General features: G+C 62.0%; 46 protein-coding genes and 1 pseudogene (2 of these 47 cut by a window edge). 29 read left to right on the forward strand and 18 right to left on the reverse strand.

The window, feature by feature from the left end; genetic code table 11:
- From M5B97_RS14625 to M5B97_RS14640, 4 genes are all read left to right on the forward strand, one after another.
- Positions 1-511 carry the 3' portion of an ABC transporter ATP-binding protein gene (locus M5B97_RS14625; RefSeq protein WP_248731851.1) on the forward strand. It extends 230 nt beyond the left edge of the window, so only the last 511 of its 741 coding nucleotides appear in the window; its start codon lies beyond the left edge, outside the window; its stop codon occupies positions 509-511.
- The gene (locus M5B97_RS14630) at positions 508-1,299 is read left to right on the forward strand and encodes an ABC transporter permease (protein ID WP_123717916.1); all 792 of its coding nucleotides are present in this window, start codon (positions 508-510) and stop codon (positions 1,297-1,299) included. Before M5B97_RS14625 ends, M5B97_RS14630 begins: the two co-directional genes overlap by 4 nt.
- Before the next feature lie 107 nt (positions 1,300-1,406).
- The gene (locus M5B97_RS14635) at positions 1,407-1,946 is read left to right on the forward strand and encodes a PQQ-dependent catabolism-associated CXXCW motif protein (protein ID WP_248731852.1); all 540 of its coding nucleotides are present in this window, start codon (positions 1,407-1,409) and stop codon (positions 1,944-1,946) included.
- A 23-nt stretch (positions 1,947-1,969) separates the two neighbouring features.
- Positions 1,970-2,635, forward strand: coding sequence for a response regulator transcription factor (locus tag M5B97_RS14640; protein ID WP_134657852.1), 666 nt, complete (start codon positions 1,970-1,972; stop codon positions 2,633-2,635).
- Between the two features lie 53 nt (positions 2,636-2,688).
- Here M5B97_RS14640 and M5B97_RS14645 read toward each other — a convergent pair.
- The 5 genes and pseudogenes from M5B97_RS14645 to M5B97_RS14665 all read right to left on the reverse strand — a co-directional run.
- Positions 2,689-4,302 (reverse strand): annotated as a pseudogene (locus M5B97_RS14645) (PAS domain-containing hybrid sensor histidine kinase/response regulator); the annotation flags it as partial.
- 280 nt (positions 4,303-4,582) lie between these two features.
- On the reverse strand, positions 4,583-5,728 hold the full coding sequence (gene nosP, locus M5B97_RS14650) for a nitric oxide-sensing protein NosP (protein ID WP_248731853.1): 1,146 nt from the start codon (positions 5,726-5,728) through the stop codon (positions 4,583-4,585).
- Positions 5,729-5,845: 117 nt separating this feature from the next.
- Entirely contained in the window at positions 5,846-6,658 is an 813-nt protein-coding gene (locus M5B97_RS14655) for a sulfite exporter TauE/SafE family protein (RefSeq protein WP_248731854.1), read from the reverse strand.
- Positions 6,659-7,903 (reverse strand): FAD/NAD(P)-binding oxidoreductase, encoded by a 1,245-nt coding sequence (locus M5B97_RS14660; protein ID WP_123717920.1) that lies wholly within the window; start codon positions 7,901-7,903, stop codon positions 6,659-6,661.
- Between the two features lie 50 nt (positions 7,904-7,953).
- Positions 7,954-8,289: a metalloregulator ArsR/SmtB family transcription factor gene (locus M5B97_RS14665; RefSeq protein ID WP_090370020.1), complete on the reverse strand. Its 336-nt coding sequence runs from the start codon at positions 8,287-8,289 to the stop codon at positions 7,954-7,956.
- A 94-nt stretch (positions 8,290-8,383) separates the two neighbouring features.
- Here M5B97_RS14665 and M5B97_RS14670 point away from each other — a divergent pair, with 94 nt between their 5' ends.
- On the forward strand, positions 8,384-9,247 hold the full coding sequence (locus M5B97_RS14670) for an MBL fold metallo-hydrolase (RefSeq protein WP_123717921.1): 864 nt from the start codon (positions 8,384-8,386) through the stop codon (positions 9,245-9,247).
- A gap of 582 nt (positions 9,248-9,829) precedes the next feature.
- Here M5B97_RS14670 and M5B97_RS14675 read toward each other — a convergent pair.
- The 3 genes from M5B97_RS14675 to M5B97_RS14685 all read right to left on the reverse strand — a co-directional run bounded on the left by M5B97_RS14675 (position 9,830) and on the right by M5B97_RS14685 (position 13,358).
- Positions 9,830-11,044, reverse strand: coding sequence for an HD-GYP domain-containing protein (locus M5B97_RS14675; RefSeq protein WP_248731855.1), 1,215 nt, complete (start codon positions 11,042-11,044; stop codon positions 9,830-9,832).
- A gap of 30 nt (positions 11,045-11,074) precedes the next feature.
- On the reverse strand, positions 11,075-12,700 hold the full coding sequence (locus M5B97_RS14680; RefSeq protein WP_283101000.1) for a methyl-accepting chemotaxis protein: 1,626 nt from the start codon (positions 12,698-12,700) through the stop codon (positions 11,075-11,077).
- Positions 12,701-12,875: 175 nt separating this feature from the next.
- Positions 12,876-13,358 (reverse strand): Lrp/AsnC family transcriptional regulator, encoded by a 483-nt coding sequence (locus M5B97_RS14685; protein WP_123716976.1) that lies wholly within the window; start codon positions 13,356-13,358, stop codon positions 12,876-12,878.
- A gap of 195 nt (positions 13,359-13,553) precedes the next feature.
- On the opposite strand from M5B97_RS14685, the gene M5B97_RS14690 reads away from it, so the two are divergent.
- The 5 genes from M5B97_RS14690 to M5B97_RS14710 all read left to right on the forward strand — a co-directional run bounded on the left by M5B97_RS14690 (position 13,554) and on the right by M5B97_RS14710 (position 19,709).
- Entirely contained in the window at positions 13,554-14,789 is a 1,236-nt protein-coding gene (locus tag M5B97_RS14690) for a 3-methyl-2-oxobutanoate dehydrogenase (2-methylpropanoyl-transferring) subunit alpha (RefSeq protein WP_248731857.1), read from the forward strand.
- A gap of 1 nt (position 14,790) precedes the next feature.
- A complete protein-coding gene (locus tag M5B97_RS14695) occupies positions 14,791-15,849 on the forward strand; it encodes an alpha-ketoacid dehydrogenase subunit beta (protein ID WP_060756808.1) in 1,059 nt (352 codons plus the stop codon).
- Positions 15,850-17,112: a dihydrolipoamide acetyltransferase family protein gene (locus M5B97_RS14700; protein ID WP_248731858.1), complete on the forward strand. Its 1,263-nt coding sequence runs from the start codon at positions 15,850-15,852 to the stop codon at positions 17,110-17,112. It begins immediately after the preceding gene.
- A gap of 4 nt (positions 17,113-17,116) precedes the next feature.
- Positions 17,117-18,496 carry a dihydrolipoyl dehydrogenase gene (gene lpdA, locus M5B97_RS14705; RefSeq protein ID WP_248731859.1) on the forward strand — a complete coding sequence of 460 codons (1,380 nt, stop codon included), beginning with the start codon at positions 17,117-17,119 and terminating at the stop codon, positions 18,494-18,496.
- Positions 18,497-18,689: 193 nt separating this feature from the next.
- Positions 18,690-19,709: a branched-chain amino acid aminotransferase gene (locus tag M5B97_RS14710; RefSeq protein ID WP_248731860.1), complete on the forward strand. Its 1,020-nt coding sequence runs from the start codon at positions 18,690-18,692 to the stop codon at positions 19,707-19,709.
- Between the two features lie 72 nt (positions 19,710-19,781).
- Here the strand turns inward: M5B97_RS14710 and M5B97_RS14715 are convergent, their stop codons facing one another.
- On the reverse strand, positions 19,782-20,675 hold the full coding sequence (locus M5B97_RS14715) for a GNAT family acetyltransferase (protein WP_248731861.1): 894 nt from the start codon (positions 20,673-20,675) through the stop codon (positions 19,782-19,784).
- 266 nt (positions 20,676-20,941) lie between these two features.
- Here M5B97_RS14715 and M5B97_RS14720 point away from each other — a divergent pair, with 266 nt between their 5' ends.
- The 7 genes from M5B97_RS14720 (at position 20,942) to M5B97_RS14750 (ending at position 26,865) form a co-directional block, all read left to right on the forward strand.
- Complete coding sequence (locus tag M5B97_RS14720; RefSeq protein WP_248731862.1) at positions 20,942-21,868, forward strand: citrulline utilization hydrolase CtlX; 927 nt, start codon at positions 20,942-20,944, stop codon at positions 21,866-21,868.
- 11 nt (positions 21,869-21,879) lie between these two features.
- Positions 21,880-22,926 carry an ornithine cyclodeaminase gene (locus M5B97_RS14725; protein ID WP_248731863.1) on the forward strand — a complete coding sequence of 349 codons (1,047 nt, stop codon included), beginning with the start codon at positions 21,880-21,882 and terminating at the stop codon, positions 22,924-22,926.
- A 246-nt stretch (positions 22,927-23,172) separates the two neighbouring features.
- The gene (locus tag M5B97_RS14730; protein ID WP_123716968.1) at positions 23,173-23,952 is read left to right on the forward strand and encodes an ABC transporter substrate-binding protein; all 780 of its coding nucleotides are present in this window, start codon (positions 23,173-23,175) and stop codon (positions 23,950-23,952) included.
- A gap of 165 nt (positions 23,953-24,117) precedes the next feature.
- The gene (locus M5B97_RS14735) at positions 24,118-24,819 is read left to right on the forward strand and encodes an ABC transporter permease (RefSeq protein ID WP_134656662.1); all 702 of its coding nucleotides are present in this window, start codon (positions 24,118-24,120) and stop codon (positions 24,817-24,819) included.
- Positions 24,816-25,529, forward strand: a complete 714-nt coding sequence (locus M5B97_RS14740) for an ABC transporter permease (protein WP_123716966.1) — start codon at positions 24,816-24,818, stop codon at positions 25,527-25,529. The genes M5B97_RS14735 and M5B97_RS14740 overlap by 4 nt, the downstream gene beginning before the upstream one ends.
- A 3-nt stretch (positions 25,530-25,532) precedes the next feature.
- Positions 25,533-26,363, forward strand: coding sequence for an ATP-binding cassette domain-containing protein (locus M5B97_RS14745; protein ID WP_283101001.1), 831 nt, complete (start codon positions 25,533-25,535; stop codon positions 26,361-26,363).
- Positions 26,364-26,367: 4 nt separating this feature from the next.
- The gene (locus M5B97_RS14750; protein WP_029296543.1) at positions 26,368-26,865 is read left to right on the forward strand and encodes an Lrp/AsnC family transcriptional regulator; all 498 of its coding nucleotides are present in this window, start codon (positions 26,368-26,370) and stop codon (positions 26,863-26,865) included.
- 60 nt (positions 26,866-26,925) lie between these two features.
- Here the strand turns inward: M5B97_RS14750 and M5B97_RS14755 are convergent, their stop codons facing one another.
- The 4 genes from M5B97_RS14755 to M5B97_RS14770 all read right to left on the reverse strand — a co-directional run bounded on the left by M5B97_RS14755 (position 26,926) and on the right by M5B97_RS14770 (position 30,982).
- Entirely contained in the window at positions 26,926-27,759 is an 834-nt protein-coding gene (locus M5B97_RS14755) for a TIGR03915 family putative DNA repair protein (protein WP_248731864.1), read from the reverse strand.
- Entirely contained in the window at positions 27,756-28,976 is a 1,221-nt protein-coding gene (locus M5B97_RS14760; RefSeq protein WP_123716964.1) for a putative DNA modification/repair radical SAM protein, read from the reverse strand. The genes M5B97_RS14755 and M5B97_RS14760 overlap by 4 nt, the downstream gene beginning before the upstream one ends.
- Before the next feature lie 66 nt (positions 28,977-29,042).
- On the reverse strand, positions 29,043-30,380 hold the full coding sequence (locus M5B97_RS14765; protein ID WP_123716963.1) for a SidA/IucD/PvdA family monooxygenase: 1,338 nt from the start codon (positions 30,378-30,380) through the stop codon (positions 29,043-29,045).
- A gap of 119 nt (positions 30,381-30,499) precedes the next feature.
- Complete coding sequence (locus M5B97_RS14770) at positions 30,500-30,982, reverse strand: sigma-70 family RNA polymerase sigma factor (protein ID WP_134656665.1); 483 nt, start codon at positions 30,980-30,982, stop codon at positions 30,500-30,502.
- A gap of 253 nt (positions 30,983-31,235) precedes the next feature.
- Between M5B97_RS14770 and M5B97_RS14775 the strand changes: the two genes are divergently transcribed.
- The 7 genes from M5B97_RS14775 (at position 31,236) to M5B97_RS14805 (ending at position 39,668) form a co-directional block, all read left to right on the forward strand.
- Complete coding sequence (locus M5B97_RS14775) at positions 31,236-32,408, forward strand: efflux RND transporter periplasmic adaptor subunit (protein ID WP_248731865.1); 1,173 nt, start codon at positions 31,236-31,238, stop codon at positions 32,406-32,408.
- On the forward strand, positions 32,398-34,380 hold the full coding sequence (locus M5B97_RS14780; RefSeq protein ID WP_248731866.1) for a MacB family efflux pump subunit: 1,983 nt from the start codon (positions 32,398-32,400) through the stop codon (positions 34,378-34,380). Before M5B97_RS14775 ends, M5B97_RS14780 begins: the two co-directional genes overlap by 11 nt.
- Positions 34,373-35,779 carry an efflux transporter outer membrane subunit gene (locus M5B97_RS14785; protein ID WP_248731867.1) on the forward strand — a complete coding sequence of 469 codons (1,407 nt, stop codon included), beginning with the start codon at positions 34,373-34,375 and terminating at the stop codon, positions 35,777-35,779. The genes M5B97_RS14780 and M5B97_RS14785 overlap by 8 nt, the downstream gene beginning before the upstream one ends.
- Positions 35,780-35,883: 104 nt before the next feature.
- Positions 35,884-36,639: an alpha/beta fold hydrolase gene (locus tag M5B97_RS14790; RefSeq protein WP_248731868.1), complete on the forward strand. Its 756-nt coding sequence runs from the start codon at positions 35,884-35,886 to the stop codon at positions 36,637-36,639.
- A 60-nt stretch (positions 36,640-36,699) separates the two neighbouring features.
- A complete protein-coding gene (locus M5B97_RS14795; RefSeq protein ID WP_248731869.1) occupies positions 36,700-37,563 on the forward strand; it encodes a LysR family transcriptional regulator in 864 nt (287 codons plus the stop codon).
- Between the two features lie 330 nt (positions 37,564-37,893).
- Positions 37,894-38,571, forward strand: coding sequence for a sterol desaturase family protein (locus tag M5B97_RS14800; RefSeq protein WP_248731870.1), 678 nt, complete (start codon positions 37,894-37,896; stop codon positions 38,569-38,571).
- The gene (locus M5B97_RS14805) at positions 38,568-39,668 is read left to right on the forward strand and encodes an SMP-30/gluconolactonase/LRE family protein (RefSeq protein WP_248731871.1); all 1,101 of its coding nucleotides are present in this window, start codon (positions 38,568-38,570) and stop codon (positions 39,666-39,668) included. The genes M5B97_RS14800 and M5B97_RS14805 overlap by 4 nt, the downstream gene beginning before the upstream one ends.
- Before the next feature lie 49 nt (positions 39,669-39,717).
- Here M5B97_RS14805 and M5B97_RS14810 read toward each other — a convergent pair whose 3' ends face one another.
- The 4 genes from M5B97_RS14810 to M5B97_RS14825 all read right to left on the reverse strand — a co-directional run bounded on the left by M5B97_RS14810 (position 39,718) and on the right by M5B97_RS14825 (position 45,528).
- Positions 39,718-41,160, reverse strand: a complete 1,443-nt coding sequence (locus tag M5B97_RS14810) for a hypothetical protein (RefSeq protein ID WP_248731872.1) — start codon at positions 41,158-41,160, stop codon at positions 39,718-39,720.
- Positions 41,161-41,341: 181 nt separating this feature from the next.
- Entirely contained in the window at positions 41,342-42,406 is a 1,065-nt protein-coding gene (locus tag M5B97_RS14815; protein ID WP_248731873.1) for a lipocalin-like domain-containing protein, read from the reverse strand.
- Positions 42,396-44,858, reverse strand: a complete 2,463-nt coding sequence (locus tag M5B97_RS14820; protein ID WP_248731874.1) for an ABC transporter permease — start codon at positions 44,856-44,858, stop codon at positions 42,396-42,398. Before M5B97_RS14820 ends, M5B97_RS14815 begins: the two co-directional genes overlap by 11 nt.
- A gap of 1 nt (position 44,859) precedes the next feature.
- Complete coding sequence (locus tag M5B97_RS14825; protein WP_248731875.1) at positions 44,860-45,528, reverse strand: ABC transporter ATP-binding protein; 669 nt, start codon at positions 45,526-45,528, stop codon at positions 44,860-44,862.
- Positions 45,529-45,801: 273 nt separating this feature from the next.
- Between M5B97_RS14825 and M5B97_RS14830 the strand changes: the two genes are divergently transcribed.
- From M5B97_RS14830 to M5B97_RS14840, 3 genes are all read left to right on the forward strand, one after another.
- Positions 45,802-46,485, forward strand: coding sequence for a histidine phosphatase family protein (locus tag M5B97_RS14830; protein WP_248731876.1), 684 nt, complete (start codon positions 45,802-45,804; stop codon positions 46,483-46,485).
- 190 nt (positions 46,486-46,675) lie between these two features.
- Positions 46,676-48,331 (forward strand): lipid IV(A) 4-amino-4-deoxy-L-arabinosyltransferase, encoded by a 1,656-nt coding sequence (gene arnT, locus M5B97_RS14835; protein WP_248731877.1) that lies wholly within the window; start codon positions 46,676-46,678, stop codon positions 48,329-48,331.
- 26 nt (positions 48,332-48,357) lie between these two features.
- Positions 48,358-49,884, forward strand: a complete 1,527-nt coding sequence (locus M5B97_RS14840; RefSeq protein ID WP_248731878.1) for a glycosyltransferase family 39 protein — start codon at positions 48,358-48,360, stop codon at positions 49,882-49,884.
- Positions 49,885-49,996: 112 nt separating this feature from the next.
- Here the strand turns inward: M5B97_RS14840 and M5B97_RS14845 are convergent, their stop codons facing one another.
- Positions 49,997-56,266, reverse strand: a complete 6,270-nt coding sequence (locus tag M5B97_RS14845; protein ID WP_248731879.1) for a non-ribosomal peptide synthetase — start codon at positions 56,264-56,266, stop codon at positions 49,997-49,999.
- A 488-nt stretch (positions 56,267-56,754) separates the two neighbouring features.
- Here M5B97_RS14845 and M5B97_RS14850 point away from each other — a divergent pair, with 488 nt between their 5' ends.
- On the forward strand, positions 56,755-57,549 hold the full coding sequence (locus M5B97_RS14850; RefSeq protein ID WP_123716989.1) for a helix-turn-helix transcriptional regulator: 795 nt from the start codon (positions 56,755-56,757) through the stop codon (positions 57,547-57,549).
- Positions 57,549-57,671, forward strand: the start of a protein-coding gene (locus M5B97_RS14855) for an efflux transporter outer membrane subunit (protein ID WP_248731880.1). 1,347 nt of this gene lie beyond the right edge of the window; the window shows 123 of its 1,470 coding nt (coding positions 1-123); the start codon lies at positions 57,549-57,551; its stop codon lies beyond the right edge, outside the window. Before M5B97_RS14850 ends, M5B97_RS14855 begins: the two co-directional genes overlap by 1 nt.

Genomic DNA, 57,671 nt, shown 5'->3' on the forward strand with positions numbered 1-57,671 from the left:
ACTGGGGGTGGTGTTCCAGCAAAGCACCCTGGATCTGGATTTGAGCGTGGAGCAGAACCTGCGTTATCACGCCGCGTTGCATGGCCTGTCCCGTCGCGAGGCGGCCGCACGGGTTGACGCCGAGCTGGCCCGCCAGGCCCTGGGCGAACGGCGTCGGGAACGGGTACGCGAACTCAATGGCGGCCACCGGCGTCGCGTGGAAATCGCCCGGGCGCTGCTGCACGGGCCACGCCTGCTGCTGTTGGACGAATCCAGCGTGGGCCTCGACCCGGCCAGCCGCCTGGCGCTCAACCAGCACGTGCGCAGCCTGTGCCTGGAGCAGGGCATCAGCGTGTTGTGGACCACCCATCTGCTTGATGAAGTGCGCGCCGAGGATGCGCTGCTGATCCTGCACCAGGGTCGGCTGGTGGCCAGCGGGCAGGTCGACGCGTTGCTGGTGGAACAAGGCGGCGACCTGGGCGGCCTGTTCGCCCGCCTGACGCGCCCCACCCCGCTGGGAGTTTCGGCATGAACGCTTACTGGCAGTGTCTGCGCGGCATCGTGCTACGTGAATGGCTGCGCTTTGTGCTGCAACGCACGCGGTTTCTCAGCGCCCTGGTACGCCCGCTGCTGTGGCTGCTGGTGTTTGCCGCCGGCTTCCGCGCCGCCCTGGGTATTTCGGTGATCGAACCCTACGACACCTACATCCCCTACGAGGTGTACATCATTCCAGGGCTGGCCTGCATGATCTTGCTGTTCAACGGCATGCAGGGATCGTTGTCGATGGTGTACGACCGCGAGATGGGCAGCATGCGTGTGCTGCTCACCAGCCCGTTGCCGCGCACGTTTTTGTTGTGCAGCAAGCTGGTGGCGACCGCGCTGATTTCGCTGCTGCAGGTGTATGGGTTCCTGGCGATTGCCTGGGTCTACGGCGTGCAGCCCCCGGCCATGGGCCTGTTGCTGGCCTTGCCGGCATTGCTGCTGGTGGCTTTGATGCTGAGCGCCCTGGGCCTGTTGCTGTCGAATGCGATCCGCCAGTTGGAGAACTTCGCCGGGGTGATGAATTTTGTGATTTTCCCGTTGTTCTTCCTGTCGTCGGCACTGTATCCGCTGTGGAAGATGCGCGACTCCAGCGAGTGGCTGTACTGGCTGTGCGCAGTCAACCCGTTCACCCATGCGGTGGAACTGGTGCGTTTTGCGCTGTACGAACGCTTCGCCGGCCAGGCCCTGGCGGTGTGCCTGGGGTTGACCCTGGTGTTCGCGCTGCTGGCGGTGCTGACGTTCAACCCTCAACATGCGGCGCTGCGCAAGAAAGGCTGAAACGCTTGAAACCAGTACTTTGGTACTGGTTTTCATGTCTATCGTCGCATTCCCAAGGGCGTGGGACTGGCGTGTAATGGCGGCATAACGATAAGGATTACCCTGCCATGCTGCCCGCTCGACTGCCCCTGTTGGCCCTGTTGTGCCTGTTTGTCGCCCATGCCCAGGGCGACACGCCGCTGTTTTCGGCCGAGGGTATGCGCATCGGCCTGTATCGCAGCCCTACTCCCGAGCAGGTGAGCGGCGCAACGACTCTCGACACGCCCGCCCTGCAAGCCCTGCTCACCCGGACGCCACCACCGGTATTGATCGATGTTTACCGCCGCCAATGGCTGCACGGCCGCTTCATCGAAGACCAGCCCCACGCCAACCTGCCCGGCAGCCACTGGCTGGCCAATACCGGCGACGGCGACCTCACGCCTGAGTGGCAGGGGTACTTCGCCCGCCACTTGTACCACTACACCGGCGGCGACCTGACACGGCCGCTGGTGTTCTATTGCCGCTCCGATTGCTGGTTGAGTTGGAACGCGGTAAAACGAGCCGCCAACCTGGGCTATACCTCTGTGTACTGGTATCGCGACGGCCTGGACGCGTGGGAGGCGGCAAAGCTGCCGGTGGCAACGGCACAACCAGAACCCTTCCAATAATCAGAATAAAAAGGTGAACGGCCATGTACAAAATCCTGATTGCCGACGATCACCCGTTGTTTCGCGAGGCGATTCATAACGTCATCAGCGATGGCTTCCCCGGCAGCGACATCATGGAAACCGCCGACCTGGACAGCGCTCTCGCCCTGACCCAGGACCACGACGACCTTGATCTGATCCTGCTGGACCTGAACATGCCCGGCATGCATGGCCTCAACGGCCTGATCAACCTGCGCAACGAGTCGCCGACCATCCCGGTGGTGATTGTCTCGGCCGAACAGGACAAGCAGATCGTGCTGCAAGCCATCACCTATGGTGCGGTGGGTTTCATCACCAAGTCCTCACCGCGCCAGCAAATGACCGAGGCGATCCGGCAGATCCTCAACGGCAACGTGTACCTGCCGCCGGACATCATTCGCACCCAGAAAAACACCGGGCAACGGCGCATGCACGATAACCCGAGCTTTGCCCCGGAACTGCTGCAGGCGCTGACGCGCAAGCAATTGCTGGTGCTGGAACGCATGACCAAGGGGGAGTCGAACAAGCAGATCGCCTATACCCTGGAGATTGCCGAGACCACGGTGAAGGCCCATGTATCGGCCATTTTGCGCAAGCTGAATGTGCATAACCGTGTGCAAGCGATCCTCAGTGCCGGGGACATTGATTTCGGCTCATACCTGCGCCGTTGACCTCACCCCACGCAAGGCGGCAAGCCCCATTTCTGGTAGGAGCAAGCTTGCTCCTACAGACGGCGGGCCGGGCCGAGCAGGTGGCTCATGGCGGTCTTGAGTTTCATGGGTCGCACAGGCTTGTGCATCAACGTATACCCCAGCTCACGGATCTGCTGCTTCAACTCATTGCTGTAGTTGGCGGTGATCATCATGGCCGGGATTGCACTGCCGCGCCGGGCGTTGATGCGGGCCACGGCGTCCACCCCGTTCTGATCGTCGTCGAGGTGGTAGTCGGCGATCAACAGGTCGGCCTCGGCATGGTAGTTATCCACCTGCCGCGCCAGGTCCTGCTCCGACAACGCAGTGATGACCCGGCAGCCCCACCCTTCCAGCAACGTGCGCATACCGGCGCAGATTGCCGCGTCGTTATCCAGTACCCATACCCGTGCGCCTGGCAGGCGTTCCAGCAACGGTTCGCTCATAGAAGCCAACGGCAGTGGCTTGGGCGCGGTGGCGCTGAGCGGAACCTCCACCGAAAACATCGAGCCCTTGCCCGGCCAGGACCTGACGCTGATGCGGTGGCCGAGTATCCCGGCGATTTTTTCCACGATCGCCAGCCCCAGGCCCAACCCCCGATCCTGGTCCGGGCGCTGTACATCGCCACGCTTGAACTCCTGGAAAATCTCCTCCAGGCGCTCCTCGGCAATGCCCATGCCGCTGTCCCACACCTGGATCGATAAGCGTTGATGGTGGCGCCGACAGCCGAGCACCACGCGCCCTTTATAGGTGTAGCGAAGTGCGTTGCTCAGCAGGTTGCGCAGAATCCGCGCGAGCAGCTGGATGTCACTGCGCACCAGCGCCGAGCAGCCGATAAAGTGCAGCGCCAGCCCTTCGGCGCGGGCCAGTTGGGTGTACTCGGCGGCCAGGTTGTCCAGCAGTTCGCTGAGGGCAAAAGGTGCGATATCCGCCTTGATCACCCCGGCATCCAGCTTGGAAATATCCACCAAGGTACCCAGCAGGTTTTCCACGTCTTCCAGGGAGTTGCTCACGTTGCGCACCAGGGTTTCGCAGGGACGCTCCAGCAACGCGCTGGTAAAGAGCCGGGCGGCATTCAGCGGCTGCAACAGGTCATGGCTGACGGCGGCGAGGAATTTGGTTTTCGACAGATTGGCCCGTTCGGCCTCCAGCTTGGCGTCGCGCAAGCGGGTCTCCATCCGGCGACGCTCATCGATCTCCTTCAACAGCTGGTCGTTGAGCGCGGTGAGTTCCGAGGTGCGCTGGGCCACGCGCTGCTCCAGATGTTGATAGGCCTGGTGCAAAGCTTCGGCCGTGCGGCGGCGCTCGGTGATGTCGCGGATCAGCACGAAAATCCCCACCACTTCGCCAGTGGCCAACACGTTCGGCACATAGGAACGCAGCATGTAGCGCTCCTGGTTGTTGATGTTGGTCTCGGCAAATTCGAAGGTCACGCTCTCCCCGGCCAGGGCGCGTGCGACATAGGCGTCCAGGCGCTGACAGTGCTGCTCGCTGTGCACTTCGCGCAGGCTTTGCCCGAGCATCATGCCGCGCGGCCAGCAGTACCACTCTTCATACACTTTGTTGGTGAATTCGTAGACCAGGTCGGCATTCAGGTAACCGATCAGGGCAGGCACGTTGTCGGTGATCAGGCGAATCCAGCGCTCGCTTTCCTGAGCCTTCTGCGCCGCCACCTGTTCGCCGCGCAGGGTTTCGGCGCGCAGCCGGGCGTTGATCAGCAGATGGTTGCTGGCCTTGAGTTCGGCCATCGCCTGGTTCAGCGCATCGGTGCGTTCGCGCACTTGCTCGGCCAACACCACCGAATGCTGGAAGGTGGTGTAAGGGTTGTTGCCCTGGGTCATGCCCGACTCGATGCGCTCGATCAGCGCCGCGTTGATGCGCGCCAGCTTGTGGTTGTCCTGTTGCAACCGGGCCACCTGGGCGAGCAGTTCAGCGTCGGCCTCGGGCAATGGCGACCCCGGTAAAGGTCTGGTTGATGTGCATGCCATTGAACTGTTCTCCATAGGTGTTGAAACCCATCACCCGGTGGTCGCGCAGAAAGGTGCCCATCGGCTCCAGGTCGCCGTTGTCTTCCAGCTCCAGGCGGCGCAGGAAACAATCACAGCCGATCGTCAGCAGCAGGTCGCCGAGGCGCGATTGCAGGCCGTCGAACAAACGTTCCAGGTTGGGCAGGATCGGTCCCGGTTTCATCGCGGTCAGCACGATGCCGTTTTCCACCGCGCAGTAGAAACTCAGGCTGAGGTCGTCATGCACCTGCTGGATCGCACGCACGTAGTAATAGTCGTGGATACGCACCGCCAGCGGGTGTGCGGCGAAGGTGCGGTGGTCAAGGTCGGCCACGGCCACCCCGATATGCCGCGCGTATTCTGCGGCGGCGGGTTCGGCGTTGAGTTCGAACACGCGACGCGATGGGCTGTCGGCACCGGTCACCACCAGTTTTTCCGTGCGCGGCAGGATGTGGTGGGTGGTGAACACCTCGAAATCCAGCCAGGTATTGACCAGCACCACCACCGCCGCACCGCTGTGGAACACGCCGTTGAAGTACACGTGGGTGTGGGTGAGGAAATTGTCATCACCGGCCGAACCGCCGAAGTGCGGGATATCGCCCAGGGCGGCGCTGAGGGCGGCAAGGACCATTTCCTCACGGCTGGACAAGCCGTCGAGCAAGGTCAAGGCGAAGGTGTTGCCCTTGATCGGTGCCAGGGTGTTGCTGCGACAGCCGCCGACAAGACGTTCGACCATGTCCTGGGCGTCAATCAGGCTGAAGTGCTCCACCTGGTCGATCAGCTCGGTGGCGATAGAGAAGTGCGCGTGGTGGAAGCCTATTGCGGTGATGCAATTGCGCCCGTAGCCCTGGGGCGTGATCTCGCCAGCGCTGGTACAGCCGACCACGCGCACGCTGCCGAAACACTCTTGCAAGGCTTGGCCCAGGGCCTGCAAGTCATAAGACGCCGAGCAGAAAAACAACACGAACCCCAGGTACGGATGCAGCAGTTGCCGCGCCAGCTCCTCGGCGGCCTGCCCGGCATCGGCAGCCTGGGACATGGCACTGACTACGCCTTCGGTGTTGTGCATCGTGGACTCCCCTTCTGAGGCCCAAGTGTACGAAGGGCTGGGGATGGGGCCTATGCTACTTGGGTACTGGGCGGGGGCTGCGATGGGATAAGACGGGCCCGGTCACGGGCCCGGCACTTAGGATGTAAGACCGGCCTTGAACAACATGCCAACGGCCACCAGCACGCATAGGCCGGCAAACCCCACCTGCAAGGTGCGGGCGGGAACCCGCGCGCACAGGCGCCGGCCGACCAGCATGCCGACGACACTCGCACCGATGAACACCCAGCCCAGCGGCTCTATGCGCACGCCCGCGTGGAACGCGCCGCCCACGCCGATCAACGAGATCAGGCTGATCACCATCAAGGAGGTGGCGACGATGCCGCGCATCTGCACATCGGTGAGTTGCTTGAATGCCGGCACGATCAGGAAGCCGCCACCCACCCCCAGCAGCCCCGACACCGCACCGGTCACGGCGCCCAGCGCAGCCAGCGTCGCGCTGCACTTGGCGGTCCAGGCCAGGCGCCCGGTCTGCTGGTTGAGCATGCAGTTCTTCTGGCCCCAGGAAGCGGCACCATGGTCACTCGGCCCCGCCTCGACCTTTTCGCGCTGCAACATGCGCCAGGCCACCAGCACCATCAACCCGCTGAAGAGGCCCATCAGCAGGTGCTCCGGCAATTGGTGGGCGAGGAACACCCCCAGGGGTGAAAACAGGCCACCGAGCACAGCGATCAACAGCGCCGCGCGATAACGAACCAACCCATGGCGCAACCCATCGACCGCACCGACGGCCGCAGCCGCGCCGACGGCGAGCAGCGATACCGGCGCGGCCTGGGTCATGCTCAGACCCAGCCCCAGCACCAACGCCGGTACCCCGAGGATACCGCCGCCCGCGCCGGTCAAGCCCATCACCACGCCCATCAGTAAGCCCAACACACTGGCCAGCAGCATTCAGTCCACCTTGCTCAGGCGGGTCAGCCATTCGCGGCCCTTGAGCATGCCGTTCCAGTAGAACCATGGCAGCAGGGTCGCCTTGAGGAACCACATCGAACGCCGCGCCCGGGTCGGGTCGAGGGGAAAGGTCGGCAGCAGCTTGCCGCCGTAGCCGAACTCGGCCAACACCACCTTGCCCTTCTCCACCGTCAGCGGGCAGGAACCGTAGCCGTCATACTTGAGCGGCAGCGGCGCTTGCTTGCGCAGGGCCAGCAGGTTTTCGGCAACCACCACGATTTGCTTGCGTACCGCAGCGGCGGTCTTGGCGTTGGTGGTGGAGCACACATCGCCCAGGCCGAAGATGTGCGGGTAACGCACATGTTGCAGGCTGTGGGGATTCACCTCGCACCAGCCGGCGGCATCGGCCAAGGCGCTGTGGCGGATGAAGTCCGGTGACACTTGCGGTGGCACCACATGCAGCAGGTCGAAGGTTTTTTCCTGGAGCGTGACGTTACCCTCGGTGTCCTTCACTTCGAACCAGGCTTTGCGGGCCGGGCCATCGACTTTCACCAGGTTGGAATTGAACGCCAGCCGGGCGTTGTACTTTTCCACGTATTTCATCAACGGCGGTACAAAGGTCGCCACACCGAACAGCGCAGCGCCCGCCAGGTTGAATTCCACGTCGAGGCTGTTCAGGCGGCCTTGCTTGAGCCAGTGATCGCAGGACAGGTACATCGCCTTTTGCGGTGCGCCCGCGCATTTGATCGGCATCGCCGGCTGGGTAAAGATTGCCTTGCCGCCCTTGAGTTGCTGCACCAATTGCCAGGTGTAGGCGGCATGTTCATAGCTGTAATTGGACGTGACGCCGTTCTGGCCAAGGGTCTCTTGCAGGCCCTCGACCTTCTCCCAGGCCAGGCGCAGGCCGGGGCACACGATGAGGTTGTTCCAAGTGACGCGTTGCCCACTGTCGAGCACCAGGCTGCGCTCGTCCGGCAGCAATTCGGTGACGGCGGCCTGCACCCAGGTGACGCCATTGGGCAGCACGTCGGCCAGCGGGCGGCGGGTCTTTTTCACGTCATAGGCGCCACCGCCCACCAGCGTCCAGGCCGGCTGGTAGCAGTGGTGATCGCTCGGTTCAATCAAGGTGATGTTCAGGTGGGGGTCGCGCTTGAGCAGGCTGGCCAGCAGGCCAATGCCTGCCGAGCCGCCGCCGATGACTACGATATCGCCACTGATGGTTGGGCCACCGTGTTGGTCATTCATGGTCGATCGCCTTCTTGTTGCATTCACACAAGGGTCGCTGCCGGATGGCGTCACGCCCAGCTTTTTATGACCGCGCCGCAGTACAGCCCGGACAGGGTCTTCATCACTTGAATCACTTCGTGGCTGGCCAGCCCGTAGAAAATGTATTTGCCTTCCCGACGGGTAGCGACCAAGCCTTCATCACGCAGGATGCCCAGTTGTTGCGACAGAGTGGGCTGGCGTACGCCGGTCATGGTTTCCAGCTCGCCCACGTTGCGCTCGCCCTGGGTCAACTGGCAGAGAATCAACAAACGATCCTCGTTGGCCAACGCCTTGAGCAACGTACAGGCCTTGGACGCCGATGCACGCAGCTGGGCGACTTCGCCTTCACTCAACGTAGATTCCATTTGCCTCAGGTCCTTTCCGTCACTTAAGCTCAAAACATTATGTGTAAATGTAAAGTGATTGTAATCACTTTTTTCAGCATCAGGGGCAGCCGTCATGTCAGCGTTGATTCAATCCTTTCTGGACGAGGCGTCGTCGACCTACACCTACATTGTCTATGAAGCGGACGGCGGGCAGTGCGCCATCGTCGACTCGGTGCTCAACTACGACCCCGCGTCCGGGCGTACCGACACGCGCCAGGCGGACAAAGTCATCAGCTTTGTCCGGGAACACCAGTTGCAGGTGCAATGGCTGCTGGAAACCCATGCCCACGCCGACCACCTGTCCGCTGCGCCGTACCTGCGCCGCACCCTGGGTGGCAAGATCGCCATTGGCCAGTGCATCAGCAAGGTGCAGGGCGTATTCAAGAATCTGTTCAACCTGGAGCCGGAATTCCGGGCGGACGGATCGCAGTTCGATCATTTGTTTGCGCCGGACGAGCTCTTCCACATCGGCGGCTTGAAAGCCCAGGCGTTGCATGTGCCCGGGCATACCCCGGCAGACATGGCCTACCTGATCGAAGGTCGGTTGATCCTGGTGGGTGACACCCTGTTCATGCCCGATGTCGGCACCGCCCGCTGCGACTTCCCCGGCGGCGATGCGCGGCAGTTGTACGCGTCGATGCGCAAGTTGCTGGACTTCCCGCTGGAAACCCAACTGTACGTGTGCCATGACTATCCGCCTGAAGGACGTGAGGCCAAGTGCCTGACGACCGTGGCTGAGCAGCGCGCGGGAAATATTCATGTGCATGACGGCGTGGATGAAGCGGCATTCGTGGCCATGCGCACGCAGCGCGATGCGGGGCTGGGCATGCCGACGCTGCTGCTGCCGGCGATCCAGGTGAACGTACGGGCGGGGAATATGCCGCCGGCGGAAGACAACGGTGTGGTGTACCTGAAGATCCCGCTCAACCAGCTCTGAGGGACTCAGTCAAAATAAGAGCCACTGCCCTAATGCCAGTCAGTTAAGGAGGAGCATAGTCACTGTGGCGAGGGCGCTTGCTCCCGCTGGGTCGCGCAGCGGCCCCAGCTTTGGACTTGAAAAGACTGGGCCTGCTACGCAGTCCAACGGGAGCAAGCTCCCTCGCCACAGGTTACTGGTTGTCCGCTCTATCGTTTAACTGTCTGGAAAGCCACTCTCAGGAGAAATGCCAGTCAGTCAGGAGGAGCATAGGCACTGTGGCGAGGGAGCTTGCTCCCGCGGGGTCGCGAAGCGGCCCCAAGCTTTGGGCTTGAAAAGACTGGGCCTGCTACGCAGTCCACCGGGAGCAAGCTCCCTCGCCACAAGTTACTCGTTGTCCGCTCTATCGTTTAACTGTCGGGAAAGCCACTCTCAGGAGAAATGCCAGTCAGTCAGGAGGAGCATAGTCACTGTGGCGAGGGAGCTTGCTCCCGCTGGGTCGCGCAGCGGCCCCAGCTTTGGGCTTGAAAAGACTGAGCCTGCTACGCAGTCCAACGGGAGCAAGCTCCCTCGCCACAGGTTACTCGTTGTCCGCTCTATCGTTTAACTGTCTGGAAAGCCACTGCCCCGGGTAATTCCGGACCATAACGTGTCGACCCGCTTGAAGCCCCATTCTTGAGCTGTGGTGCGGCCGACGATCTTGTCGGGCTGCTTGGCCAGGTCGACTTCAACCTGGGTCAACGGCAACCTTGAATGCACGGAAAAGAACACCTTGACGATCGGCGTCAGCAACGAGCCGGGGTTCTGTTCGACGACCACCGCAATACGACCACTCGCCAGGCGCACCAGGGCGCCTACCGGGTAAATGCCCACGCAGCGGACAAAGGCCTGGAACACCCGCTCATCAAAATGGCCTTTCCACTCCGCCATTTTCTGAATCGCCTCAGCGGGGCCCCACGCCTTCTTGTAGGGGCGGTCGGACGTGATGGCGTCGTACACGTCACACACCGCGCCCATCTGTGCGAACAGGCTGATCTGGTCCTGTACCAGGCCGTGGGGGTAGCCGCTGCCGTCGCATTTTTCATGGTGATGCAGGCACACATCCAACACCAGGGCGCTGATCCGGGGTGACAGGCGCAACAGCTCGGCGCCCAGCACCGGGTGCTTGCGCACAATGCCAAACTCCCCTTCGGTCAAGGCACCCGGTTTGTTCAGGATCGGTTCGGGAACACTCATCTTGCCCACGTCATGAAACAACCCCGCCAGGCCCGCCTCCTGCACCAACTCCGGTGCCAGGTCCAACTGACGCGCCAGGGCGATCATCAATCCGCAGACGGACACCGAATGCATGTAGGTGTATTCGTTTGCGGTCTTCAGGCGCGCCAGGCTGATCAGCGCATGGGGATGACGCAGAATGGACTGGGAAATTTCGTCCACCAGCGCGGCCGCCTGGGTCGGTTCCACCGCCCGCCCCATACGCAGGTCGCCAAACATTTCGATCAACGCGCGCTTGGCCAGGGCACACACCTTGACCGCGCGGGCCACCTCGACCTTGAGGTCGACAGGCTCGGACGGCGTCGGTCGCGGCGGCGCCACGACCTGCTGCTCCGGGCTGGGCGCGACGCTGGGGCTGACGTCACAGCCCTTGAGGGTATCGATCCATACACCGCGCACAGGAGCGTCGCGCAAACGCTGCACATCCTCGGCCTGGCGCAGCAGAAAGCTGGTTTTCCAGAAGCCGTGATCCATCCAGGCCCCATCCAGTTTATGGACGTACATCCCCTGGACGACTTGCGATGCAGAAATGCACTTCAACATCCCTCCCCCCTCACGACCGCGATCCTGCGGTCAAGCTATGGAGAACTTCCCAACGATCTGCTTGAGGTCTACCGCCAACCTGGACAGCTCATGACTGGCCGTAGACGTCTGGCTGGCCGCCGAAGAACTCTGGATAGACAAATCGCGAATGCTGATCAGGTTCTGGTCAACGGAACGCGCCACCTGAGCCTGCTGTTCCGAAGCGGTCGCGATCATCAGGTTGCGCTCGTTGATGTCGGTAATGGCTTGGGTGATCTGGGTAATGGCCACGCCGGCTTCATGGGCAACTTTCAAGGAATCCATCGCCTCGTCGCGATTGAGGGCCATGGACGCCACTGCCTCGCTCGAACAGCTCTGGATCCTGGCAATCATCTGTTCGATTTCCTGGGTCGACGTTTGCGTTCTATGGGCCAACGCCCTTACTTCGTCGGCCACTACCGCAAAACCTCGGCCCTGCTCCCCGGCCCGCGCTGCCTCAATCGCCGCATTCAAGGCGAGCAAATTGGTTTGTTCGGCAATGGAGCGAATCACTTCCACCACCCGGGCAATGTCTTGGGCCTGCTTGGCCAGCCCTTCGACTTCCACCCCGGTCTGCTGCACCGTGGTACTCAACTTCTCAATCGATGCAATGGTTTGCGTCACACGCTCCTGGCCCACTTTGGCCGAGCGCTGGGAGTCTTGCGTCGACTGGGAAGCAGACACCGCATTCCTCGCTACTTCCTCCACCGCTGCGGTCATCTCATTAACCGCCGTGGCGGCCTGGTCAGTCTCCATACTCTGGCGCTCGATGCCGGCGGTGGACTCGCGAGTGATCGCACTCATTTCCTCCGCTGCCGAAGCCAACTGCCCGGACGCCTCCGATATATGCTGCAGGGTGCTTTTCAGGTTCATCTGCATGGCGGCGGTCGACCTTTGCAGGTCGGTCAATTCGTCCTTGCCGCTGATGGCAATGGTCAGGCGCAGATCACCGTCGGCGATTTTGCCGGTCGATATCAACAACTCACGCACCGGGTTGATGATGCTGCGGGTAAACAGGCGTGCCACTACCACGGCGATCAGCACCGAGCTGACCATCAACACCCAGGTGAACAAACGGGCGGCATCATGCTCATTGGAGGCGACTTGCACCGTCGACGTGGAGCCTCGTTCATTGATCGCTATCAACTCGTCCATGGCCTTTTGCGCCTGGGCCCCAATAGGGCCGTTGACGTCACGCAAGTACGCCGCCATCTGCTCAGGGGAAAAGGTGGAGGCCTGGGCCAGAAACTCATCCGTTTTCTGGCTGTAACTCTTTATGTTGGTGAGTACTTCGTTGTACTTGGCTTGTTCCTCGGGGCTCGACACCTTGCTTGCATAGCTATCGGCAACTTGCAGCGCCTCATCGCGCGCGGCCTTGACCTTTTCAAGGGAGGCAGGGTCCTTGGCGCTGTACTCCATGGCATAGCGACGCAGATCCAGACGTAGTTTGTAAAAAGCCGAGTCCATCTTGCCCGCCAGGCGAATACTGGGAAGCCAGTTGGCGCCTACTTCGACCGTCGACGAATACATCTTGTCGACTTTTATGAGGGTCATTGCGCCTTGTATCAGCAGGAGGGAACAAACCACACCGAAGCACAGGGTGGTACGAAAGTTCAGCTTAAAGGATCTCATGGACATGCGGCTCACCCTTCCCTTGGCCGCGTAGGACGCGGCTTGACGAATACAACTGTGTACAAGTGAAGGTGAAAAAAGTGTGACTGTCCAAGCGATTTTTTATCGAAGCCGCCCAATAAAAGTGCGATTAATTACGTAGCTAAATATCGAAAAAACAGTCTCTTCCGATTATTTACCATCACACCATCAGCCCATCCCGCGGCAATGGCAGTGCCGTTTTATAACGCACTTGTTTGAGGGCAAAACTGGAGCGGATGTTGGCCACACCCGGCACTTTGGTCAGAAAATCCATCATGAAGCGCTCCAACGACTGGATCGTCGGTACCAACACCCGGATCAGATAGTCCGGGTCGCCCGCCATCAAATAGCACTCCATCACTTCCGGCCGGTCCGAAATCGCCCCTTCGAACTGCTGCAACGCCAGTTCATTCTGCTTTTCCAGGCTGACATGGATGAACACGTTGACGTGCAGCCCCAACAGATCGGCGTCCAGCAGCGTGACCTGGTCACGAATCAGGCCCAACTCCTCCATCGCCTTCACCCGGTTGAAACACGGTGTGGGCGACAGGTTCACCGAACGCGCCAGGTCGGCGTTGGTGATGCGAGCGTTCTCCTGCAAAGCGTTGAGAATGCCGATATCGGTACGGTCCAGTTTGCGCATGAGACAAAATCACCTGTTTATTATGTTTATGCAGTTTTTTTATCCGCAAATGGTCTCGGGTGCAACGAAACAGAGATAAATATTCTTCTACGCCACGCCTATGATTGTTGTAGGACAAGATTTCTCCTACCCGGAGTCTGACTGTCAGCTAGCGCGCCCACTACAAGAAATTCACAAGATAGAGCGTAGAAAGCCATGACCCAGCAGTACGAACCGCTGCGCCTGCACGTTCCCGAACCCTCGGGCCGCCCAGGCTGCAAGACCGACTTTACCTACCTGCGCCTGAATGACGCCGGCCTGGTGCGCAAACCCGCCATCGACGTAGAACCCGCCGACACCGCCGACCTGGCCAAAGGCCTGATCCGCGTGCTCGACGACCAGGGCCAGGCGCTTGGTCCATGGGCTGAAGGTGTTTCAGTCGAGATTAAGCGCCGCGGCATGCGCGCCATGCTCAAGACGCGGATCTTCGACAACCGCATGGTGGTCGCCCAGCGTCAGAAGAAAATGTCGTTCTACATGCAAAGCCTCGGCGAAGAAGCCATCGGCAGTGCCCAGGCCCTGGCCTTGAACATCGACGACATGTGCTTCCCTACCTACCGCCAGCAAAGCATCCTGATGGCGCGTGAAGTACCGCTGGTGGACCTGATCTGCCAACTGCTGTCCAACGAACGCGACCCGCTCAAGGGCCGTCAGTTGCCTATCATGTACTCGGTGAAAGACGCCGGTTTCTTCACTATTTCCGGCAACCTCGCCACCCAATTCGTACAAGGCGTGGGCTGGGGCATGGCCTCGGCCATCAAGGGCGATACCAAGATCGCCTCGGCCTGGATCGGCGACGGCGCCACCGCCGAATCCGACTTCCACACCGCCCTCACCTTCGCCCACGTGTACCGTGCACCGGTGATCCTCAACGTGGTCAACAACCAGTGGGCCATCTCCACCTTCCAGGCCATTGCCGGCGGTGAAGCCACCACCTTCGCCGGACGCGGCGTCGGTTGCGGTATCGCCTCCCTGCGCGTGGACGGCAACGACTTTATCGCGGTGTACGCCGCCTCCGCCTGGGCTGCCGAGCGTGCGCGCCGCAACCTGGGGCCTAGCCTGATCGAATGGGTGACCTACCGCGCCGGCCCGCACTCGACCTCCGATGATCCGTCCAAATACCGCCCCGCCGATGACTGGAGCCACTTCCCCCTGGGCGATCCGATTGCCCGCCTCAAGCAGCACCTGATCCAGATTGGCAAGTGGTCCGAAGAGGAACATGCCGCGGTCAGTGCCGAACTCGAAGCCGAAGTGATCGCCGCGCAAAAACAGGCCGAACAGTACGGCACCCTCGCCGGCGGCCAGATTCCAAGCGCCGCGACCATGTTCGAAGACGTCTACAAAGAGATGCCGGAGCACTTGAAGCGCCAGCGTCAAGAGTTGGGGATCTGACATGAACGATCACAACAACAGCATCGAATTGGAAACCGCCATGACCACCACCACCATGACCATGATCCAGGCCCTGCGCTCGGCCATGGATGTGATGCTCGAACGTGACGACAACGTGGTGGTGTTCGGCCAGGACGTCGGTTACTTCGGCGGCGTGTTCCGTTGCACCGAAGGGTTGCAGAACAAGTACGGCAGTTCGCGGGTGTTCGACGCGCCGATCTCGGAAAGCGGGATTATCGGCGTGGCCGTGGGCATGGGCGCCTATGGCCTGCGCCCGGTCGCCGAGATCCAGTTCGCCGACTACGTCTACCCCGCCACTGACCAGATCATCTCGGAAGCGGCCCGCCTGCGTTATCGCTCGGCCGGCCAGTTCACCGCGCCGCTGACCATGCGCATGCCCTGCGGCGGCGGTATCTACGGTGGCCAGACCCACAGCCAGAGTATCGAGGCGGTGTTCACCCAGGTCTGCGGCCTGCGCACGGTGATGCCTTCCAACCCCTACGACGCCAAAGGCCTGTTGATCGCCTCGATCGAAAACGATGACCCGGTAATCTTCCTCGAGCCCAAGCGCCTCTACAACGGCCCGTTCGATGGGCATCACGATCGCCCCGTCACGCCGTGGTCGAAACACCCGCAAGCGCAAGTGCCGGACGGTTACTACACCGTGCCGCTGGACGTGGCCGCTATCGTGCGCCCGGGCTCCGCCGTGACTGTGCTGACCTACGGCACCACCGTGTATGTGTCGCAAGTTGCCGCCGAAGAAACCGGCATCGACGCCGAGGTCATCGACCTGCGCAGCCTGTGGCCGCTGGACCTGGAAACCATCGTCAAATCGGTGAAAAAGACCGGTCGTTGCGTGGTGGTGCATGAAGCCACGCGCACCTGCGGTTTTGGTGCCGAGCTGGTGTCGTTGGTGCAAGAGCATTGCTTCCATCACCTGGAAGCGCCGATCGAGCGCGTCACCGGTTGGGACACCCCCTACCCGCACGCGCAGGAGTGGGCGTATTTCCCAGGGCCGTCCCGAGTGGGCGCGGCGTTGAAACGGGTCATGGAGGTCTGAATGGGCACGCACGTTATCAAGATGCCGGACATTGGCGAAGGCATCGCGGAAGTGGAACTGTCGGTGTGGCATGTGAAGGTCGGCGACATGGTCGTCGAAGACCAGGTGCTGGCGGATGTGATGACCGACAAGGCGATGGTGGACATTCCCTCGCCGGTGCACGGCAGGGTGATTTCCCTCGGCGGCGAGCCTGGCGAGGTCATGGCCGTGGGCAGTATTCTGATCAGCATTGAAGTGGAAGGCGCGGGGAACACCAAGGATGTGCCGGTAGCGGCTGAGCCCGTCAAGGCGGCGCCGGCTCCCGTTATCGAAGCCAAGCCGGCACCCGTCGTGGTTGAAACCAAGGCGCCGGCCAAGCCTGCCGCAGCGCCCGTCGCCCGCGATGCCGGTGAGCGCCCCCTGGCCTCCCCCGCCGTGCGCAAACATGCGCTGGACGCGGGTATCCAACTGCGCCTGGTCCAGGGCACGGGCCCGGCCGGCCGGATCCTGCACGAAGACCTCGACGCCTACCTGCAACAGGGGGCGGCGAAAGCATCGACGGCAGCCAACCCCTACGCCGAACGCAACGACGAAACACAGATCCCGGTGATCGGCATGCGCCGCAAGATCGCCCAGCGCATGCAGGATGCAATCCGGCGCGCCGCGCATTTCAGTTACGTGGAAGAAATCGACGTCACCGCCCTGGACGAGCTGCGCGTGCACCTCAATGAGAAGCACGGCGCCACGCGCGGCAAGCTGACCCTGCTGCCGTTTATCGTGCGTGCGATGGTGGTGGCGCTGCGCGACTTCCCGCAGATCAATGCGCGTTACGACGACGAAGCCCAGGTCATCACCCGTCTTGGCGCGGTGCATGTGGGTGTCGCTACCCAGAGCGACGTGGGCCTGATGGTGCCGGTGGTGCGTCACGCCGAGGCTCGCAGCCTGTGGGGCAATGCCGCAGAAATCGCGCGTTTGGCCACGGCCGCGCGCAACGGCAAGGCCAGCCGCGATGAGCTGTCCGGTTCAAGCATTACCTTGACCAGCCTGGGCGCCCTGGGCGGTATCGTCAGCACGCCGGTGCTGAACCTGCCGGAAGTGGCGATTGTCGGCGTCAACCGCATTGTGGAGCGGCCGATGGTGATCAAGGGCCAGATCGTGGTGCGCAAGATGATGAACCTCTCCAGCTCCTTCGATCACCGCGTGGTCGATGGCATGGACGCGGCGCAATTCATCCAGGCCATTCGTGGCCTGCTCGAACAACCCGCCAGCCTGTTCCTGGAGTAACGGCATGACTCAGACATTGCACACTACGCTGCTGATTATCGGCGGCGGCCCCGGCGGGTATGTAGCCGCGATCCGTGCCGGCCAGTTGGGCATCCCGACCATTCTGGTGGAAGGCCAGGCGCTGGGCGGGACGTGCCTGAACATCGGCTGCATCCCATCCAAGGCCCTGATCCATGTGGCCGAGCAGTTCCAGCAAACCGTGCATCACAGCCAGGGTTCGCAGTTGGGTATCGAAGTGGATGTACCGACCCTGGACATCCGCAAAAGCGTGGAATGGAAAAACGGCATCGTCGACCGCCTGACCACCGGCGTCGCCGCGTTGCTGAAAAAGCACAAGGTCCAGGTGATCCATGGCTGGGCCAACGTGGTGGACGGCAAGACCATCGAGGTGGGCGAGCAGCGTATTCACTGCGAACACCTGCTGCTGGCCACCGGCTCGAAAAGCGTCAACTTGCCGATGTTGCCGTTGGGTGGCCCGGTCATCTCTTCCACCGAAGCGTTGGCACCTACCCATGTGCCCAAGCGGTTGATCGTGGTGGGTGGGGGTTATATCGGCCTGGAGCTGGGCACGGCCTACCGCAAGCTGGGCGCCGAGGTCAGTGTGGTCGAGGCACAGGAGCGGATCCTGCCGGCCTATGACAGCGAGCTGACACTGCCGGTGGCGGAAGCGCTCAAGCAGTTGGGCGTGAAGTTGTATCTCAAGCACAGCGTCACCGGGTTTGAAAACAACCGCCTGCAAGTGCGTGACCCGCTTGGCGAGACGCTTTCACTGGAAGCTGACCAGGTGCTGGTGGCCGTAGGGCGCAAACCCAACACCCAGGGTTGGAACCTCGAGGCGCTGAACCTTGCGATGAACGGGTCGGCAATCAAGATCGACCAGCATTGCCAGACCAGCATGCGCAACGTATGGGCCATCGGCGACCTGAGCGGCGAGCCGATGCTGGCGCACAGGGCCATGGCCCAGGGCGAGATGGTCGCCGAACTGATCAGCGGCAAACACCGTGAGTTCAACCCGGCGGCAATCCCCGCGGTGTGCTTTACCGATCCCGAATTGGTGGTGGTCGGCAAGACCCCGGATGAGGCCAAGGCAGCAGGCTTGGATTGCATCGTCTCGAGCTTCCCGTTTGCAGCCAATGGCCGGGCCATGACCCTGGAATCGAAAACCGGCTTCGTACGGGTGGTGGCGCGGCGTGACAACCACCTGATCGTCGGTTGGCAAGCGGTGGGCGTCGGTGTGTCCGAACTGTCCACCGCCTTCGGCCTGAGCCTGGAAATGGGCGCGCGCCTGGAAGACGTGGCCGGCACCATCCATGCCCACCCGACCCTGGGTGAAGCGGTGCAGGAAGCCGCGCTACGGGCACTGGGGCATGCCTTGCACCTTTGACCGGAAAGGCTTTGTGGCGAAGGAGCTTGCTCCCGCCGGGGTGCGAGGCGCCCCTAAAAGCTGGCGCATGCTACGCAGTCGAGCGGGAGCAAGCTCCCTCGCCACTATCAGCCCGCTCCCACACACAGCCAGAATGCAGTATTGTTGTGCCCATTCAGAAAAAAACCGACTTGACCAGAGATTAGAGGGTGTCATGGGTAACGAGAGCATCAATTGGGACAAGCTGGGCTTTGACTACATCAAGACCGACAAGCGGTTTCTCCAGGTCTGGAAAAACGGCGACTGGCAAGAAGGCACCCTGACCGACGACAACGTGCTGCACATCAGCGAGGGCTCCACCGCCCTGCACTATGGCCAGCAGTGCTTCGAGGGCCTCAAGGCCTACCGTTGCAAGGACGGCTCGATCAACCTGTTCCGCCCGGACCAGAACGCCGCCCGCATGCAACGCAGCTGCGCGCGCCTGCTGATGCCGCATGTGCCGACCGACGTGTTCATCGATGCCTGCAAGCAAGTGGTCAAGGCCAACGAGCGGTTCATTCCGCCGTATGGCAGCGGCGGCGCGCTGTACCTGCGCCCGTTCGTGATCGGTACCGGTGACAACATCGGCGTGCGCACCGCGCCGGAGTTCATCTTCTCGGTGTTCGCAATCCCGGTCGGCGCCTACTTCAAGGGCGGCCTGGTGCCACACAACTTCCAGATTTCCACCTTCGACCGCGCCGCCCCACAGGGCACCGGTGCCGCCAAGGTCGGTGGCAACTACGCCGCCAGCCTGATGCCGGGCTCCGAGGCGAAGAAATCCGGCTTCGCCGACGCGATCTACCTGGACCCGCTGACCCATTCGAAAATCGAAGAAGTCGGTTCGGCCAACTTCTTCGGGATCACCCACGACAACCAGTTCATCACGCCGAAGTCGCCTTCGGTACTGCCAGGCATCACTCGCCTGTCGCTGATCGAACTGGCCAAGACCCGACTGGGCCTGGAAGTGGTCGAGGGCGAAGTGTTCATCGACAAGCTGGATCAGTTCAAGGAAGCCGGTGCCTGCGGTACTGCCGCAGTGATCTCGCCGATTGGTGGCATCCAGTACAACGGCGAGCTACATGTGTTCCACAGCGAGACCGAAGTCGGCCCGATCACCCAGAAGCTCTACAAAGAGCTGACCGGCGTGCAGACCGGCGAAGTTGAAGCGCCGGCGGGTTGGATCGTCAAGGTCTAAGCCGGAGCCCGCAGCGCCGCAAAGCGAATGTGGGAGGGACCTGCTCCCTCCCACATTTAATCTGCAGTGTTCTCAGGATGGGGACGGGATATTCGCGGCGATCTTCTTGCCCATGCTGATCCTCGGTTCCACCCCATACCCCAACGCCTCATAAAACCCCGCCACCCCCTCATTACCGCCGGTGATCTGCAGGTTGATCTTCATGCAGCCCAGCGCCGTCAGCGCCTGCTCCGCATGGCGCACCAACGAGGCGCCCAGGCCCTGGCGCCGATAGTCCGCGTGCACCGCCACCGAATACAGCCAGCCGCGATGACCGTCGTACCCGGCAAGGATTGTCCCTATCACCGCCTTTTTGTCCGTCGCGACGAAGAACAGCCCATCGTTGACCGCCAGTTTCTTATCAATCGCCAGCGTCGGCAGGTTATGGGCAGTGTCATAGCCAAACGCTTGCTGCCACAGCGCAACCACTTGCGCGCGGTGCTGGCGATCACGGTAGGGGCCGATGGGATGGCGGGAGGACAGTGATTTTTCCATCACCAAGGTGCGTTCATTGCCGTGATAGACATCGCGCACGGTATGAAAACCCAGCTTGGCGTAGAACGGTTCGGCCGTCAGCGAGGAAGGTACGCTCAGGGTGGTCACTCCGGCTTCGCGGGCGCGCAGCTCGATCTCAATCATCAACAACCGGCCAATCCCCTGCCCTTGCAGGCTCGGGTTGACGAACACCGAACGCACCACATTGGCATCAAGGGCTGCGGTGGCCACGATCACCTGATCCTGAATCGCCACCAGCACGACCCGGCGCTTGAGCAATGCCAACACCGCGTCCGGTGTGAAGTTGCTCGCGACCCGCGCGATCACCTCGGCCGGGTAATCCTGCGCATTGCTGCTGTACAAGGCAGCCAGGATGACCTGACTGATCCCCTCGGCATCGGTGGTTTGGGCAAGACGGACAGCGGTAGACATGATCTCTCCTGGCTGACGGCGTTATGGCAGACGCCACAATACCAAGGTGCAAGGAGGCTTGCTCCCGATTGCGCCAGATCAGTGATTTTTTTGACCGCACACCGCCCCTGCCTCATTCGAGCCCATTTCAAACGCGACAGCCGATTCGGCTGTCTCACTGCCCTTTTCAGCTTTCCCGGCTGAGGCGTCCCGCCGTTTCAGCCGGGATTCACCCGGCACAACGCACAAAATAGCGCCACAGTTCACCCCATGGATTTCGTGCACCCATGCAAACCACCAACACTGTCTTGATGATCCGCCCGGCGCGCTTTGCCTTTAACCCGGACACCGCGATCAACAATCGCTTCCAACGTCCGCCCCTCGACCCGTTCGGTGCGCAGCAGAAAGCGCTGGAAGAGTTCGACGGTTATGTCGATACCTTGCGCAACCACGGCGTGGAAGTACTGGTGGTACAGGACACGCCGGCGCCTCACACGCCCGACTCGATCTTTCCCAACAACTGGTGGAGCAGCCACGCCGACGGCAGCCTGGTGCTGTACCCGATGGAAGGCCAGAACCGACGACTGGAACGCAACAAGGGTGTGCTGCAAGTGCTGGAGCAGCGTTTTGCGATCAACCACACCATCGACCTGAGCCACCTGGAGCAACAGAACATCTTTCTCGAAGGCACCGGCAGCATGGTGCTCGACCGCCAGCACCGCATCAGCTACGCCTGCCACTCCGGGCGTACTCATCAAGACGCCCTGCGCCAGTTTGCCGAACGCCTCGACTACCGGTTGTGCGTATTCCATGCCGTCGACCGCCACCAGGCGCCGATCTACCACAGCAACGTGATGATGAGCGTCGGCCGCGACCTCTCGGTGGTGTGCCTGCACGCCTTGCCCGATGCCGACGAACGCCAGGCCCTGGAACGCTCCCTGCGCGACACCGGCAAGGACATCCTCGGCCTCGACTTCGGCCAGCTCGAAGCCTTCGCCGGCAACATGCTCGAAGTGCACGACCGCGACGGCCAGCCCCTGCTGGTGATGTCCGCCAGCGCCTGGGGCGCCCTGCAACCGACGCAACGCCAGCATGTGGAACGTCACGCCCGCCCGGTGGTGGTGAACATCGACAACATCGAACGCATCGGCGGCGGCAGCGCCCGCTGCATGCTGGCGGAAGTGCATCTGCCTGCCCGCCCCTCATTTCAATAAGGAGTCTTGCCATGACCCGTTACATCGACGTCAACGACCTCTGCTACCTGGTCTCGCAGAAAGGCCTGCCAACCTGCATCAGCGAAATGGCCGAGTACATCCGCGCCGACTACCTGCGCTGGCAGGATTTCGAAAAATGCGCGCGCCTGGCCAACCATTCGCCGGACGGCGTGATCGAGTTGATGCCGGTATCCGACGCTTCGCTGTACGCTTTCAAATACGTCAACGGCCATCCGAAAAATACCCAGGCCGGCATGCTCACCGTGATGGCCTTCGGTGCCCTGGGCGATGTGGATACCGGCCGGCCGGTACTGCTGGCGGAAATGACCCTGACCACCGCGATCCGCACCGCCGCTACCTCGGCACTGGTGGCTCGCTACCTGGCCCGCGACAACTGCCGCAGCATGGCGTTGATCGGTAACGGCTCGCAAAGTGAATTCCAGGCCCTGGCGTTCCACACCATGCTCGGTATCAATGAAATCCGCCTGTTCGATATCGACGCCAAGGCCACCGCCAAACTCGCCGCCAACCTCAAAGCGTTCCCGGCAATCAAGGTGATCCTGGCCGGCAGCGTGGCCGAAGCGGTGAAAGGTGCGGACATCGTCACCACCGTGACCGCCGACAAAGCCTACGCAACCATCCTCACCGACGACATGATCGAACCGGGCATGCACCTGAATGCCGTGGGCGGTGATTGCCCGGGCAAGACTGAGCTGGACCGACGCATCGTCGAGCGCGCCCAGGTGATCGTCGAATACGAACCGCAGAGCCGCATCGAAGGGGAAATCCAGCACATGCCGGAAGACTCGCCGGTGACCGAGCTGTGGCAAGTGATCAATGGCCAGAAGCCGGGCCGCGAAAATGCGCGACAAGTCACCCTGTTCGACTCGGTGGGCTTTGCCATCGAAGACTATTCGGCCCTGCGCTACGTGCTGGATGTGGCCAAGGCCCTGGACGTAGGCCGCGAACTGGAGCTGGTGCCGGACCTCAGCAACCCGAAAGACTTGTATGCGCGCCTGGCCCAGCAACCGGCGGCACAGCAGAAAAAGCGCGCCTGAGACCGCTCTGGCCTGCCGCTTCAAGCCCGAGGCAGGCCAGAACTTTCCCCCGGAAAAGCCGATTCAGCGCGTGCAACAGCCGATTCCGCTGCATTGCACTTTTTAACAGCACAATTCGCGCTTTATGCATGGGGTAAACGACACAAAAAACGCACCACCATGGAGCATTCTCTGCGCCGACGACAAAGATTTATTTCACCTTTATGACTGCCCCTGACATCAATTACAAAATATAGGGACTTCACCATGACGCCACTGCGATCACTCTTCGCTGCATTGCTGTTGCCACTGTGCGCCACCGCCGCCCAGGCCCAAGACTGGAAAGAAATCCGCTTCGGCGTGTTCCCCGAATATCCCCCCTTCGAATCCGTGGCCGCCGATGGCAGCCTGCAGGGCTTCGATATTGAATTGGGCAATGCAATCTGCGCCAAGCTCGAGGTCAAATGCACCTGGGTACATAACGAATTCGACGGTATGATCCCGGCCCTGCGAGCGCGCAAGTTCGACGCGATCATGTCATCCATGGCCGTGACCCCGGCACGCGAGAAGGTCATCGACTTCACCGACCGGCTGTTCCTCAGCCCGACGTCGGTGATCACCCGCAAAAGCGCCGACTTCGGCGACACCCCGGAATCGTTGAAAGGCAAACAGGTGGGCGTGCTGCAAGGCTCGCTGCAGGAAGCCTATGCCCGTGCGCAACTGGCCAGGCTGGGGGCGCAGATCAAGGCGTACCAGTCCCAGGAACAGAACTACGCCGACCTGCAAAATGGTCGCCTCGATGCCACCCTGACCGACAAGCTCGAAGCCCAGCTCAACTTCCTGTCCAAGCCTGAAGGCGCCGACTTCAAGACCGGCCCGGCCTTCAAGGACCCGACCCTGCCGCTGGATATCGCCATGGGCCTGCGCAAGAACGATCAGGAATTACGTGCGCTGATCAACAAGGGCATCGCCGCCGTGCAGGCCGATGGCACTTATGCGCAGATCCAGAAGAAGTACTTCGGCGATCAGGACATCTACCACGAGTGATGCCAACGCTGCGCCTGCGGGAGAACACATGTGTGGGAGGGGATTGCTCCCCGATGAGTGCGCGCCAGTCGACACGCATTGACTGAGCTGCCGCTATCGGACGCAAGCCCCAGCCACATGCGCCGGTTCCCGCAGGGTATGTCTGCGCCCTTTAGAGATCCCCCCATGAATGAATTCCTCAACTTGCACGGCTACGGCCCGATGCTGGCTCAAGGCGCGTGGATGACGCTCAAGCTGGCATTCCTGGCACTGGCCCTGAGCCTGACCCTCGGCCTGATTGCCGCCGGCGCCAAACTGTCCAGTGCCAAATGGCTGCGCGTGCCGGCTACGCTGTACACCACTTTGATCCGCAGCGTGCCGGACCTGGTGCTGATCCTGCTGATCTTCTACAGCCTGCAACTGTGGCTCAACGACCTGAGTGAAGTGTTCGGCTGGAACTACTTTGAAATCGACCCGTTTACCGCCGGGGTCATCACCCTGGGCTTTATCTATGGCGCGTATTTCACCGAGAACTTTCGCGGCGCGATCCTCAGCGTGCCGGTCGGCCAGCTGGAAGCCGCGACCGCCTATGGCCTGAGCCGCTGGCAGCGTTTTCATCTGGTGCTGTTCCCGCAATTGATGCGCTTCGCCCTACCAGGCCTGGGCAACAACTGGCTGGTGCTGCTCAAATCCACGGCGTTGGTGTCGATCATCGGCTTGTCGGATCTGGTCAAAGCCGCACAGAACGCCGGCAAGACCACCAACGAACCGTTGTATTTCCTGATCCTCGCCGGCCTCGTCTATCTGGTGATCACCACCTTGTCCAACCGTATCCTCAAGCGCCTCGAACGGCGCTACAACCTCGGCATCAAGGGGATGGCGCGATGATCGAACTGTTCCAGCAATACGGCCTGGCCTACCTGTTCAGCGATGGAACGGGCCTGTCCGGCGTGGCCATGACCTTGTGGCTGTTCATTGTCTCGGTGGTGCTGGGGTTTGTACTGTCGATACCACTGGCACTGGCCCGCGTCTCGGAACGCTTCTGGCTGCGCTGGCCGGTGGAGGTCTACACCTACCTGTTTCGCGGCACGCCGTTGTACATCCAACTGCTGATTTGCTACACCGGGCTGTACAGCCTGGAAGTGGTGCAAGACAACGCGCTGCTCAACCAGTTTTTCCGCAATGCACTCAATTGCACCCTGCTGGCGTTTGTGCTCAACACCTGCGCCTACACCGTGGAAATCTTCGCCGGGGCGATCCGCAATATTCCTTACGGCGAAATCGAAGCGGCTTGCGCCTATGGCCTGCATGGCTGGCGGCTCAATCTGTTCGTGGTGGTGCCGGCGGCATTGCGGCGCGCGTTGCCAGCCTACAGCAATGAAATGATCCTGATGCTGCACGCCACCTCGCTGGCGTTCACCGCCACCGTCGCCGACATCCTCAAGGTGGCCCGCGATGCGAATGCCGAGACGTTCCTGACGTTCCAGGCGTTCGGTATCGCCGCCCTGCTGTACATGCTGCTGTCCTTTGCACTGGTGGGCCTGTTTCGACTGGCCGAACGTCGCTGGATGCGCTTCCTTGTTTCTACCCGAGGCTAACCCATGAATCAGTCCGCGCAGGCCCTGGCCGCTTACCCCATCGATGTGCCCATGGCCAAATCCGCAACCGCAGCCATCAAGCTGCAAGTCGAAGGCATCCACAAACGCTACGGCGAACACGAAGTGCTCAAGGGCGTGTCCCTTAACGCCCGCAACGGCGACGTAATCAGCCTGATCGGCGCGAGCGGCTCGGGCAAGAGCACCCTGCTGCGCTGCATCAATTTTCTCGAACAACCGGACGCCGGGGTCATCACCCTGGACGGCATCAGCATCGAAATGCAGCCCGACCGCGCCGGCACCCGCGCGCCGCACCAGGCACAACTGCAAAACCTGCGCACACGCCTGGCCATGGTGTTTCAGCACTTCAACCTGTGGAGCCACATGACCGTGCTGGAAAACATCACCATGGCCCCGCGACGGGTACTGGGCGTAAGCGCCGCCGAGGCGCAGAAACGCGCCCGGCTGTACCTGGACAAAGTCGGCCTGCCGGGCCGCGTGGCGGATCAATACCCGGCGTTTCTATCGGGTGGCCAGCAACAACGCGTGGCCATTGCGCGGGCACTGGCGATGGAACCCGAGATTATTCTGTTCGATGAACCGACCTCCGCGCTGGACCCAGAACTCGTAGGAGAAGTCCTCAAAGTCATACAGACGTTGGCTGAGGAAGGTCGTACCATGCTGATGGTCACCCACGAAATGGGCTTTGCCCGCCAGGTGTCCAGCCAAGTGCTGTTTTTGCACCAGGGCCGGGTCGAGGAACAAGGCGGCGCCGAGATCCTCGACCACCCCAGCAGCGAACGCTTGCAGCAATTTCTTTCCAACCGTTTGAAGTGAACTCATGGATACCAAGGCCAACGGACCCCATTCTTCCCCTGCGCTGGATCGCATCGATGAGGCGATCATCGATGTGTTGCGCCATCAGGGGCGTATCACCTACGAAAAGCTCTCGTCGCTGGTGCACCTGACGCCCAGGCCATGCCTGGAACGGGTGCGCAAGCTTGAGCGACGCGGGGTGATTCGCGGGTATGGGGCGATCATCGATGTACAGATGGTCTCGCCGGGGCTATCGCTGCTGGTGCTGGTGGCGTTGTCCAACCAAAGCGGGCGCTCGGCGCAGAAGGCTTTCGAAGCATGCGTCAAAGCCTGCCCGCAAGTGTTCGAATGCCAACTGATCAGCGGGCCGTTCGACTACAGCCTGCGCATGCGCTGCCGCGATATGGAGCATTACCGCGTGTTGACCGAGACCTGGCTGAACAATGATGAGTTGCACATTGATAAGTTGGTGGCGCACCCGGAGTTGGCGGTAGTGAAGAACACCGCCACCGAGCTGGCGTGAGCGCCACGCCCCAAACACTCTGATCAAATGCGGGAGCGGGCTTGCCCCCCTCCCACACTTTTAACCGTGGCCGCTTGAGATTCTCTTGCCCGGCCTGGTGCCAATCAACTTCGCCTGACCATCCTTCTGTTTCCCCGTCCGCGCTTCGCTGATCAACCCCGGTATCAATTTACCCTCCGGCAGATTCTTCCAGAAACGGCTGGGCAAGTGCCCTTCCATCACTTTGGGGTTCAGGCGCGCCGGGTTGAAGATATGGCTGTAGTAGGTCAGCCACATGCCGCTGTGGGGGTCTTCGACATTCTGCGCCAGTTGTCGCCAGGCCTCGGGGCATTCGCGTTGATGGATCAACTGCTCGCCGTCGTAATAGACCCCATCCAGCGGCGTGGCGATCATCCAGCGATGGCGCCCCATGCGCCCAATAAAATGCTGGCTGGCACTTTCCAGAATGTCATGGGCCGGCTCATGCCACGCGACATACTCCGGAAGCTGCGGCCCCGCCTCGGCCGGCAGCGCAATGAAGCGGACAAATGCATGCAGGTGGTGGGCCTCACGGCTTACCTGTTTGATCCGTCGCTGCAACTCGCTGCCCAACTTGTCCCCCGCCATCATCGCCGTGCGGTCACCATGGCTGACTCGCCACAGCACTTCATACAGCAGGCTCCAGCGCTGGTCGCCGTGGTAACGGGCAGCCGACTCCAGCAACGCCAGCAGTGTCTTGGGAATTCGCGCCTGGAACGGACCCTGCCCGGCAGGAATCGGCTCATCGGTGGCAAACAGATCGGCCACCTCTGCCTCGCCCCAACTCACCTGGCTCGGGTCGACCTGATGGCTGAGCAACCAGCGCGCCTGTTCGCGCCAGGTGCTGAACAGGTTGTCGCATTCCAGGCTGATCATCCCCATAACCCCATTTGTTGCGGCTGCGGACGGTCGCGCAGTTGTTCACGCAGCAACACACTGGTGCTGTCGGCCTGTTGCGGGTGGTAATCACTGGTGATGAAGAACGGCTTGGCCTTGGCCAGCACGCAGCGCATGCGCGCCAGGTCTTCGAAGCGGATCTTGCGTTCACGGCGCAAGTCCACCAGGCGCTGGGTGGTGCGCAAGCCAATGCCGGGGATGCGCGCGATCAACGTAGGTTCGGCGCGGTTCAGGTCCAGGGGGAACACGTCGCGGTTGTCCAGGGCCCAGGCCAGCTTGGGGTCGATATCCAGCGCCAGGTGGCCTGGGCCTTCAAACAGCTCGTTGGCGCTGAAACCGTAGCTGCGCAACAGGAAGTCGGCCTGGTACAAGCGGTGCTCGCGCATCAGCGGTGGTGCCGCCAGTGGCACACTTTTCGGGCTGTTGGGAATGGGGCTGAAGGCCGAGTAATAAACGCGGCGCAGCTTGAAGTTGCCATACAGCGCTTCGGCGCCATGGAGGATGGTGCTGTCGTCGGTGTCATCGGCGCCGACGATCATCTGCGTGCTCTGCCCGGCGGGGGCGAAGCGCGGCGCCCGGGGCTCGTTGAGTACGGTCTGCTCGCCGGTGTAGATGGTGCGCATCGCCTGCTTGATCGAGCCGATCTGTTTCTCCGGCGCGAGGGTTTGCAGGCTGGCGTCGGTGGGCAATTCGATATTGACGCTCAGGCGATCCGCATATCGCCCCGCCTCGGCGATCAGCGCGGGGTCGGCTTCAGGAATGGTCTTGAGGTGAATGTAGCCGCGGAAGTCATGCTCTTCTCGCAGCAGCTTGGCCACGCGCACCAACTGTTCCATGGTGTAGTCGGCCGAACGGATGATGCCGGAACTGAGAAACAGCCCGCTGACGCAATTGCGCCGGTAGAAGTCCAGGGTCAGGGTGACCACCTCCTCGGGGCTGAAGCGCGCGCGGGGCACGTCGCTGGAGCGACGGTTGACGCAATACTGGCAGTCATAGAGGCAGAAGTTGGTGAGCAACACCTTGAGCAATGACACGCAGCGCCCGTCCGGGGTGTAGCTGTGGCAGATGCCCATGCCGTCGGTGGAACCCAGCCCGGCCTTGCCCTCGGAACTGCGCTTGGGCGCACCACTGCTGGCGCAGGAAGCGTCGTACTTGGCGGCGTCGGCGAGGATGCTGAGTTTTTCGATCAACTGCATGGAGGGCTACCGATACTGGTTTTTTGTACAGTATCAGGCAGCCCACCGTGCCACAAGTGCAGCTTGTCAGCTGGCGGTGGCCAACAACAGGTCCTGCACCGAACGCCCCGTGCCGCGATGGCGATCATGCTCAAACAGCGACGCCGCAATTTCATCCGCACGAATCGGCAGCACCGACAGCAAGGTATCGCTCAAACCATGGCTGGCCTGGCTGAAGCCCTGGATATAGACGCCAGCCTTGCAACGTTCATCCGTGATGATGCGGTAATCACGGGCCACTTCGAAGTCGCCCATATAGGCTTGCAGCGGCGCCAACAGCTCGCGGTGTTGCTGGCGCTCATAACCGGTGGCGAGGATGACGGCGTCGTAATGGTTGACGAGGGTGTCGCCGGTGGCGTTGTCGCGCAAGACCAGCTCGATGCCCAGCGCGCTGGCGGTGGCTTTTTCCACGACGGTCATGGTGCGGAACGCCTGGCGGGCGATACCCGAGACTTTCTGGCGGTAGAAGATGCCGTAGATGCGTTCGATCAAGTCCAGGTCCACCACCGAATAGTTGGTGTTCTGGTACTCGGCAACCAGCCGCTCGCGCTCGGCACCGACTTGCTGAAACACCAGGTCGGTGAAGGCCGGCGAAAACACTTCGTTGACGAACGGGCTGTCGTCGGCGGGCTTGAGCGCCGAACCGCGCAGGATCATATCGACCTGCACCGACGGGAAGCTGTCGTTCAAATCGATAAAGGCCTCGGCCGCGCTCTGGCCACCGCCGATGATTGCGATGCGCATTGCCTTGCCTTCGACACACGGCTGGGTGGCCATGCGTTCCAGGTATTGGGAGTGGTGGAACACCCGCCCGTCATCCTTGAGGCCTTTGAACGCTTCGGGCACACGCGCCGTACCACCTGGGCTCACCACCACGTTGCGGGCGGTGCGTACATGCTGCTCGCCCACAGCATCGCGGGAAATCACGCGCAGCGCTTCAACCTGCTGCTGATGCAGGATCGGCTCGATGGCCAAGACTTCCTCGCCGTAGCGAGCCTGGGCCTGGAATTGCCCGGCCACCCAGCGCAGGTAGTCGTTGTACTCCATGCGGCATGGGTAGAAGGTGCCCAGGTTGATGAAGTCCACCAGGCGGTCGTGGGCCTTCAGGTAATTGACGAAGGAGTAAGGGCTGGTGGGGTTGCGCAAGGTCACCAGGTCTTTGAGGAAGGAAATCTGCAATTCACTCTGGGTGACCAGGGTATTGCCGTGCCAGCGGTAGTCAGCCTGCTTGTCCAGGAACAGTACATCCAGTTTGCCCTGGGCCTTTTCGCGCTCCTGCAGGGCGATGGCCAGCGCCAGGTTCGAAGGGCCGAAACCGATACCGATCAGGTCGTGAACCGCGGGCGAAGCAATTGCCTGTGTCATTCCAGTGTCCTCTGGATAAGCCCCTTGGCGGTGGGGCGGGAATACCTTCAAGACCCGAACATCAGGTCGTGTGTTGATAGGAAACGAGGACAATGAAATAAAATTTAACTGATCGGCGATCAGTGCGCTTCCCACTCACGCATCCGCACCCGGCAATGCTTCATGGCATTGACGATGTGCTTTTCCACCACGCTGCGGGAAATGTCCAGGCGTTCGGCAATTTGCAGGTGGGACAGGCCCTCGAGTTTGCGCAGCAGGAAGCTGTCGCGGCAGGTGGCCGGTAACTCGGCCAGGGCGCGCTCGAGCATTTCGAGGCGCTGCCCCTGGTCGTGACTGATGTGCGGAGAGTCCGTGGCGAAGCGCTCTTCACCGTCGAGCACCTCCAGGGGTTCGGCCTGGCGCAACGCATTGCGTCGATGGCCGTCGATCACCAGGTTCAGTGCCGTGCGGTATAGAAACGCGCGTGGTTGCTCGATCGGCGTGTCACTGGAGCGTTCCAGCACGCGGACATAAGCGTCATGCACCACATCCTCGGCCACCTGACGGTTGCCCAGCTTGGCGTTGAGGAAACACACCAGCTCGCGATAGTAGTTTTCCAACATGACTCCCGACAGACACATGGCGGCATCAGGTGCTCGCGCCTACAAATGCAGCCATTCAGTGATAGCAGTTTGAGTGCGTGCAATTTATAGTAATTCTCATCTACTTTTAAACAGGTCTCGCACCAACGGTCGTTTTTTTTCTTCACACAAGCTGTAACCGCTTGTGTAACCGCCTAAATCTCCAGCCAATTTCCTCGTTTAACTGTCAGCTCTGCGCGACTGCGCCCCGATCCTGACTGGCTGGAACCTACGCATGAAACGCCCTCGACCTGCCCGACGCGCCCTGCTTATCGCCGCGTGCCTGATTCCCATCATCGCGGCTGCAGCCTGGCAGGTCCTTCCACCGGGCCGCGATAGGTTCGCGACCGTCACCGTAACCCGCGCCAGTATCGAAAACAGCGTCACCGCCCTCGGCACCCTGCAACCCCGACGTTATGTAGACGTCGGCGCCCAGGCTTCCGGGCAAATCCAGAAGATCCACGTCGAGGCCGGTGATCAGGTCAAGGCCGGCCAACTGCTGGTGGAGATCGACCCCTCCACGCAAAAAGCCAAGCTCGATGCCAGTCGCTACGCCATCGAAAACCTCAAGGCTCAGTTGCAGGAGCAAAAAGCCCAGCACGCCTTGGCGCGCCAGAAGTACCAGCGCCAGCAACGCCTGGCCGCCGGCAATGCCACCCGCGAAGAAGATGTGCAGACCGCCCAGGCCGAATTGAGTGCCACCCAGGCGCGGGTCGAGATGTTCCAGGCGCAGATCCGCCAGGCCCAGGCCAGCCTGCGCAGTGACGAAGCCGAACTGGGCTATACGCGGATCTTCGCGCCCATGGATGGCACCGTGGTAGCCGTGGACGCCCGCGTCGGCCAGACCCTCAACGCCCAGCAGCAAACGCCGTTGATCCTGCGGATTGCCAGGCTGTCGCCAATGACGGTGTGGGCTGAGGTTTCAGAAGCGGACATCGGCCACGTCAAGCCCGGCATGACGGCCTACTTCACCACGTTGAGCGGCGGCAACCGGCGCTGGACCAGCACCGTGCGCCAGATCCTGCCGATCCCGCCCAAGCCTCTCAATGAGACCAGCCAGGGCGGTGGCAGCCCCAGCAGCACAAGCAAAAGCGGGAGTGGCCGCGTGGTGCTGTACACCGTGCTGCTGGATGTGGACAACGCCGATAACGCGCTGATGGCCGAGATGACCGCCCAGGTGTTTTTCGTCGCCAGCCAGGTCAAGGACGCCCTGACCGTGCCCGTCGCCGCCCTGCAGGGCAGCGCCAACGCCGACCGCCAGATCGCCCGGGTGGTGGCGAAAAACGGCGCTGTCGAAGACCGCGAAGTGCGCCTGGGCATCAGTGACCGCCTGCGCGTCGAGGTGCTGGACGGCCTGCGCGAAGGCGATCATCTGTTGATCGGCCCGGCCGATGGCAATGGGGGCTGAGTTGAGCACACCCCTGATCGAACTCAAGCACATCCGCAAATCCTACGGTGGCGGCGACAGCCCGCAAGTCGACGTGCTGCGCGGCATCGACCTGTCGATTCACGCAGGAGAATTCGTTGCCATCGTCGGGGCGTCCGGCTCCGGCAAATCCACGCTGATGAATATCCTCGGTTGCCTGGACCGCCCCACCGAGGGCGAGTACCTGTTCGCCGGCGAAAATGTCGCGCACCTGGACAGCGATGCACTGGCCTGGCTGCGCCGCGAGGCGTTCGGGTTTGTGTTTCAGGGCTATCACCTGATTCCGTCGGGCTCCGCCCAGGAAAACGTCGAGATGCCGGCGATCTACGCCGGTATCAGCGCCGACGAACGCCGTGCGCGAGCCAACGCCCTGCTCACGCGCCTGGGCCTGGCCGAGCGCACCGGCAACCGCCCGCACCAGCTTTCCGGGGGCCAGCAGCAACGGGTGTCGATTGCCCGGGCGCTGATGAACGGCGGGCATATCATCCTGGCCGACGAACCCACCGGCGCCCTCGACAGCCACAGCGGCGCCGAGGTGATGGCCTTGCTGGACGAACTGGCGAGCCAGGGCCACGTGGTGATCCTGATCACCCACGACCGGGATGTGGCCGCACGCGCCAACCGTATCATCGAGATTCGCGACGGCCTGATCATCAGTGATTCGGCCGATACCCACACCACGGCCCCCGCCCCCGCGACCGGCGCCCTGCAAGCCGTGGACCTGCGCCAGCGCCTGGCTGACGGCGCGGAGCACAATGGCGCCTGGAAGGCCGAGCTGCTCGACGCCATACGCGCGGCGTGGCGGGTGATGTGGATCAATCGTTTTCGCACGGCCCTGACCTTGCTGGGGATCATCATCGGCGTCGCCTCGGTGGTGGTGATGCTGGCGGTGGGCGAAGGCAGCAAGCGCCAGGTGATGGCGCAAATGGGCGCCTTCGGCTCGAACATTTTGTATGTCAGTGGTTCGTCGCCGAACCCGCGTACGCCGCTGGGGATCATTACCCCGCAGGACGTGGCGGCCCTGGCCACCCTGCCGCAGGTCAAGCGGATCATGCCCGTCAACGGCGCCGAAGCCGGCGTACGCTTCGGCAATATCGACTACATGGCCTACGTGGGCGGCAACGACACGCAGTTCCCGGGCATTTTCAACTGGCCGGTCGTGGAAGGCAGCTACTTCACCGAAGCCGACGAGCGTAACGCCGCCACGGTGGCGGTGATCGGCGCCCGGGTGCGCGACAAGCTGTTCAAAGGTCTGATCAACCCGATCGGCCAATACATCCTGATCGAAAACGTGCCGTTCCAGGTGGTGGGCGTGTTGCAGGAGAAGGGCTCCAGCTCCGGCAACAAAGACAGTGATGACCGCATCGCCATCCCCTACTCTGCCGCCAGCATCCGGTTGTTTGGCAGCTACAACCCGGAATACGTGGTGATCGCCGCCGCCGACGCCAGCCGGGTGCACGACGCGGAGCAGGCCATCGACCAGTTGCTCAAGCGCCTGCACCACGGCAAGTCCGATTATCACCTGACCAACAACGCCGCCATGATCCAGGCCGAAGCCCGGACGCAGAACACCCTGTCGCTGATGCTGGGCTCGATCGCCGCGATTTCACTGCTGGTGGGCGGCATCGGCGTGATGAATATCATGCTGATGACCGTGCGCGAACGTACCCGCGAAATCGGCATCCGCATGGCGACGGGTGCGCGCCAGCGCGACATCCTGCGCCAGTTCCTCACCGAAGCGGTGATGCTCTCGGTGGTCGGCGGCCTGTGCGGTATCGGCCTGGCGCTGCTGGTAGGTGGCGTGCTGGTGCTGGCCCAGGTCGCGGTGCAGTTTTCCCTGGTGGCGGTGGCGGGTGCGTTTGGCTGTGCGCTGGTCACCGGTGTCGTATTCGGCTTTATGCCGGCCCGTAAAGCAGCCCGGCTCGATCCGGTTAAGGCGTTGACCAGTGAATAAACCATTCCCGCTTTCTGTGCTCAGCCTGTGCCTGTCGCTCAGCGCCTGCAGCGGCAGCCCGCCTGCCGTGGACAACGGCATCGCGCCGCCCACCGCCTGGCAGTACGCGGAACGTGAAGCGGCCCAGGCGAGTAACCAGCGTTGGTGGACGCAGTTCGGCAGCGCGTCACTCAACCGTCTGATCGACCAGGCGCGCCGTGACAGTTTCGACGTGGCCGCCGCCATGGCACGGGTGCGCCAGGCACAGGCCAGTGCAGTGATAGCCGGAGCGCCGTTGTGGCCCGAGGTAAAATTCAACCTGACCGCCAGCCGTGAAAAACTGCTGCACGGCAGCGGTAACTCGTCGCTGGATGCCACCGAAAACGACAAGACCGTGGACGATTTCGGCGCCAACCTTACCGCCAGTTATGAGCTGGATTTCTGGGGTGGCCGCGCCGCCGCCCGGGACAGTGCGCTGTATACCCTGCGCGCCAGTGAATTCGACCAGGCCACCGTGGAACTGACGCTGCTCAGCAACGTGGCTGACCGCTACGCGCAAACTCTTGCCGCACGCCAACGCCTGCAGATTGCCGAGTTGAATCTGACGAATGCGCACAACGTGCTGAACCTGGTGCAAACCCGCTTTGACGCCGGCTCCGCCACCGCCCTGGAACTGGCACAGCAGAAAAGCCTGGTGGCCAACCAGCAGCGGCAACTGCCGTTGATCCAGCAGGTGGCCGAGGAATCGCGGATCACCCTCGCCACTCTGCTCGGCCAGCCGGTGCAAGCCCTGGACCTGGGCAGCGAACCGTTCCAGGCCCTGACCTGGCCGGCCATCGGTGCCGGCGTGCCCAGCCAGTTATTGAGCCGCCGTCCCGATCTCGCCCAGGCCGAAGCGCAATTGGCCGCGGCCAGTGCCGACGTCACGGTCGCCCGTGCGGCGATGCTGCCTACCGTGACCTTGGGCGCCACGCTGGGCTCGGCGTCGTCCAGGGCAGAAGAGATCCTGCGCAGTCCGTTCTACAACCTGACCTCCGGACTGGTCGCACCGATTTTCAACCATGGCCGTTTAACCGCCGAACGCGACAAAGCCCGCGCGCGCCAGGATGAGCTGTTGCAGACTTACCGCGGTGCAATCATCAACGGCTTCGCCGATGTGGAAAAAGCCCTCAGCACCATCACGCGCATGGACCAGCAGCGTCAGTGGCAAACCGAAGAATTGCAGCAGGCCCAGACGGCATTCCAGATCGCCCAAAGCCGCTACCAGGCCGGCGCCGAAGACCTGCTGACGGTGCTGGAAACCCAGCGCACCCTGTACGCCGCCCAGGACGTGAACGTGCAACTGCGACTGTCGCGCCTGCAAGCCAGCATTGCCTTGTACAAAGCCCTGGGCGGCGGTTGGAGTACAGACATCCGATAAACGAAACTCCTGTTTCTTACACGAACCGTTTTCTCCCCCTACATTTTATAACCCCAGGTCCTTGGTAAAAAAGCCGCCATCACACGGCTGCCCGGGACCTCTCGATGAAACCCAGTGTTCTTGTAAAAAGCCTGGCAGGTGCCTGCTTCTGGCTGATGGCACAGGCGGCCCATGCTCAACCCCTGATCGCGCCCACCGCGATCGACTGGCTGCTGGACTGTCCCTTCCCCGCTGTTGAACGGCTGGATCCCGAGGTGCTTGAACGCACCCAATGCGGCCAGGTGAGCGTACCCCGCGACCATGCCGCGCCCGGACGCGGCCGTGTGCGCCTGAACCTGACCCGTGTCGGCGCGCGGCAGCCGCTCAATCGGGCAGGCGCGGTGTTCATCCAGGCCGGCGAGCCGCACACCGTCAAACGCACGACGTTCGCCTTGCACCAGGTCAGCCGCTGGGAGTCTTACGCCACCCCGGCCTATCGCACACTGGTCGACCGATATGACGTCATTGAATTGAGCCTGCGAGACCTCGATGCCCCGAATGCACTCGAACAGGCAGCACGCGACATGGAATACGTGCGCGAACAATTGGGTGAGACCCGGCTGCATTATCTGGGTAACGCCCAGGGCACCCGGCTCGGTAATCGCTACGGCACGCTGTTTCCCGAGCGCGTTGCGCGCATGGTGCTGGTCGACGCCTGGCAGGGTGAAGCAAGTGTTCCGGGTGTCGAGCAATTGCTGCTCAAGGCGTCGGCCCGGTCCGGCAGCGATGGATGTGTTACCCGTTGGCTGGGAGATTTTCTGGTGTACGGCCATCAGCCGCCCGCCACCGCACGCTGCTTGGATCCCGGCACCTGGGAATAAGCCGCCGCCCGCACGTGACCGCATGTTCTACAATGGCCCTTCATCTGAATGAGGGCCTTCATGGACATCGAACTGGCACGCACCTTCCTCGAAATCACCCGCTGCGGCAGCCTGGCCGCCGCGGCCGAGAAGTTGCACGTCACCCAGACCGCCATTACCGCACGGGTCAAAAGCCTGGAGAGCCAGTTGGGCAGCACGCTGTTTGTGCGTAACCGCGCAGGGGCTCGGTTGACCGCCGATGGCGAGGCGTTTGTGGCTTATGCCAACCAGCTGCTGCAAACCTGGGAAGCCGCGCGGCGCGACCTGCCGCTGCCCGACGGCTATCGCAACGTGCTGCACATCGGCGGCGAAGTCAGCCTGTGCACCCCGCTGATGCTCGGCTGGGCTCGGGTGCTGCGCGAACGGATTCCGGGGTACGCGCTGCGTACCGAAGTGCGCGAAGGCGAATACCTGCTGCGTCAACTCGAACTGGGTGTGCTGGACGCAGCCCTGGTATTCCAACCGCAATACTGGCCGGGGTTGCAGGTGGAGCAGGTGCTCGAAGAAAAACTGATCCTGGTGCAACTGGTGAGCAAGCCGGACCCGTATGTGTATATCGACTGGGGCCCGGGCTTTCGCCAGCAGCACGACGCCGCCCTGCCCGACAAGGCACGTGCCGCCCTGAGCTTCAACCTCGGGCCGCTGGCGCTGCAATACATCCTGGAAAATGGCGGCGCCGGCTACTTCCGGACCCGCGTGGTGCAGAGCTACCTGGACAGCGGCGTCATGCAGCGCGTGCCCAAGGCACCCGAGTTCAGTTTCCCGACTTATCTGGTGTATTCACGGGCGCGGGATTCGGCGGTGTTGCAACAGGCACTGGAACTGTTGCGCGGCGTAGTCAAGGTCGAAAATGACTGGTCGCAGCGCTGGGATCCACTGATGTGAATCAACCAATACCTGTGGCTGACACACCGCAATCGGGGGCAAGCCCCAATGCCGGTCAGTCAAGCGATAGAGCGGACAACGGGTAACCTGTGGCGAGGGAGCTTGCTCCCGTTGGGCCGCGTAGCGGCCCCAGCTTTGGGTTTGAAAAGACTGGGCCTGCTGCGCAGTCCAGCGGGAGCAAGCTCCCTCGCCACAGTGACAGCGTTGCGCCTCAACTGACCGGTTGGGCAAGCCCCTCCCACACTCTGATCGCATCGCCTGCAAAAATTCGCACAATTTCGCGCACCAACTAAGCTCAGGCTCCAACAAAAAAACACCGAGCAGCTCGTCATGGCCCATCCCACCGAAACCTTTCGCGCCCGCTACCGCGCCGACGTCAGCCCGCATTACAACCCTTGGCTGCATGCCGGTTTCGTGCTGGGCTACGGCATTTCATGCATTACCCTGGCGTGGTCCTCCACGGCGAACATCAGCCCGCTGCAGTGGCTGGCCGTGCCTTTGACGCTGGTGTTTTTCAACCTCTGCATCTACCTGGTCCACCGTCACCTCGGCCATCACAAACACGCCTTCGCCCGGCTGTTCTACGCACGCCACACCGGCGACCACCACAGTTTCTTCACCCCCGGCCACATGACGTACGACGGCCCCAGGGACTGGCGCGTGATCCTGTTCCCGGCCTGGCTGATTGTGCTGCACAGCCTGGCCATCACCCTTCCCGCCTGGTGGCTGCTCAAGCAACTGAGCCCCAACGTCGCCGGGCTGTTTGCCGGCTGCATGATCCTCGGGTATTTACTTTACGAAGTGTTTCACGCCTGCGAACACCTGCCCGTTGCACACCCCATAGCGCGCCTGCCCTGGGTGCGCCAGATGCACCGACTGCACGCCCTGCATCATCGCCGCGAGCTGATGCAGGGGCGTAATTTCAACATCGTGCTGCCACTGATGGACTACCTGTTCGGCACCCTCCATTGGGAGCCGGCTCCCCAGGACAACCAGGAATCGTCATGAGTACCCGTCCCAAAAAACTGCGCCATCTGCTGTTCGTGCTATGTCTGGCGGTGATCGCTTTTCTGCTGCTGATGCCGACCAGAGTCCAGCCGGTAAATTGGACGCCGCCCAAGGCGCCCTCATTGAAAGACGGGGTGTATGCCGAGAACCAGCGGCTCAGGCATATCCAAAAGGTCGGCGCGCAGGACATCTCCGGGCCGGAGGCTTTGCTGCTGGATGCCCAGGGCCTGCTGATCAGCGGTTTGCATGACGGGCGCATCATTCGCACCTCGCCCGACAGCCAGAGCCTGGAAGTGCTGGCCAATACGGGCGGGCGGCCGCTGGGCATGGCGTTGCACCCGGATGGTCGCTTGATCATTGCCGATGGGATCAAGGGCCTGCTCGCCCTGGATGGCGCTCGCCAACTCACGACCTTGAGCACCAGCGCCGGTGGCGTGCCCTTTGGATTTACCGATGACGTGGCCGTCGATGCCGCTGGGCGTTATGCCTACTTCAGCGACGCGTCGAGCCGTTGGGGTTACGGCCAGGATGGCGAAGCAGTAATTGAGCATGGCGCCGATGGGCGCCTGCTGCGCTATGACTTCAACCACGGCACGACGGAAGTGCTGCTCGATCATCTGCAATTTGCCAACGGTGTGGCGCTGGGCCCGGATGAAAATTATGTCCTGGTCAATGAAACCGGTGCCTACCGTATCAGCCGTTATTGGCTCAAGGGCGAACGCAGCGGCAGTCACGATCTGTTTATCGACAACCTGCCCGGCCTGCCGGACAACCTCAGCTTCAACGGTCACGATCGCTTCTGGGTCGCCTTGTATTCGCCGCGTAATCCCCTGCTGGATGTATTCGCCGGCTATCCCACCCTGCGTAAAGTGATGGTGCGCGCACTGATGGTGGTGCCCAAGCCCATCGAACGCAAAGCCTTTGTATTGGGGCTGGATACCGACGGCAAGGTGATCGCCAACCTGCAGGATGGCACTGCGGGCAACTACTCGCCGATCACCACCGCGCGGGAATATGGCAACTGGTTGTACTTCGGCTCGTTGACGAACACGAGCATGGCGCGCCTGCCCATGAAACTGGCACTCAACGACGAATGAAAAAAGGGGCAGCCCGCCAAGGCTGCCCCTTCTGATTGACGCCGTTCGATCAGTGAATAATGGTCTGGGTACAGATATGGCCCAGGCTCACGTATTGCACATTGTTGCCGCCCACGCCCACACCGGGGAACTCGGCCAGCTCAATGCGCCAGCCACCCTGGTTATAGGTGGTCGCCCACTTGTACGGTACGCCGGTGCTGCTGTCGTTGATCACGGTGCTGTAGTCACCGAAGCAGGTGCCGATGTTGGCCGAAGCCGAAGACTCGCCGGCGCTGTTGGTGGTCGCGGTGTAGTCGACCCAGCGGTAGTTCAAGTCGATAAAGTGGTTGTCCACGCGCAGCACCGGGGTGACGCCCAACAGCGGCGCGCCGGTGGAGTCCGACCACTTGGTCGACCAGTTCAACACGCGAGCGGTTTGCGTGGCCAGCGGCATCTCGCCCACCGGCACCCGCACGATGTTGTCACCCTTCACGTCGTGCTTATCCAGACGTGGCGTGGAACCCAGGCTCAGTTGGTAGTACTTGCTCGGGTCCTGTGCCACAGCCGGGTTGGCACGCACACGCACCTTGACCGTGGTGCCAGGCGCAACGCTTGGGTAGGTGGAGCTGGAGCCGGCCGGCACGGTCACCCAGTTCACGCCGTCGAAGCGATCGAAGAGCCACTGGTCGCGGCTGCCGCTCTCATCGCCCGCCAGGTACATGCTCACACTCTGGCCGCGCACGGCCTTGAAGTCGAAGTAATCGACATCGCCGGCGTTATCGAGGTTGCCACTCACCTTGTTCATCGAGTCCGGCAACACAAAGGCGGTTTGCGCGGAATCGTTGGGTTCGAAGGCATCGATATTGGTGTCCACCGCCACGCCGAAACTGAACTGCGCATTGCTGGCGGTCTTGGCCAGCATGAACCAGTAGTAGTCACCGGCCGGCAGGATACCGTCCAGGTACTCATCGGCACTGCCTGGGTTATCGGACGTCGCCACCAACAGCGGGTTGCCCTGGCCGTCATCCACGAACAGGCTCAGCGACATATCGGCACCGGCACTCTGGTCGATCAACTGCACCACCGCCCGCGCGTTTTGCGGCAGGTTGAAGTGATACGTGAAGTCCTGGCCGGCCTGTACCTGGTCGATGGTGTAGAGGGTGTTGACATCCAGGGTCGGAAACAGCGGGACAAAGTCGGCGGCGGCAGCGCTTTTCAACTGAGCCTGGCTCGGCTTTTTCAACGCATCGACGACGGTATTGAACGGTGCCGATTTGGCGCTCTTGGCGCTCGCCTTGGTCTTGCCCTTCATGGCGTCGAGCATTTTCTGCCGAAGCTCGGCCGAGACCGGCTCCGCCTTGATCGTGCCGCCAGGTTTCAGCGCATCCAGTACGGCTTGGTTAACCGTGCCGGGGGTGAGTTTGGGAAGGGTCTGGTCGGCCAGGGCAGAAGCCGAAGTGAAGCAGGCAGCCATCATGGCCGCGCCCAGGAACAGGCTTTTTTTCGATTTCATTTTTTATCCATCCATAGTTAAAAAATTGAAGCTCAGGTGACGGGTGACGTCCTGTCACCTGGGATGGACTGTAGGATAAAACTGTATGGATGTACAGTATTTTCTGTAGGTATCGTAAGAGGTCTCCTTCGACCTTGCAGGAAGCTCACTTCGCATGAGCCCTATGACCCGCGCTGACCCTTCAATACCCCGTCATCTCCAAATACCCCACTCCCCCCTCAAACCCCACCGGCCCTTCCCAGTACGGAATACTGAGGTTCATCCACGCCTTCGGGTTGACGGCATCAGGGGTGATATCCAGCTGTTTGCCGGGAATCTTCAGCGACCAGCGCGTAGGAATCTTACGGCCGTCGATGTCGGTGGTGTCCAGCGGGGTGAGCTGGATATCGGCATTGTGCAAGGTCTGGGTGTGGCCTTGCGGGTCGATCCAGGTGCCGGTCAGGTAACCCGCGCCGTCTGTTTGCCGAACGCGGAACACCATCAACTGTTCACCTCGGTCCAGGTGCAGGGAGAACCAGTCCCAGCCGGTCTGGCTGGCGGCCAGGGGTTGGCTGCTCCATTCGCGGTCGAGCCAGGCCGGGCCGCTGACCTGGTAGATTTTGCCGTCGAGGGTGACACTGCCGTCAGCCGTGAAAAACGGCTGGCTGTAGTAATAGGAGGCTTGGCCCTGGTCGGATTTGCGGCTATAGCCGTTGTCGCCTTGCAGCACCAGCGGGCGGTGGCTGGTCAGGTGCAGGTCATAGGCGAATTGCGCACCGCTGGCCTTGAGTTGCATCTGCGCCAGCGGGCTCGCCGCGCCAGGACGGGTGGCGAAGGTCCAGTCGTCGATCCAGGCAGTGAACGGTATCGCCTGGGCCCCCGCCTGGCCGACACCGCCGCGGGCAAAGCGCTCGGCCGCGTAATGCCGGGTGGCGGAGGTGACGGCGGCGTGGCCGAGCCAGATCGTCGAGTCGTGCCAGCCCGGCTGGGTGGGACCTGCTTTCAAGGCGTTGCGAAACAGCGTCCATTGCACGCCGAACACATTGCCCTGCGCATCCTTGAGGTTGGCGGTGACGTACCACCACTCGATGCGAAAGCCTGGATGGGGACCGTGGTCCTCGGGAAAGCTGAAGACTCTGGCGGGCACCACTTGGGCAAAGTCCGCTGCGTCGCTGCCCAGGCCGGCAAAGCTTGCTTCGGGCGCAGGGGCTTTGTCGCACGCACTCAACAGCAGTAACGCCGCCCATAACCAGGCACTAATCTTCATGGGCAAAGGTCCTCAATAAGTCCGCCGGGCGGCTGCGATACAACTGCCACAGAGGCCAGGCCGATGCGAGCAACGTCGCGAGCATCGCCAACCCCAACAATTGCACAAGCTGCCCCGGGAACACCTGCAAAGGCAGACGCCAGCCGAACGCCTGCACATTGATGACGGCGTCCAGGCACCACGCCAGCAGCAGCCCCAAGGGCAATGCCAGGATCAACGTGAGGACCGCCAGCAACCAGGTCTGGCCCAGATTGAGCAACATCAATTGCCTGCGCGTCACCCCCAGCGCCCACAGCGGTGCGAGCTGGCCGAGGCGGCTTTGACTCTGGGTCAGCAGGCTGATGAACAGCGCGACACCCGCGACGCCCAGGGTGAGGCTGTTCAGCGCGGCGGTAGCGGCGAAGGTGCGTTCGAAGACCTGGCTGGACCAGCCCTTGAGTTGCTGTTGGTCGACAATACGGCTGTCCTCGAGGCCAAATTCGCGTTGTACCGCATGCACCAGAGGCGCCACGTTGTGCGGTGCCACGCGCAGGTTGAAGCGTGCAGGCGAGAGCGTCGGCCAATGCGCCAACAGGTGCTGTGCGTTGACCAGCAGATGGCCCTTGGGGTTGCCGTAGTCGGCGTATATTCCCACCACCCTGGGCGACCAAAGGCCGTGTGGGGTTGGGATATCGACGGTGTCGCGCAACTGCACCTTCAGGCGTCGCGCCAATTGCTCGCTGAGCATCAGGCTGTCGTCCTGCAGCAAGCGGTCCCACGGTTCGCTCACCGCTTCCAGCAACGGCCAGTGCTGACGATAAGTCGGGTCGTCGACCACGCCGAATACGTCCGCCGGCCAGCCTTGCAATTGCACCGCGACCTGCCAGGTGGGCAACACGGTCTGTACCAGCGCCTGCTGCGCTAACCACATACCCAGTTGCGACGCCTGGGTCGGGTTTTGCGGGTTGATGTACAGCTCGGCGGTCAGGCGTTGTTCCAGCCAGTTATTGAAGGTCTGGCGAAACCCTGAGGTCATCGAGCCCGCGCCGATGTTCGCCGCCAGCGCCAACAGCAACGCCATCAGCGCCAGGCTCAATGCCGGCAACTGCTGGCGACAATCGGCGAGAAACCATTGGCCGAGTACTGAACGGCTACGCCCCAGCACCGCCTTCAACAATCCGTTGAGCAGCACCGGCAATCCCAGCGCAGCGCCCAGCAGTAACGCCGCCATCAGCACAAAGCCGGCAGCCAGGCTGTCACCCAACCACAGCGCCAGCAGCGCAATGACCAGCGTCCCCCCGGCGACCCACCCCTGGCGTCGCAGCCAACGCCCATGGGCCTCGTGCCAGGCCTGGGCATTGGCCAACGCCAGCAACGGTAGCCGCGCAGCCCGCCACAGGCTGCCGGCCCCGGCCAGCAAGGCCCCCAGCAGGCTCAAGCCCAACCCGCTCAACCACCACACCGGGCTCAGGCTCAGTTGCCCCGCCACTTCGGCGCCGTACAGCCCGCGCAAACTGGCGGCCACATCCGGCAGCAACAGGCTGGCCAGCAGGTAACCACTGGCAACACCCAACCCACCTCCGAATAACGACAGCACGCCGAGTTCCACCCCCAGGCTGACCAGCAACATGCGCACGCTGCTGCCGCAGGCGCGCAACGTGCGCAGCAGGCCACGGCGCTGTTCCAGGGCCAGGCCGATGGCGGCGTGGACGATAAACAACCCCACCACAAAGGACAAAAAGCCCAGTGCGTCGAGGTTCAGATGAAAGCTCTCGGTCAGGCGTGCGAGGTTGTTGTCCACAGCCTGCTTGAGCTGCAATTCGGCCGGTGGCGTGGGATGAGTCGCGGCGAAGGTTTTATCCAACAGCAAACGCGACAGCCTTCCGGGCATCGCCAGCAACGGTTGGGCATACCCGATATCGGTCAGCAGCATGCCGGGGGCCATGTCCTGCTGCACCTGTAACGGCGGCAGGGCTTGCCCATCAGCCGTCAGCGGCTGCGCGCCCTCGTGCAACCCGAGCGCGTGCAAGGTCTGTGGGGCGATCCAGGTGCGCCCCGGCGGGTCGAAGAACGCGCGCATTTGCGCCTGGCTCAAGCGTTGCCCCGCCACGGCGCCACTGCCGGGCAACGACAATGGCTCAATACCCATCAATTGCAGGCGTTGCTCCTCGTGCCCCTTGAGCACCAGCCGCCCCTGCACAACCGGTGAAACCGGCCATCCGGCGCGGCGCAATTGGGCAAACAGCGTCTGCGCAAAACCGGCACCGTCCGGTGCGCTCAAACTGGCCTGGGGTTCCCCTCCGATCAGTTGGCTGGCACGCGCATAGCTGTCCCGCGCCTGGCTGTTGAGCGCCTGCACCCCAGTCAATAACGCAGTGGCCAGCCACAAACCGGTGAGCACGCTGAAGAACTGCACGGGATGACGCCGCCAATGGCTCAGCAGGGCACGCAACGTCCAATAAAATACGGCCATCTCAGCGGGCTTCCGTCGGCACGACGCGACCGCGATGCAACACCACCTGCTGATCGAGTCGGGCAGCGATGCGTGGGCTGTGGGTGACCATCAACAGGCTGGTCGGGCTGTCGCGCAGCAGGTCCAAGAGCAATTGCAGAACCTCGTCGCTGGTGGCCTCGTCCAGATTGCCGGTCGGCTCATCGGCCAGCAGTAAGCCCGGTCGAGAAGCCAGCGCACGCCCCACCGCGACCCGTTGTTGTTGGCCGCCGGACAATTGCTCGGGGTAACGCTTGAGCAAGTCGCCCAGGCCCAGGCGCTCTACCAACTGCGCCTGCCAATGCGGGTCAAGGCGCCCAGCCAGGCGCGCCTGAAACGCCAGGTTGTCCTCTACGCGCAAACTGCCGATCAAGTTGAACTGCTGGAACACCAGGCCGATTTCGGTTCGACGCCAATGAGCCAGTTGCCCTTCACTGAGTTGCTCCAGGCGCTGTCCGCCGATTTCAATACTGCCCGAGTCCACGCGATCCAGACCGGCTATCAGGTGCAGCAAGGTACTTTTTCCACTGCCCGACTCGCCCATCAGCGCCAGGCTGCTACGCTCCTTCAGGTACAGGTCCACTCCCGCCAGCACCGTCAATGGCCCCTGCGGAGTGGCGTAATTTTTGCGAACACCTTGCACCTGCAACATAAGAACGCTCGTTTGAAGGATTCCAAACGAGAATAACGGCTGCCTGCATGCCCCACGCAAATTTTTCACATGGATTTCACTGCTTGCCCACCCTCGCCTCTCTAAATTACCCGTCAAGCGTCAACTGCCGGCAACTTGTTAGTTGCCAGCATCGACCCTTCTTAACATCTACGTGTTCAGCTAAAAGACAGCAGCGCTGTGACAGGCTTTTGCCCCATTACGGGCACCTGCCAATTAGTTGCGCCTGTTTTATACAACACAACAATAGTGCCGATGGTGAACAGCGTGGCTGACGTGACCCTGAGCAAATCCCAATCCAATGGGGCAATGTTAAAGCGCTTGAAAAGAATCCGGCTGCCATTGGCCGGCATCGCGGTTATCGGCCTGCTGCTGGCCGGCTTCCTGTTCTGGCCAAAATCACCCACGGACCTTGGCGTCGGCAACCGCCTGGTGACCTCCGGGGTCCTGGCCAGTTGGCGCAACGGCGACCTGATCGTGCTGGTGCGTCATGAAGAACGCTGTGATCGCTCCAGCAACCCCTGTTTCGGCCCGGCTGATGGCCTGACGATCATCGGCACCCAGCAGGCGGCCAAACTGGGCAAAGCCTTCATTTCCCTGGGCATGGAGGGTACCGATGTGTTGGCCAGCCCGACCACGCGTACCGCCCAGACCTCGCAGTTCATGTTCGGCAAGACCACGTTGTCGCCGGGCCCCCTGGCCATCTGCGGCGAGGCCATGGGCGAAGAAGCACTCACCCACAAGCAACCTGGCCGCAACTTGATGCTGATCACTCACAGTGCCTGCATGAGCGACCTCCAGACCGCCCTGGGTTACCCCCGTGCCGATGCGGCCGAATACGGCAGCGCACTGTTTGTGCAGGTATTGCCAAACGGCAAGCTCAAGGCGGTGGGTACCATGAAAACCGAGGAATGGGCGGCGGCTCTGAAACAACTTTAAATACACTTTTTTACATGTCGGTGCCTGTCGTGTTCAGCCAAACGACAGCCCTGTTCTGGCATGTTTAATCGCGCCCGTTAGTTAAGGACGTTATGACTTTCTCCAACCGCTTAGTGAACATTGTGATGCTTTGTTCTATGAATTCATTACACTCAGTGCCCTCCATTAAACGTCAAGGAGCGACGTGTTCGTGACCCGGTTGAAACCTCTCCCCCTGCTTTTACTCGGCTTTGCCATTTTCTTTCTGTTGCCGCTGGGCTTTCACGGTCTGTGGATTCCGGATGAGGCCCGCTACGGCCAGGTGAGCCAGGAAATGCTCATGAGCGGCAACTGGGTGGCGCCGCACTTCATGGGCGTGCGTTATTTCGAAAAGCCGGCCGGCGGTTATTGGCTGATCGCCCTCGGCCAGGCGGTGTTTGGCGAAAACCTGTTCGGTGTGCGCATCGCCTCGGTCCTCACTTCGGGCCTGAGTGTATTGCTGGCCTACTTGATGGCCCGCCGACTGTGGAATGACCCACGCAAGAGCTTCGCCTGCGCCCTGCTCTACATGAGCTTTGGCCTGGTGGCCGGGCAGGCGGGGTACTCCAACCTCGATCCCCAATTCACGTTCTGGGTCAACCTGAGCCTGGTTGCCCTGTGGTTTGCCCTGGATAGCCGCACCACTCGCGGCCGGCTCGGGGCCTGGGCATTGCTGGGCGTCGCCTGCGGCATGGGTTTCATGACCAAAGGCTTTTTGGCGTGGCTGTTGCCCGTCCTGATCGCCGTGCCTTACCTGGTCTGGCAGCGCCGTGTGGGTGAGCTGTTGCGCTATGGCCCGTTGGCGGTGCTGGTCGCCACGGTGGTGTGCCTGCCCTGGGTGCTGGCGGTTCACTTGAAGGAACCTGACTTCTGGCGCTTCTTCTTCTGGCACGAGCATATCCGCCGCTTCGCCGCCGACAACGCCCAGCATGCGCGGCCGATCTGGTTCTTCCTGCCGATCATGGTGGTGGCGTGCCTGCCCTGGTCGGCGCTGCTGCCGGCAACCCTGATCAAGACCTGGAAGGAAAAAGGCCAGCCGGCGATTGCTTTCCTCGCCTTGTGGATGTTGCTGCCACTGGGCTTCTTCAGCCTGAGCAAGGGCAAGCTGCCGACCTACATCATGCCGTGCCTGCTGCCCCTGGCCCTGTTGATGGGCCACGCGTTGATCGACCTCGTCAAGCAAGGCAAGACACGCTCGATCCTGGTCAACGGTGTGGTCAACTTCCTGATCGGCCTGACGGCGATGGTGGCGCTGATCTACCTGCAAGTCAGCAACCCGGTGTACGGCAACAGCCACGCCGAGATGTTCAGCCTGTCCCTGACCTTTATCGTGCTGCTGGGCTGGATCCTGGCCAACCTGTTGCAAGTGGTCCGCCCACTCACATTGTGGGCCATGCCGGCCCTGGGCATCGGCTTGCTGGTGGCGCTGTTGCCGGCGGGCATGCCGGCGATGATCACCGACACCGAAATGCCCGACCAGTTCGTGGCGGAGCATCTGGATGAATTGCAACAAACCCATGCTTTGCTGAGCAACGAATTGGGCTCGGCATCGGCGTTGTCGTGGCGCCTGCGTCGCCCGGAAGTGGCCTTTTATGACACCGAGGGCGAGTTGCGCTACGGCCTGCAATATGCCGACTCGGTGCACCGCAAGGTCGACCTGGCCAGTGTCCAGGGCTGGTTGGTCGATGCGCGTAAACAAGGCTCGGTCGGCGTACTGATGCGGGTCAAGAGCACCAGTGAACATATTGAAGAAGGGCAATTGCCACCGGGTGGCAAGCGCTATCGCAAGGGCGACATGCTACTGATCATTTACCCACAGCAACCTTAATGCAGCGCCTGCCACAGGAAGATCCCATGAGTTTCTGGAAAACCGAACGTGGCGCGCTGGTGCTGCTGCTGAGCGTTTCCGCCCTGCTCCTGTTGCTCGGGCTGGGCGCGCGCGACCTGTGGGGGCCGGAAACCCGCTGGGCCAACATCACCTTGCAGATGCTGCAGAGTGGCGACTACTTCGACCCCTATCTCAAGGGCACGCCGTATTACGACAAGCCCCTGCCCTCCTACTGGCTGATCACCGGTTTTGCCAACCTGATGGGGGGCCTGGGGCCTTGGTCGTTGCGACTGTCATCGGTCATCTCCGCCTGGTTGAGCATCTGGCTGGTGTACCTGATCGGCGAGCGCCTGTTCCGCAAGGGCACCGGGTTGATTGCCGGCTGGATGCTCGCCACTACGTTCTACTTCCTGTTCTGGGCCCGTGTGGCCACGGCAGACGTGCTGACGGTGTGCGGCGTGCTGGCGGCCGTCTGGTGGTACTGGCGCGGGCCGGATGACACGCGCCTGGGCCGCTACACCGTATTTTTCCTGCTGCTGGCGGCAACGTCCCTGTTCAAAGGCTTGATCGGTTTCGTATTGCCGGGCCTGGTGCTGTTGCCGCACCTGCTCACTGAGCATCGCTACAAGCGCCACCTCAACCTGCGCCTGCCGGTAGCCATCGTTATCGCAGCGGGGTTCTACGCCATTCCGTTTGTGTTGTCCCACCTTTACGGCGCACCGACCTACGGCGCCAGCGGCCTGGAGCTGGTGTTCCGCGAAAACGTGGTGCGTTTCTTCGATCCCTTCGACCATATGGGTCCGATCTACACCTACCTGATCTACCTGCCGGTCTACACCCTGCCGTGGGCGCCGTGCTGGTTGCTGGGCCTGTGGCTGGTCGTGCGCAACTGGCGGCAGACGCCACCGAATGTGCGCTGGTTGGTGTGGGGCCTGGGCCTCTTGTTCATGTTCTTCACCGCCAGCGGCAGCCGACGCAGTTACTACGTGCTGCCGCTGGTGCCGTTCGCCCAGTTGCTGGCCGCCTGGTGGTTGAGCGAGCGCCTGGAGAACAAGCAGGCCAGTTGGCCACGCTGGCAAAAAGGTTTTGGTTTCACCGCCGGTTTGCTGCTGTTGGTGCTTGGCGTGATCTACCCATGGACCACCGGCAACGGCGGCGTGACCCGTTTCGCCGAGGACGTGCAGGCCGAGGCCGTCAAAACCGCGCCGTGGAACCAATGGCAGTTGGTGTTGGTGGAAGTGGACAACAAGCTGCCGATGTACCTGCAAAAAGACATGCCAAACGGCAAACCGTTCTACTACGTCAGCGAAACCCAGGACTTCCCGCGCCAGGGCGACAGTGCCGCGTTCATGGCCTGGCTGAAAAAAACCAGCGGCCAGGACTTCGACCCGCAACACACGATCATCCTCGCGCAGTATTCCAAGGAAGACCCGACACCGCTGGCGTTCCTGGGAGCGGACCATCAGGTCATCACCACCCAGCCAGACAATGGCGAGCGACTGTTCCAGAAGCGCTCGGGGGGGAGTGTCGCGTTTATCCCCGCGCGTCAGTAGCGCGCAATCATAAGACGGCTTGCTCGCGATGGCGGAGTGTCAGCATCCGATATATCAGCTGACCACAGCCATCGCGAGCGAGCCCCATCCCACGCCGTCCACATGCCAACGCTTATATCCGGCGGCGCCGGTCAAGTTGCGGGATGGCGGTTTGGGGCACCTCCACGCGTTGCACTCGAGCCACTGTACGTGCCGCCAGTTGCGCCAGGGTCGGCTGGCTGAACAAGGTGCGTGCGTCCACTTCCAACCCCGTCTTGCGCAGGCGTGCGACCAGGCTCACCGCCAGCAAGGAATGCCCGCCCAGTTCAAAGAAATGGTCGTGGCGCCCTACCCGTTCCAGCTTCAAGACATCGGCCCAGATGCCCGCCATCACGGTTTCCACCTCGCCCTGCGGCGGCTCATAGGCACGACTGAGCACGGCATCCACCCCCGGTTCCGGCAGGGCCTTGCGCTCGAGTTTGCCGGCGGGGTTGAGGGGCAATTCATCCAATTGCACAAAGGCTGCCGGCACCATGTATTCCGGCAATTGCTCCAGTACATGGGCACGCAAGGCCTCCAGGCTCGGCGCCGGGCCACGCAGGGTGAAGTAGGCGACCAGACGTTCACCGCGAATCAGCACGACCACTTCACGCAACGCCGGGTGCGCCACCAGGCACGCTTCGATTTCACCCAACTCCAGGCGCACGCCGCGCAGCTTGACCTGAAAATCGTTGCGCCCCAGGAACTCCAGGTTGCCATCCGGCAGGTAACGCACCAGATCGCCAGTGCGGTACAGCCGGTCACCGGGCACGAACGGGCTCTCGATAAAGCGCTCGGCGGTCATTTGCTCCAGCCCCAGGTAGCCGCGTGCTACGCCGACGCCACCGATGTGTAACTGGCCGCTGACACCCAGCGGTACCGGTCTGTCATGCTCATCCAGCACATAGAGACGGGTATTGCTGATTGCCCGTCCGATCGGCAATTGCACGGCAGGCACCGGTGCGCCGGGCTCCAGGGTCCAGATACAACTGTCGACCGTGGCTTCGGTAGGCCCATAGACGTTGTGCAAGCGCACCTGGGGCAAGCGCGCCTGGACACTGCGGGCCAAGGCTTCAGTCAATTCGCCGCCGCCGCAAAAGACGTCGGTGAGGCTGCTGCACAATGCCGACTCTTCCAGCTCGAGGAATTGCTGCAACATGGCCGGTACGAATTGGATCACCGTGATGTGCTGCTCGCGAATCACCTGAGCCAGGTAAGCCGGTTCGCGATGACCGTCTACCCGCGCCAGCACCAGGCGCATGCCATGGGTCAACGGCCAGAACAGCTCCCACACCGAGCCATCGAAACTGAACGGAGCCCTTTGCAGCAATGCTCCACCCTCAGCCTCAGGGCACAACCGGGAAGCCCACTGCATCAGGTTGCACAGCCCGCGATGCTCGACCATTACGCCTTTTGGCGTCCCTGTGGAGCCGGAGGTATACATCACATAGGCCAGGTTGGCAGCGGTCAAGTCGCCGACCAAGGGGTTGCCGGTCGGGGCCTGGCTCCAGGCACAACGGTCGAAGTCAATCACCGGAACCGAAACGTCACCCAGTAACTCGCGCGTAGCTGCGTGTACCAGCAGCGCCACGGGTTGACTGTCTTTGAGCATGTAGGCCAGGCGTTCGCCCGGGAAGCCTGGATCCAGCGGGACATAGGCGCCCCCCGCCTTGAGAATCGCCAGCAAGCCCACGACCAGCTCCAACCCGCGCTCGACGCATAACGCCACCCGCGAATCCGGTCGGACCCCACGCTCACGCAGATGGAATGCCAACTGGTTGGCACGCTCGTTGAGCTCGCGGTAGGTCAGTTGGCCTGCGTCGGCTTGCACGGCAATCCCATGGGGGGTATGTCGCGCATGGGCTTCAAACAGGCCTTGCAGGGTGGCGTTCGTCGGGGAGTCGATTGCGCCGGGGTTCAAACCCAGCACAAGCCTGTGCAGCTCGCTGGCGGGCAACACCGGCACCTCGCTCAAAGGCGTTTGCGGGTTTTGCTCAAGGGCGTCGACCAGACCGTGCAACACGGTATCGAGGTAGCCGAGCAAACGTTCGGCGCCCACCTCGCGCGGCGCCATCACCTTGAGACGGAACCCGGTCGCGGTATCGTCCACGCTGATCATCAGCGGATAACTGAGGATGTCTTCACTGCTGAGCAAGTCGACGCCCGGCACCAGGTCAAAGCGCTTGTCGGCGCTAGTATGACGGTAGTTGAGCAGGCTGTTGAACAGTGGCGCCGCGCCGCTGCAGCGCTGCGCCAACGCAAGGGACGCTTGTTCGTGCACGAGCAAGGCGGTTAATTGCGCATGGGTGTCGCCCAACGCACCGACCACGGTTTTCCCGGCCAGGCATGCGCGCAGCGGCAAGGTATTGATAAACATACCCAGTGCACGGTCGGCGCCCTCGCCCGCCTGCAGGCGCCCCAGCAGCACAGTTCCGAACACCACATCATTGCGGCCCGATACGCAGCCAAGCACCTGCGCCCAGGCCAGGTGGAACAGGCTGGCGGCGCTCACGCCCAGCTTACTGGCCTGCGCGCGCAAACGCCGATTGAGCGGGTCAGCCATCGGCCGTTCGAATGCTTCGATTTCAGTGCGGTCGACTTGATGCTCCAGCAAACCGAACGCCAGGGTCGGCTCGCTGACATCCGCCAACCGCTCACGAAAGAACGCCTCGTGGGCGGCCTGCTGCGCAGGAGAGCGACTCTGCGCCACGACGTTGCGATAAGGCACCGACGGCGGTAGTTGCGCCTGTTGACCGAGCATGTGGGCGCGAATCTCGTTGGCCAGTACCGTCATCGAGGTGGCGTCATTGACCAGGTGATGAAAGCGTAACCTGGCAATCCAGCGTTGCTGCTGCGGGTCTTCGGCGTACTCCAGGGCCATCAGCGGCGCCTGGCGCAAATCGAGGGGTACGCGGGGTTCATGCAGCGGCTCGACCCGCAAGTGAGCATGGCGCCACACCACTTGCATCGGCTGCTCGAGGGTGTCCCACACCAGGCTGGTGCGCAGGATATCGTGGCGGTCGATCACCTGTTGCAGGGCCAGGGCAAATGCGTCCAACTGCTCGCGGCGGGCAAAGCTGAACATCGCGTGTTGCTGGTACGGGTCGTGTTCGTCGGTGATGTGGTGGTAGAGCAAGCCTTCCTGCAACGGCGCCAGCGGGTAGATTTCCTGCACATTCGCCGCACCACCCGGAATGCCCGCGACAATGCGGTCCAGGCTCGGTTGATCCAGCTCGGCCAGGGCGAGCATGTCCGGGGTGATATGGGTGCAATCCGACGCAATCCGATTGGCCGGCGCGTCCTTGCCGCGTGGAGCACTGGCCGCCGCCAGTGCGGCGAGGGTCGGCTGGCCGAACAACACCTGCACATCGGCTTGCAAGCCGGCCTGGCGCATGCGCTGCACCAGTTGCACCGCCAGCAATGAATGCCCGCCCAGCTCAAAAAAGTGGTCGTGACGCCCGACCTGCCGCACCTGCAGGAGGTCGGACCAGATCTGCGCCAGGGTGGTTTCCACCCCCGCATGCGGCGCCTCGAACAACCGCGTGATGAAAGCGGCCTGGGTCGGCGCGGGCAACGCTTTACGGTCGAGTTTGCCGTTGGCGGTCAAGGGCAGCCCATTGAGTTTCACGTAAGCGGAGGGCAGCATGTAGTCCGGCAGCGACCTCTGCAAATGAGCACGTAACGCTTCGATATCGACGGTGTGCCGCTCAACGAACCACGCCAGTAATTGCCCCTCGCGAAACAGCACCACCGCGTCTTGAACCGCCGGGTGGGTCGCCAGGGCCGATTCGATTTCTCCGAGCTCTATACGCACGCCACGAATTTTTACCTGGTCGTCGTTGCGCCCCAGGTATTCAAGGTTGCCGTCGGGCAGCCAGCGCGCCAGGTCGCCGGTGCGGTAGAGGCGGCCTTCGCCGAAGGGGTTATCAAGAAAGCGCTCGGCACTCAGTTCGCTGCGATTCAGATAGCCGCGCGCCACGCCTTTGCCACCGACGTACAACTCGCCTGTTGCGCCGACGGGCACAAGGCGTTGTTGCCCATCGAGCAGGTACACGCTGGCATTGGCGATCGGCCCACCGATATGCAGCGGCCGGCCGACTTCAACACGCCCGCTGGTGGCGACCACCGTGGCTTCAGTGGGGCCATAGTTATTGATCACCTCGAAGGTCTGCGCCCGGTTGTAGGAGCGCAGGCGGTCGCCACCGATCAACAGGGTGCGCAGGGTCGGGTGTTGCAGGTGCTGGCTGAAGGCGTACTCGGCCACCGGCGTCGGCAGGAAGCAGATGTCCAGCGGCTGTGAGCGCCACCAGTCGAGCAGTGCATCAATGTCTTCGGCGCCGTCATGGGCCGGTGGCAGGTGCAGCGTTGCGCCCACGCACAGCGCCGGCCAGACTTCCCAGGCCATCGCATCAAAACCGAAGCCGGCCACGCTGGCGGTATGGCTGCCGGCATGCAGGTTGAACGCCTGGCAGTGCCAGTCCACCAGGTTGGACACGGTGTGATGCTCCACCATCACGCCCTTGGGCAGCCCCGTGGAGCCGGAGGTATAGATCACATAGGCCAGGTTCGAAGGTCCGGCCGCCACCCGTGGGCTGTCGCCCAAGTGTACGGTGGGCCGGTCGAGCAACAGCACCGGCACGTCCGAGACCGGAATCCGATGCAGCAGATCGTGCTGGGTCAGCACGACCACGGGAGCACTGTCGTGCAACAGGTAGTCCAGCCGCTCGGCAGGATGGGCCGGGTCCACCGGCACATAGCAGGCGCCGGACTTGAGGACCGCCAGCAACCCCACCAACGTATCCAGGCCACGCCGGGCCACAAGTGCTACGCGATCATCCGGCTCCACGCCGTGCGCCAACAGTTGATGGGCCAACGCGTTGGCTTGTTGATTGAGCTGCAGGTAGGTCAACTGCCGCCCTTGGTACACTGCCGCGACGGCCTGGGGCGTACGTGCAACCTGGGCCTCGATGCGCCCGTGCAGGGTCTGCGGGGCAGTGTTGGGCTGCGCCGTGGCATTCCATCGTTGCAGCTGTGCCTGCTCGGCCGGCGTCACCAAAGAAAATTCCCCGAGCGTCAACCCGGTGTTGTCCAGGCCCTGCTCCAGCAGCCAGGTGAAGCGCTGCGCCAGCGCCTGCACCTCATCCTGCTGGAAGTACGCCTCGTTGTAGACGCAATGCAGGCATGCGCTGTCCTGGGAGCGGTTACTGCGCAGGTGAATGGCAATCGGCAACGGTTCGTGATGGTTGGACACCTTGATCGCCCGGCCCTGGACATCACCATAGTGCAAGTCATGGTCGTCCTGTTCGAAGGACACCGACAGGTCGAACAACTGGCCGCGATCGGTGCGGCGCAGGCCCAATTCGCGGTTCATCTCACTCAAGGGGAAACGCTGGTGGCGGAAATCCCGCTTGAGCTGATCGCGCACACCGCGCACCAATGCGCTGAACGGCAGCTGCTCACTGAACTGAAAACGCACCGCGCTCACTTGGGTGAACAACCCCACGGTGGAGCGAAACCGCGCATTGGAACGGTTAAGAATCGGCAGCCCCACCATCCACTCATCACGCTGATGGGTGCGGGTGAAATACACATAGAGTGCCGCCAGCAACACATGAAACGCCGAGGCCTGGTAATGGTTGGCCATGTGCTCCATACGGTCGAGCAGCGTCACCGGGAAGGGTTGCACCAAGGTGTTGCTCGGTGCCTGGGTATTCAGCCTGGGCGTGAGCAGCGGCTCGGACAGCACCTGGTATTTGTCCAGCCAATAGTCACGGTCGCGGGCGTAGCGCGCGGATTGATGGTAGTGCAGGTCAGTGTCGATAAAGTCGATATAGGACGGTGCCTGCAGTTCCGGTGGCCGGCCGTGCTGCAGGTCGGTGTACAGGCAAGCCAGGGATTGCAGCATCTGGCCAAAGCCCCAACCGTCGAGGATCAGGTGATGGGCCTGGGTGCCCAGGCGATAGTGACCATCGTCGAGCTTGACCAAAAAAAAGCGAAACAGCGGTTCGCCGGTCATGGCGTATGGCCGGGACATCTGTTCCTGCATCAGGGCCTGGGTCGCAGCCTTGGGATCGGGGAGCGCAGAGAAGTCATGCAGCTTCACCTCTGTCGTCAAGGTGGTGGCGAAGGTCTGGCGGGGCAAGCCATTCCCATCGCAGTGCAGTTGGGTTCGCAACGCATCATGCTTGGCCACCAGCATCTGAACGGCACGCTGGAGCAAATCCGGCACCACGGGACCTGCAAAATCGACATAACCGCCGATGTTGTACAGCGGTGAGTCGCCTACCCGCAGTTGGTCGAGCCAGATGTCCTGTTGGGGGGCGGTTAGGGGGAAGCTGACCGGCGGGCTGTTGAGATACTTCATAAGATCCTTCTCATGGGGGTCAGATACTGGCCGCGCAGGGGAGTCCATTACGACGAATCTGCCGGATTGGATCATGGGGGGCGGGGGGCGTCTGTCACCCGAAACCCGGACATCGAGGCAGGCGAACAGGCCACGCTGAGAGTTCATTACTGAAACGATTAAAGCGTTGTAGGACATTGGCTATTTATCGCCGATGTCGCTTTTCTAAAATTTTTATTTAAAACATAATTTTTACTTATATATCAAATAGTTAAATAGCTCTAAAAACCAACGCCGATTTTTTTCTGTCGGAATGCACCCTCAGAAACGTCTAATTAATGACACCATTTTTATGGCAGGTTGTGTCCCTCGTTTCCGCTACATACGTAGGACAAATCGCTATGGCTAAATGAAATCTCGAACTCCGAGCTACGTTCAAGGAGTACGGAACGCCCCCTACAGACCCAGGGCGTCCGTTGACGGTTTTCGACATCAAGGATGAGATGGCTATGAGTCTGCCCCGAAATATTGGCAACACGGAAAACCCGCAGTTCTACGCCGAATTAGGTGAGTTGATTTCAAACAGCGGTCATACGAGCTTTGCCGCCAACATGTTGCATCTGCTGGACAAGTGGGTACCGATTCACCTGGTGGACCTGAGCGAATGGACCCTCGATGAGCTGCGCGACAGTGTGCTCGATATCACGTTGCTGGGCAGCGCCGGCCTGCAACAGGACCTGTGCGCCCCCCAGCCCCTGCAGCCCCTCAAAGACCACCCGCTGCTGCGGGAAATGCTGCGCATGCAAGACCCGCTGCTGATTCAGTTGAAGGCCAAGGCCGACAGTACCCACCCGCTGGGCACCTCGCACCAGTGCAACCTGGTATCGCGCCAGGGCAATCGGCGCTGTGTGATTTCGCTGTATCGCCAGGCGACCCAACGCGGGTTTTCCCTGACCGAACTGTCGTTCCTCAAGTGCCTGTCGGACACCTTGCTGCCCCTGATGGAGCGCCACGCACAACTGCTGCGCCAGGCCCCCATCAGCGAGGCAGAGCCGACCCACAACCTGTTGGAGCCGTCACAGTTGCAGCGTGAGTTCTACAAGCGCCTGTCCCTCAGTGACATCACCCTCTCCGCCCGGGAACAAGAAGTCTGCCTCGGGCTGCTGACCGGCGGCACCGTGCCGCAAATGGCGGAAAAACTCAGTGTGAAAAACAGCTCGATCGAAACCTACCTCAAACGTGCCGCCGCCAAATTGGGCGTGAGCGGCCGCCATGGCCTGGCCAAATGGATGGTTGGCGCCTGATGAGCAGAGTGACGCTCACCGCCCTGGGCCTGGCCTGGATGCTTGGCGGTTGCTCGCTGATTCCCGAGTACCAACGGCCACAGGCACCCACACCTGCGCAATACCCGCAAGGCGGTGTCTAC

The organism is Pseudomonas sp. MWU13-2517 (assembly GCF_023242545.1).
Taxonomy (GTDB): domain Bacteria; phylum Pseudomonadota; class Gammaproteobacteria; order Pseudomonadales; family Pseudomonadaceae; genus Aquipseudomonas.

What these genes read in the sequence shown, in the direction of transcription:
- M5B97_RS14850 (WP_123716989.1), top strand. Translation starts at nt 56,755, where the DNA reads ATGAGTCTGCCCCGAAATATTGGCAACACGGAAAACCCGCAGTTCTAC.
- M5B97_RS14635 (WP_248731852.1), top strand. Translation starts at nt 1,407, where the DNA reads ATGCTGCCCGCTCGACTGCCCCTGTTGGCCCTGTTGTGCCTGTTTGTC.
- M5B97_RS14660 (WP_123717920.1), bottom strand. Translation starts at nt 7,903, where the DNA reads ATGAATGACCAACACGGTGGCCCAACCATCAGTGGCGATATCGTAGTC.
- M5B97_RS14825 (WP_248731875.1), bottom strand. Translation starts at nt 45,528, where the DNA reads ATGTTGCAGGTGCAAGGTGTTCGCAAAAATTACGCCACTCCGCAGGGG.
- M5B97_RS14775 (WP_248731865.1), top strand. Translation starts at nt 31,236, where the DNA reads ATGAAACGCCCTCGACCTGCCCGACGCGCCCTGCTTATCGCCGCGTGC.
- M5B97_RS14750 (WP_029296543.1), top strand. Translation starts at nt 26,368, where the DNA reads ATGGATACCAAGGCCAACGGACCCCATTCTTCCCCTGCGCTGGATCGC.
- M5B97_RS14745 (WP_283101001.1), top strand. Translation starts at nt 25,533, where the DNA reads ATGAATCAGTCCGCGCAGGCCCTGGCCGCTTACCCCATCGATGTGCCC.
- M5B97_RS14765 (WP_123716963.1), bottom strand. Translation starts at nt 30,380, where the DNA reads ATGACACAGGCAATTGCTTCGCCCGCGGTTCACGACCTGATCGGTATC.
- M5B97_RS14790 (WP_248731868.1), top strand. Translation starts at nt 35,884, where the DNA reads ATGAAACCCAGTGTTCTTGTAAAAAGCCTGGCAGGTGCCTGCTTCTGG.
- M5B97_RS14695 (WP_060756808.1), top strand. Translation starts at nt 14,791, where the DNA reads ATGAACGATCACAACAACAGCATCGAATTGGAAACCGCCATGACCACC.
- M5B97_RS14815 (WP_248731873.1), bottom strand. Translation starts at nt 42,406, where the DNA reads ATGAAGATTAGTGCCTGGTTATGGGCGGCGTTACTGCTGTTGAGTGCG.
- M5B97_RS14805 (WP_248731871.1), top strand. Translation starts at nt 38,568, where the DNA reads ATGAGTACCCGTCCCAAAAAACTGCGCCATCTGCTGTTCGTGCTATGT.
- M5B97_RS14755 (WP_248731864.1), bottom strand. Translation starts at nt 27,759, where the DNA reads ATGATCAGCCTGGAATGCGACAACCTGTTCAGCACCTGGCGCGAACAG.
- M5B97_RS14680 (WP_283101000.1), bottom strand. Translation starts at nt 12,700, where the DNA reads ATGTCCATGAGATCCTTTAAGCTGAACTTTCGTACCACCCTGTGCTTC.
- M5B97_RS14690 (WP_248731857.1), top strand. Translation starts at nt 13,554, where the DNA reads ATGACCCAGCAGTACGAACCGCTGCGCCTGCACGTTCCCGAACCCTCG.
- M5B97_RS14840 (WP_248731878.1), top strand. Translation starts at nt 48,358, where the DNA reads ATGAGTTTCTGGAAAACCGAACGTGGCGCGCTGGTGCTGCTGCTGAGC.
- M5B97_RS14630 (WP_123717916.1), top strand. Translation starts at nt 508, where the DNA reads ATGAACGCTTACTGGCAGTGTCTGCGCGGCATCGTGCTACGTGAATGG.
- M5B97_RS14640 (WP_134657852.1), top strand. Translation starts at nt 1,970, where the DNA reads ATGTACAAAATCCTGATTGCCGACGATCACCCGTTGTTTCGCGAGGCG.
- nosP (WP_248731853.1), bottom strand. Translation starts at nt 5,728, where the DNA reads ATGCACAACACCGAAGGCGTAGTCAGTGCCATGTCCCAGGCTGCCGAT.
- M5B97_RS14735 (WP_134656662.1), top strand. Translation starts at nt 24,118, where the DNA reads ATGAATGAATTCCTCAACTTGCACGGCTACGGCCCGATGCTGGCTCAA.
- M5B97_RS14725 (WP_248731863.1), top strand. Translation starts at nt 21,880, where the DNA reads ATGACCCGTTACATCGACGTCAACGACCTCTGCTACCTGGTCTCGCAG.
- M5B97_RS14740 (WP_123716966.1), top strand. Translation starts at nt 24,816, where the DNA reads ATGATCGAACTGTTCCAGCAATACGGCCTGGCCTACCTGTTCAGCGAT.
- M5B97_RS14720 (WP_248731862.1), top strand. Translation starts at nt 20,942, where the DNA reads ATGCAAACCACCAACACTGTCTTGATGATCCGCCCGGCGCGCTTTGCC.
- M5B97_RS14675 (WP_248731855.1), bottom strand. Translation starts at nt 11,044, where the DNA reads ATGTTGAAGTGCATTTCTGCATCGCAAGTCGTCCAGGGGATGTACGTC.
- M5B97_RS14655 (WP_248731854.1), bottom strand. Translation starts at nt 6,658, where the DNA reads ATGCTGCTGGCCAGTGTGTTGGGCTTACTGATGGGCGTGGTGATGGGC.
- M5B97_RS14665 (WP_090370020.1), bottom strand. Translation starts at nt 8,289, where the DNA reads ATGGAATCTACGTTGAGTGAAGGCGAAGTCGCCCAGCTGCGTGCATCG.
- M5B97_RS14670 (WP_123717921.1), top strand. Translation starts at nt 8,384, where the DNA reads ATGTCAGCGTTGATTCAATCCTTTCTGGACGAGGCGTCGTCGACCTAC.
- M5B97_RS14760 (WP_123716964.1), bottom strand. Translation starts at nt 28,976, where the DNA reads ATGCAGTTGATCGAAAAACTCAGCATCCTCGCCGACGCCGCCAAGTAC.
- M5B97_RS14820 (WP_248731874.1), bottom strand. Translation starts at nt 44,858, where the DNA reads ATGGCCGTATTTTATTGGACGTTGCGTGCCCTGCTGAGCCATTGGCGG.
- M5B97_RS14770 (WP_134656665.1), bottom strand. Translation starts at nt 30,982, where the DNA reads ATGTTGGAAAACTACTATCGCGAGCTGGTGTGTTTCCTCAACGCCAAG.
- M5B97_RS14845 (WP_248731879.1), bottom strand. Translation starts at nt 56,266, where the DNA reads ATGAAGTATCTCAACAGCCCGCCGGTCAGCTTCCCCCTAACCGCCCCC.
- M5B97_RS14715 (WP_248731861.1), bottom strand. Translation starts at nt 20,675, where the DNA reads ATGTCTACCGCTGTCCGTCTTGCCCAAACCACCGATGCCGAGGGGATC.
- M5B97_RS14730 (WP_123716968.1), top strand. Translation starts at nt 23,173, where the DNA reads ATGACGCCACTGCGATCACTCTTCGCTGCATTGCTGTTGCCACTGTGC.
- M5B97_RS14710 (WP_248731860.1), top strand. Translation starts at nt 18,690, where the DNA reads ATGGGTAACGAGAGCATCAATTGGGACAAGCTGGGCTTTGACTACATC.
- M5B97_RS14795 (WP_248731869.1), top strand. Translation starts at nt 36,700, where the DNA reads ATGGACATCGAACTGGCACGCACCTTCCTCGAAATCACCCGCTGCGGC.
- M5B97_RS14700 (WP_248731858.1), top strand. Translation starts at nt 15,850, where the DNA reads ATGGGCACGCACGTTATCAAGATGCCGGACATTGGCGAAGGCATCGCG.
- M5B97_RS14780 (WP_248731866.1), top strand. Translation starts at nt 32,398, where the DNA reads ATGGGGGCTGAGTTGAGCACACCCCTGATCGAACTCAAGCACATCCGC.
- lpdA (WP_248731859.1), top strand. Translation starts at nt 17,117, where the DNA reads ATGACTCAGACATTGCACACTACGCTGCTGATTATCGGCGGCGGCCCC.
- M5B97_RS14810 (WP_248731872.1), bottom strand. Translation starts at nt 41,160, where the DNA reads ATGAAATCGAAAAAAAGCCTGTTCCTGGGCGCGGCCATGATGGCTGCC.
- M5B97_RS14800 (WP_248731870.1), top strand. Translation starts at nt 37,894, where the DNA reads ATGGCCCATCCCACCGAAACCTTTCGCGCCCGCTACCGCGCCGACGTC.
- M5B97_RS14830 (WP_248731876.1), top strand. Translation starts at nt 45,802, where the DNA reads ATGGTGAACAGCGTGGCTGACGTGACCCTGAGCAAATCCCAATCCAAT.
- M5B97_RS14685 (WP_123716976.1), bottom strand. Translation starts at nt 13,358, where the DNA reads ATGCGCAAACTGGACCGTACCGATATCGGCATTCTCAACGCTTTGCAG.